At 61.3% G+C, this 55147-nt stretch carries 60 protein-coding genes (2 of these 60 only partly in view); 23 read left to right on the top strand and 37 right to left on the bottom strand.

The features are described from left to right. Positions 1–157, top strand: the 3' end of a protein-coding gene (gene idi / locus QF118_RS03475; RefSeq protein ID WP_282302394.1) for an isopentenyl-diphosphate Delta-isomerase. 365 nt of this gene lie to the left of the window's left edge; only the last 157 of its 522 coding nucleotides appear in the window; its start codon lies beyond the left edge, outside the window; it ends in the stop codon at positions 155–157. On the opposite strand, the gene QF118_RS03470 is transcribed toward idi, so the two are convergent. Genes QF118_RS03470 through QF118_RS03455 form a run of 4 tightly spaced genes read right to left on the bottom strand, consistent with a single transcriptional unit; the run spans position 154 to position 2439 of the window. Continuing rightward, positions 154–588: a MarR family winged helix-turn-helix transcriptional regulator gene (locus tag QF118_RS03470; protein ID WP_282301259.1), complete on the bottom strand. Its 435-nt coding sequence runs from the start codon at positions 586–588 to the stop codon at positions 154–156. The two genes, idi and QF118_RS03470, sit on opposite strands and share 4 nt — an antisense overlap. Next, positions 585–1418, bottom strand: a complete 834-nt coding sequence (locus tag QF118_RS03465) for a carbon-nitrogen hydrolase family protein (protein WP_282301258.1) — start codon at positions 1416–1418, stop codon at positions 585–587. The genes QF118_RS03470 and QF118_RS03465 overlap by 4 nt, the downstream gene beginning before the upstream one ends. Then, complete coding sequence (gene grxC / locus QF118_RS03460) at positions 1418–1675, bottom strand: glutaredoxin 3 (RefSeq protein ID WP_282301257.1); 258 nt, start codon at positions 1673–1675, stop codon at positions 1418–1420. Before grxC ends, QF118_RS03465 begins: the two co-directional genes overlap by 1 nt. A 32-nt stretch (positions 1676–1707) precedes the next feature. After that, entirely contained in the window at positions 1708–2439 is a 732-nt protein-coding gene (locus QF118_RS03455) for a ComF family protein (protein ID WP_282301256.1), read from the bottom strand. A 12-nt stretch (positions 2440–2451) separates the two neighbouring features. On the opposite strand from QF118_RS03455, the gene QF118_RS03450 reads away from it, so the two are divergent. Both QF118_RS03450 and hemH read left to right on the top strand, forming a co-directional pair. Further along, positions 2452–3273, top strand: coding sequence for a methyltransferase domain-containing protein (locus QF118_RS03450; RefSeq protein WP_282301255.1), 822 nt, complete (start codon positions 2452–2454; stop codon positions 3271–3273). 60 nt (positions 3274–3333) lie between these two features. Then, entirely contained in the window at positions 3334–4395 is a 1062-nt protein-coding gene (gene hemH, locus QF118_RS03445) for a ferrochelatase (RefSeq protein ID WP_282301254.1), read from the top strand. Positions 4396–4450: 55 nt separating this feature from the next. Here the strand turns inward: hemH and QF118_RS03440 are convergent, their stop codons facing one another. The 3 genes from QF118_RS03440 to QF118_RS03430 form a co-directional block, all read right to left on the bottom strand. After that, positions 4451–4885: a hypothetical protein gene (locus tag QF118_RS03440; RefSeq protein ID WP_282301253.1), complete on the bottom strand. Its 435-nt coding sequence runs from the start codon at positions 4883–4885 to the stop codon at positions 4451–4453. 137 nt (positions 4886–5022) lie between these two features. After that, a complete protein-coding gene (rlmN, locus tag QF118_RS03435) occupies positions 5023–6207 on the bottom strand; it encodes a dual-specificity RNA methyltransferase RlmN (RefSeq protein ID WP_282301252.1) in 1185 nt (394 codons plus the stop codon). Between the two features lie 138 nt (positions 6208–6345). Beyond that, positions 6346–6876 (bottom strand): invasion associated locus B family protein, encoded by a 531-nt coding sequence (locus QF118_RS03430; protein ID WP_282301251.1) that lies wholly within the window; start codon positions 6874–6876, stop codon positions 6346–6348. 170 nt (positions 6877–7046) lie between these two features. On the opposite strand from QF118_RS03430, the gene QF118_RS03425 reads away from it, so the two are divergent. Continuing rightward, a complete protein-coding gene (locus tag QF118_RS03425) occupies positions 7047–8042 on the top strand; it encodes an asparaginase (RefSeq protein ID WP_282301250.1) in 996 nt (331 codons plus the stop codon). A gap of 76 nt (positions 8043–8118) precedes the next feature. On the opposite strand, the gene QF118_RS03420 is transcribed toward QF118_RS03425, so the two are convergent. Both QF118_RS03420 and QF118_RS03415 read right to left on the bottom strand, forming a co-directional pair. Next, on the bottom strand, positions 8119–8310 hold the full coding sequence (locus tag QF118_RS03420) for a ferrochelatase (protein ID WP_282302393.1): 192 nt from the start codon (positions 8308–8310) through the stop codon (positions 8119–8121). Between the two features lie 147 nt (positions 8311–8457). Beyond that, positions 8458–9054, bottom strand: a complete 597-nt coding sequence (locus tag QF118_RS03415; protein WP_282301249.1) for a L,D-transpeptidase — start codon at positions 9052–9054, stop codon at positions 8458–8460. A 171-nt stretch (positions 9055–9225) separates the two neighbouring features. Between QF118_RS03415 and QF118_RS03410 the strand changes: the two genes are divergently transcribed. Further along, positions 9226–9777: a divisome-associated lipoprotein DalA gene (locus QF118_RS03410; RefSeq protein ID WP_282301248.1), complete on the top strand. Its 552-nt coding sequence runs from the start codon at positions 9226–9228 to the stop codon at positions 9775–9777. 6 nt (positions 9778–9783) lie between these two features. Here QF118_RS03410 and QF118_RS03405 read toward each other — a convergent pair whose 3' ends face one another. From QF118_RS03405 to hslO, 7 genes are all read right to left on the bottom strand, one after another. Beyond that, positions 9784–10278, bottom strand: a complete 495-nt coding sequence (locus tag QF118_RS03405) for a L,D-transpeptidase family protein (protein WP_282301247.1) — start codon at positions 10276–10278, stop codon at positions 9784–9786. Positions 10279–10348: 70 nt separating this feature from the next. Then, positions 10349–11575 (bottom strand): class I SAM-dependent RNA methyltransferase, encoded by a 1227-nt coding sequence (locus tag QF118_RS03400; protein WP_282301246.1) that lies wholly within the window; start codon positions 11573–11575, stop codon positions 10349–10351. Between the two features lie 45 nt (positions 11576–11620). Next, a complete protein-coding gene (locus QF118_RS03395; RefSeq protein ID WP_282301245.1) occupies positions 11621–13462 on the bottom strand; it encodes an ABC transporter ATP-binding protein in 1842 nt (613 codons plus the stop codon). Next, positions 13459–15321, bottom strand: coding sequence for an ABC transporter ATP-binding protein (locus QF118_RS03390; protein ID WP_282301244.1), 1863 nt, complete (start codon positions 15319–15321; stop codon positions 13459–13461). Before QF118_RS03390 ends, QF118_RS03395 begins: the two co-directional genes overlap by 4 nt. 161 nt (positions 15322–15482) lie before the next feature. Continuing rightward, on the bottom strand, positions 15483–16649 hold the full coding sequence (locus QF118_RS03385; RefSeq protein WP_282301243.1) for a CCA tRNA nucleotidyltransferase: 1167 nt from the start codon (positions 16647–16649) through the stop codon (positions 15483–15485). Then, a complete protein-coding gene (locus QF118_RS03380; protein ID WP_282301242.1) occupies positions 16646–17248 on the bottom strand; it encodes a CoA pyrophosphatase in 603 nt (200 codons plus the stop codon). The genes QF118_RS03385 and QF118_RS03380 overlap by 4 nt, the downstream gene beginning before the upstream one ends. After that, positions 17235–18221, bottom strand: coding sequence for an Hsp33 family molecular chaperone HslO (hslO, locus tag QF118_RS03375; RefSeq protein ID WP_282301241.1), 987 nt, complete (start codon positions 18219–18221; stop codon positions 17235–17237). The genes QF118_RS03380 and hslO overlap by 14 nt, the downstream gene beginning before the upstream one ends. A gap of 78 nt (positions 18222–18299) precedes the next feature. On the opposite strand from hslO, the gene QF118_RS03370 reads away from it, so the two are divergent. Next, positions 18300–18737: an NUDIX domain-containing protein gene (locus QF118_RS03370; protein WP_282301240.1), complete on the top strand. Its 438-nt coding sequence runs from the start codon at positions 18300–18302 to the stop codon at positions 18735–18737. Here QF118_RS03370 and QF118_RS03365 read toward each other — a convergent pair whose 3' ends face one another. After that, entirely contained in the window at positions 18738–20027 is a 1290-nt protein-coding gene (locus QF118_RS03365; protein WP_282301239.1) for a PP2C family protein-serine/threonine phosphatase, read from the bottom strand. It abuts the gene before it with no gap. Between the two features lie 160 nt (positions 20028–20187). Between QF118_RS03365 and QF118_RS03360 the strand changes: the two genes are divergently transcribed. Continuing rightward, positions 20188–20523, top strand: coding sequence for an Hpt domain-containing protein (locus QF118_RS03360; RefSeq protein ID WP_282301238.1), 336 nt, complete (start codon positions 20188–20190; stop codon positions 20521–20523). Between the two features lie 9 nt (positions 20524–20532). Here QF118_RS03360 and QF118_RS03355 read toward each other — a convergent pair whose 3' ends face one another. Genes QF118_RS03355 through QF118_RS03345 form a run of 3 tightly spaced genes read right to left on the bottom strand, consistent with a single transcriptional unit; the run spans position 20533 to position 23390 of the window. Beyond that, positions 20533–21351 carry an SDR family oxidoreductase gene (locus tag QF118_RS03355; RefSeq protein ID WP_282301237.1) on the bottom strand — a complete coding sequence of 273 codons (819 nt, stop codon included), beginning with the start codon at positions 21349–21351 and terminating at the stop codon, positions 20533–20535. Then, on the bottom strand, positions 21348–22574 hold the full coding sequence (gene ilvA / locus QF118_RS03350) for a threonine ammonia-lyase IlvA (RefSeq protein WP_282301236.1): 1227 nt from the start codon (positions 22572–22574) through the stop codon (positions 21348–21350). The genes QF118_RS03355 and ilvA overlap by 4 nt, the downstream gene beginning before the upstream one ends. Positions 22575–22610: 36 nt before the next feature. Next, positions 22611–23390: a hypothetical protein gene (locus tag QF118_RS03345; RefSeq protein ID WP_282301235.1), complete on the bottom strand. Its 780-nt coding sequence runs from the start codon at positions 23388–23390 to the stop codon at positions 22611–22613. Between the two features lie 97 nt (positions 23391–23487). Between QF118_RS03345 and QF118_RS03340 the strand changes: the two genes are divergently transcribed. Together QF118_RS03340 and QF118_RS03335 are read left to right on the top strand one after the other, a co-directional pair. Continuing rightward, on the top strand, positions 23488–24711 hold the full coding sequence (locus tag QF118_RS03340) for an argininosuccinate synthase (RefSeq protein ID WP_282301234.1): 1224 nt from the start codon (positions 23488–23490) through the stop codon (positions 24709–24711). Positions 24712–24851: 140 nt separating this feature from the next. Continuing rightward, on the top strand, positions 24852–25136 hold the full coding sequence (locus tag QF118_RS03335) for an SCP2 sterol-binding domain-containing protein (RefSeq protein ID WP_282301233.1): 285 nt from the start codon (positions 24852–24854) through the stop codon (positions 25134–25136). 63 nt (positions 25137–25199) lie between these two features. On the opposite strand, the gene QF118_RS03330 is transcribed toward QF118_RS03335, so the two are convergent. From QF118_RS03330 to QF118_RS03320, 3 genes are all read right to left on the bottom strand, one after another. After that, the gene (locus QF118_RS03330) at positions 25200–25613 is read right to left on the bottom strand and encodes a DUF7282 domain-containing protein (protein ID WP_282301232.1); all 414 of its coding nucleotides are present in this window, start codon (positions 25611–25613) and stop codon (positions 25200–25202) included. 85 nt (positions 25614–25698) lie between these two features. Continuing rightward, positions 25699–26418, bottom strand: coding sequence for a sulfotransferase-like domain-containing protein (locus QF118_RS03325; protein WP_282301231.1), 720 nt, complete (start codon positions 26416–26418; stop codon positions 25699–25701). After that, positions 26415–27314, bottom strand: coding sequence for a D-amino acid aminotransferase (locus QF118_RS03320; protein WP_282301230.1), 900 nt, complete (start codon positions 27312–27314; stop codon positions 26415–26417). The genes QF118_RS03325 and QF118_RS03320 overlap by 4 nt, the downstream gene beginning before the upstream one ends. Positions 27315–27431: 117 nt before the next feature. Here QF118_RS03320 and msrA point away from each other — a divergent pair, with 117 nt between their 5' ends. Continuing rightward, the gene (gene msrA / locus QF118_RS03315; RefSeq protein WP_282301229.1) at positions 27432–28076 is read left to right on the top strand and encodes a peptide-methionine (S)-S-oxide reductase MsrA; all 645 of its coding nucleotides are present in this window, start codon (positions 27432–27434) and stop codon (positions 28074–28076) included. On the opposite strand, the gene QF118_RS03310 is transcribed toward msrA, so the two are convergent. Continuing rightward, positions 28073–28945, bottom strand: coding sequence for a ribokinase (locus tag QF118_RS03310; RefSeq protein WP_282301228.1), 873 nt, complete (start codon positions 28943–28945; stop codon positions 28073–28075). The two genes, msrA and QF118_RS03310, sit on opposite strands and share 4 nt — an antisense overlap. Positions 28946–29014: 69 nt before the next feature. Continuing rightward, positions 29015–31270, bottom strand: coding sequence for an NADP-dependent malic enzyme (locus tag QF118_RS03305; RefSeq protein WP_282301227.1), 2256 nt, complete (start codon positions 31268–31270; stop codon positions 29015–29017). 116 nt (positions 31271–31386) lie between these two features. Here QF118_RS03305 and mutS point away from each other — a divergent pair, with 116 nt between their 5' ends. Then, on the top strand, positions 31387–34017 hold the full coding sequence (gene mutS / locus QF118_RS03300) for a DNA mismatch repair protein MutS (protein WP_282302392.1): 2631 nt from the start codon (positions 31387–31389) through the stop codon (positions 34015–34017). A 37-nt stretch (positions 34018–34054) separates the two neighbouring features. Here the strand turns inward: mutS and QF118_RS03295 are convergent, their stop codons facing one another. Then, a complete protein-coding gene (locus QF118_RS03295) occupies positions 34055–34612 on the bottom strand; it encodes a nucleotide exchange factor GrpE (RefSeq protein WP_282301226.1) in 558 nt (185 codons plus the stop codon). Positions 34613–34621: 9 nt separating this feature from the next. Beyond that, positions 34622–35686 (bottom strand): heat-inducible transcriptional repressor HrcA, encoded by a 1065-nt coding sequence (gene hrcA / locus QF118_RS03290; protein WP_282301225.1) that lies wholly within the window; start codon positions 35684–35686, stop codon positions 34622–34624. Between the two features lie 115 nt (positions 35687–35801). Here hrcA and rph point away from each other — a divergent pair, with 115 nt between their 5' ends. From rph to hemW, 3 genes are read left to right on the top strand one after another with little or no spacing between them, the layout of a single operon-like run. After that, complete coding sequence (gene rph, locus QF118_RS03285) at positions 35802–36515, top strand: ribonuclease PH (protein WP_282301224.1); 714 nt, start codon at positions 35802–35804, stop codon at positions 36513–36515. Beyond that, the gene (gene rdgB, locus QF118_RS03280; RefSeq protein WP_282301223.1) at positions 36512–37126 is read left to right on the top strand and encodes an RdgB/HAM1 family non-canonical purine NTP pyrophosphatase; all 615 of its coding nucleotides are present in this window, start codon (positions 36512–36514) and stop codon (positions 37124–37126) included. The genes rph and rdgB overlap by 4 nt, the downstream gene beginning before the upstream one ends. Beyond that, positions 37119–38276: a radical SAM family heme chaperone HemW gene (gene hemW, locus QF118_RS03275; protein ID WP_282302391.1), complete on the top strand. Its 1158-nt coding sequence runs from the start codon at positions 37119–37121 to the stop codon at positions 38274–38276. The genes rdgB and hemW overlap by 8 nt, the downstream gene beginning before the upstream one ends. 15 nt (positions 38277–38291) lie before the next feature. On the opposite strand, the gene QF118_RS03270 is transcribed toward hemW, so the two are convergent. Genes QF118_RS03270 through rho form a run of 6 tightly spaced genes read right to left on the bottom strand, consistent with a single transcriptional unit; the run spans position 38292 to position 45094 of the window. After that, positions 38292–39197 (bottom strand): ParB/RepB/Spo0J family partition protein, encoded by a 906-nt coding sequence (locus tag QF118_RS03270; protein WP_282301222.1) that lies wholly within the window; start codon positions 39195–39197, stop codon positions 38292–38294. A gap of 29 nt (positions 39198–39226) precedes the next feature. After that, positions 39227–40036, bottom strand: coding sequence for a ParA family protein (locus tag QF118_RS03265; protein WP_282301221.1), 810 nt, complete (start codon positions 40034–40036; stop codon positions 39227–39229). Beyond that, entirely contained in the window at positions 40029–40649 is a 621-nt protein-coding gene (gene rsmG, locus QF118_RS03260; protein WP_282301220.1) for a 16S rRNA (guanine(527)-N(7))-methyltransferase RsmG, read from the bottom strand. The genes QF118_RS03265 and rsmG overlap by 8 nt, the downstream gene beginning before the upstream one ends. Beyond that, positions 40646–42514: a tRNA uridine-5-carboxymethylaminomethyl(34) synthesis enzyme MnmG gene (gene mnmG, locus QF118_RS03255; protein WP_282301219.1), complete on the bottom strand. Its 1869-nt coding sequence runs from the start codon at positions 42512–42514 to the stop codon at positions 40646–40648. Before mnmG ends, rsmG begins: the two co-directional genes overlap by 4 nt. A gap of 11 nt (positions 42515–42525) precedes the next feature. Beyond that, positions 42526–43809, bottom strand: coding sequence for a tRNA uridine-5-carboxymethylaminomethyl(34) synthesis GTPase MnmE (mnmE, locus tag QF118_RS03250; RefSeq protein ID WP_282301218.1), 1284 nt, complete (start codon positions 43807–43809; stop codon positions 42526–42528). 13 nt (positions 43810–43822) lie between these two features. Next, on the bottom strand, positions 43823–45094 hold the full coding sequence (rho, locus tag QF118_RS03245) for a transcription termination factor Rho (RefSeq protein ID WP_282301217.1): 1272 nt from the start codon (positions 45092–45094) through the stop codon (positions 43823–43825). Positions 45095–45569: 475 nt separating this feature from the next. Here rho and QF118_RS03240 point away from each other — a divergent pair, with 475 nt between their 5' ends. From QF118_RS03240 to dnaQ, 4 genes are read left to right on the top strand one after another with little or no spacing between them, the layout of a single operon-like run. Then, positions 45570–46193: a Maf family protein gene (locus tag QF118_RS03240; protein WP_394357070.1), complete on the top strand. Its 624-nt coding sequence runs from the start codon at positions 45570–45572 to the stop codon at positions 46191–46193. After that, on the top strand, positions 46190–47023 hold the full coding sequence (locus QF118_RS03235) for a shikimate dehydrogenase (protein WP_282301216.1): 834 nt from the start codon (positions 46190–46192) through the stop codon (positions 47021–47023). The genes QF118_RS03240 and QF118_RS03235 overlap by 4 nt, the downstream gene beginning before the upstream one ends. Next, positions 47020–47613, top strand: coding sequence for a dephospho-CoA kinase (coaE, locus tag QF118_RS03230; protein ID WP_282301215.1), 594 nt, complete (start codon positions 47020–47022; stop codon positions 47611–47613). The genes QF118_RS03235 and coaE overlap by 4 nt, the downstream gene beginning before the upstream one ends. Then, a complete protein-coding gene (gene dnaQ / locus QF118_RS03225; protein ID WP_282301214.1) occupies positions 47606–48334 on the top strand; it encodes a DNA polymerase III subunit epsilon in 729 nt (242 codons plus the stop codon). Before coaE ends, dnaQ begins: the two co-directional genes overlap by 8 nt. Positions 48335–48347: 13 nt before the next feature. On the opposite strand, the gene secB is transcribed toward dnaQ, so the two are convergent. Next, entirely contained in the window at positions 48348–48845 is a 498-nt protein-coding gene (secB, locus tag QF118_RS03220; protein WP_282301213.1) for a protein-export chaperone SecB, read from the bottom strand. Positions 48846–48906: 61 nt separating this feature from the next. Beyond that, positions 48907–49413, bottom strand: a complete 507-nt coding sequence (locus tag QF118_RS03215; RefSeq protein ID WP_282301212.1) for an FxsA family protein — start codon at positions 49411–49413, stop codon at positions 48907–48909. A 105-nt stretch (positions 49414–49518) separates the two neighbouring features. Between QF118_RS03215 and QF118_RS03210 the strand changes: the two genes are divergently transcribed. From QF118_RS03210 to QF118_RS03200, 3 genes are read left to right on the top strand one after another with little or no spacing between them, the layout of a single operon-like run. After that, complete coding sequence (locus QF118_RS03210) at positions 49519–50178, top strand: Tim44/TimA family putative adaptor protein (RefSeq protein ID WP_282301211.1); 660 nt, start codon at positions 49519–49521, stop codon at positions 50176–50178. Between the two features lie 38 nt (positions 50179–50216). After that, positions 50217–51215, top strand: a complete 999-nt coding sequence (gene mltA, locus QF118_RS03205) for a murein transglycosylase A (RefSeq protein ID WP_282301210.1) — start codon at positions 50217–50219, stop codon at positions 51213–51215. Further along, complete coding sequence (locus tag QF118_RS03200) at positions 51212–51799, top strand: Smr/MutS family protein (protein ID WP_282301209.1); 588 nt, start codon at positions 51212–51214, stop codon at positions 51797–51799. The genes mltA and QF118_RS03200 overlap by 4 nt, the downstream gene beginning before the upstream one ends. On the opposite strand, the gene QF118_RS03195 is transcribed toward QF118_RS03200, so the two are convergent. Further along, complete coding sequence (locus QF118_RS03195; protein WP_282301208.1) at positions 51796–53007, bottom strand: MFS transporter; 1212 nt, start codon at positions 53005–53007, stop codon at positions 51796–51798. The two genes, QF118_RS03200 and QF118_RS03195, sit on opposite strands and share 4 nt — an antisense overlap. Positions 53008–53046: 39 nt before the next feature. Then, entirely contained in the window at positions 53047–53784 is a 738-nt protein-coding gene (ubiG, locus tag QF118_RS03190; RefSeq protein WP_282301207.1) for a bifunctional 2-polyprenyl-6-hydroxyphenol methylase/3-demethylubiquinol 3-O-methyltransferase UbiG, read from the bottom strand. Between the two features lie 47 nt (positions 53785–53831). Between ubiG and pip the strand changes: the two genes are divergently transcribed. After that, complete coding sequence (pip, locus tag QF118_RS03185; RefSeq protein ID WP_282301206.1) at positions 53832–54812, top strand: prolyl aminopeptidase; 981 nt, start codon at positions 53832–53834, stop codon at positions 54810–54812. A 111-nt stretch (positions 54813–54923) separates the two neighbouring features. Further along, a protein-coding gene (locus QF118_RS03180; protein WP_282301205.1) for an ABC transporter permease crosses the window boundary here: on the top strand, positions 54924–55147 show its beginning. It continues 766 nt past the right edge of the window; only the first 224 of its 990 coding nucleotides appear in the window; its start codon is at positions 54924–54926; the stop codon falls past the right edge of the window.

The raw sequence follows: 55147 nt of genomic DNA, 5'->3' as shown, positions 1-55147 counted from the left end.
CATGCCGCTTGCGCCCAACCCGGACGAGGTGATGCAGACCCGCTGGATCGACCTGGACGCCCTGCGCGCCGAGGTTGCCGCAGACCCGCAGGCCTTTACCCCCTGGCTGCGCATCTACCTTCAGGACCACGCAGCCAGCATCTTTGGCAGGGGCTAACCCTCTTCCAACCTGACGCGCAACTCGCGCAGGACCGGCAAGGCCGCGCGCACGCGATCATCGCCCAGCTCTCCGACCATTTCCGTGATCAGCGGCGTGATTGCCGCCAGCGCCGCATCCCGCGCCGCCTTGCCCGCAGGCGAGATCGACACCAGCTTGCGGCGGGCATCGTCCCAGTCAGGGCGGATGTGGACATGCCCCGCCATTTCCAGTTTCCCCAGCGTGTTTGTCATCGCCCCGCGCGTCAGGTGAAAGGCCCGGGCCAGTTGCGCCGGGGTCCGTTCGCCGCCCCGGGCCAGGTGATTGAGCACCGAAAAATGCGAAATCTCCATGCGGTTTGGCAAAATCTTGGACAACCGCGAACGCAGCAATTGATCGGCTGTCAAAAGCTCGCTTACCAGGGAAATCGCCAGGTTGCTTGCGTCGCTCATTCCGGACCCTCGAAAACGCGGTCATGAGTCAGCGAGGGCACCTTGCGCCGCGCCTCCTGCACCTGGTTCAGATCCAGGTCAGCGACGAAAACCCCCGGGCTTGTCCCGGCATCCAGCAGCACCTCGCCCCAGGGCGACACGATCATGCTGTGACCATGGGTCGATCGCGCGCGGCCGCTGCGCGCGGCATGGGTACCGGTCTGCGCGGGTGCAAGGACGAAACACCCGGTTTCGATCGCCCGAGCCTGCAACAAGGGCTGCCAATGGGCCGGGCCGGTACCGGGCGAAAAGGCGGCAGGCACCGTCAGGATGTCCGCACCGGCCTTCGCAAGGGCGCGATACAGATAGGCAAAGCGGATGTCATAACACACGCTCAGCCCCAGCATCGCCCAGGGGGTCTGCGCCAGCACAGCCCGCGCGCCGGGCGCATAACCGCTGGATTCGCGATAGGTCTCGGTTTCGGTGACCTGCACGTCGAACATGTGCATCTTGTCATAGCGCGCCGCGATATGCCCCTGATCGTCGATCACGAAAGACCGGTTCACGAACCGCGTTTCGGGCGGTTCGGCCCTTTGCGCCAGCGATCCGATCAGCACCCACAACCCCAGGGCGCGTGCCTCGGCCTGCACGCCGGCAAGGAAAGGATCTTCGCCCTCGGATCGCAGCACATCAGCCTGATGCGCGCGGTCCATTGACACGCAGTTGACCACCTCGGGCATCAGCGCCATCTGCGCCCCCTGCCCGGACGCGTCGCGCAGCATGCCCTGCACCATGGCAAGGTTGGCCGACGGATCGTCCGACGAACAGGTTTGCAGCAGCGCGACCCGCATCAGCTGGCCAGCAGCGCGTCCAGCTTGCCCGCCCGCTCCAAGTCGTAAAGATCGTCGCAGCCGCCCACATGGGTGTCACCGATGAAGATCTGCGGAACGGTGTGGCGACCATGCGCGCGGTCCATCATCTCGGACCGGCGGCCGGGTTCCTTCAGAACGTCGACTTCGGAAAAGGCGACGCCTTTCTGGGTCAGCAGCCGTTTGGCCGCATGGCAAAAACCGCAAAGCGGCGAGGTGTAGATTTCGACAGGTTTCATGGCGCGGTTCCGGATTGTTGTTTCCGAAATACTTAGGCGTCTTTGACAACGCGCGCCAGTACGCTGACGAAAACCTCGGTTGCGCCTGCCGCAAGGCTGGCCTCGGTGGCCGCCGCCAGAGTCGCCCCCGAGGTCATCACGTCATCGACGATCAGCACGCTGCGACCCCGGATCAACCCTTCGCGCAGGGGCGATACGGACAGCCGCCCGGCCAGCGTGGCAAAACGTTCATCCCGCGACTTGCCATCCAGCGAAGGCGTCTTTTGCGGCCGTTGCAACAGATCGGGGCACCAGTCCAGATCCAGTTCCGCCGCAAGGGCTTCGGCCAGCAGGGCAGACTGGTTGTAACGGCGCGCCAAATGTCGATGCAGGTGCAGGGGCACCGGAACGACCAGGGTATCCTCCCGCACGATAGACCGCGTCTGGCGCGCCATCCAGCGTGCGGCAGGGCGTGCAATGTCGTGCCTGTCGCCGTGTTTGAGCGCCAGAACCATGCGCCGTCCGCGATCCTTGTATTCCAGCGCGGCGCGACCCTTGCTCCAGGGGCGCGCGGTGGTCAGGCAGTCGTCGCAGTGTTCTTCGCGGTCGGAACTGCCCGGCAGGCGCGTGCCGCACAGATCGCAGGTCAGCCCCGCGATAAAGGGCGTGTCGCGCCAACATACGCCGCAAAGGCCGAAATCGCTTTCGACCATGCCGCCGCAGGACAGGCACCTTGGCGGATAGACAAGCTGCACTAGCGTTTGCATCCGCTGCGCCCAACTCATATCTGGTACTCCATGACACAAACGCCCCTTTTGACCGATCGCCAGACCCTGAACCGGCGGCGCACCCGTGCGGCCCGCGATCCCGCGCTGTTCCTGCATGAAACCGCCCGCGACGAGGTTCAGGATCGACTGGCGATGGTTAACAGATCGTTTACCGCACCCGCTGTGGTGACGCCTTTTCCGCAGGTCTGGGAAAGCCTGTTGCCGGATGTCCGCACCCTTTCGGACGACGACACGCTGGATCTGACCGAAGGTGCGCATGATCTGGTGGTGCATGCGCTGGCCTTGCATTGGGCCAACGATCCTGTCGGCCAGATCATCCAATGCCGCCGCGCACTGCGGCCCGACGGGTTGTTCCTGTGTCTGACCTTTGGTGGCGACACCCTGAAGGAACTGCGCGCCGCGCTGGGGCAGGCCGAAATCGAGATCACCGGTGGCCTGTCGCCGCGGATCCTGCCGATGGGCGAAATCCGCGACCTGGGCGGGCTTCTGCAACGGGCCGGTCTGGCACTGCCCGTGGCTGACGCCATACCGTTGACCGTCAGCTATCAAAGCGCCCTGCACCTGATGCGCGACCTGCGCGCCATGGGCGAAACCAATGCCCTGCACGCCCGCCTGCGCCAGCCGACAAGGCGCGCGATCCTGCTGCGCGCCAGCGAAATCTATGCGCAGACCTTCGCGCTGGAGGACGGCCGCGTTCCTGCCAGTTTCGAGATCGTCACCCTGACCGGGTGGGCCCCCGACGCCAGCCAGCAAAAACCGCTGCGCCCAGGATCGGCCGCCCATAGTCTTGCGCAGGCGCTAGGAACGCAGGAAAAGCCCCTGAAAGATTGACGTATCGTGATAAGGCGATACTTACCCCGAAACGCTTTCGACCACAGGAAACCACATCAGATGCTCGATGCTGCCAATACCGCTGTCAGACCGGAACACGCCCCCGCCGATCACCCCAGGATCAAACCGGCCAAGGTGGGCATCCTTCTGGCCAACCTCGGCACGCCGGACGATTACACCTATTGGCCGATGCGCCGCTATCTGAACGAATTCCTGTCGGACAAGCGGGTGATCGACATCGCGTCGTGGAAATGGCAACCGCTTCTGCAACTGATCATCCTGACGAAACGCCCCTTCACTTCGGGTGCGAACTACAAATCCATCTGGAACCACGACAAGGGCGAAAGCCCCCTGATGACCATCACCAAGGACCAGACCGCCAAGATGAAGGCTGCCATGGCAGAACGCTACGGCGATCAGGTCATGGTGGATTTCTGCATGCGCTATGGCAATCCGTCGACAAAATCAAAGGTCCGTGCCATGGTCGAAGCAGGCTGTCAAAAGATCCTGTTTGTGCCTTTGTATCCCCAGCAGGCCGGCGCCACCTCGGCCACCGCCAATGACGAGTTCTTTCGCGCGCTGATGGAGGAGAAATGGCAACCGGCAGTGCGCACCATCCCGCCCTATTTCGACCATCCGCTGTATATCGACGCCTTGGCCCAGTCTGTCGAAACCGCCTATGCCGCGCTGGAAAACAAGCCCGACATTCTGGTCTGCTCTTACCACGGCATGCCCAAACGCTACCTTCTGGAAGGCGATCCCTATCATTGCCAATGCCAGAAAAACACGCGCCTGCTGAAAGAACGGCTGGGCTGGGACAACACCCAGATCACGACAACCTTCCAGTCGGTGTTCGGGTCCGAAGAATGGCTGAAGCCCTATACGGTCGATCACGTGGCCGATCTGGCCAAGCAGGGAAAGAAAAAGATCGCCGTGATCGCCCCGGCCTTTTCGGCCGATTGCATCGAAACGCTGGAAGAGATCAACGAAGAGATCAAGGAAAGTTTTGAGCACGCCGGAGGCGAGGAATTTACCTATATCCCCTGCCTCAACGACGACGATGCCCACATCAAGGCACTGTCTGCGGTCGTCGAAAGCAATCTGAAAGGGTGGCTTGACTGACGCGGAAACTTTTGAAGTTTCCGCCCCGATTTCCTTTCAGGAAATCGCATGCACATCACTGCACGCTACCGCGCCCCATCACCCGGGCGCGGCAGTCCTCGCACAAAAGCGGCAAACCAGTTCGCGTCGCGGCAGTCATCAACGGCAACAGCGCTTGCGGAGAAACGAGAAAGCTTGCCTCGGCCATTGCCACTTCCCGGCGCTGTTCGGTTGCGGCCATGACAAAGCGGGCAATGGCCAGTTCATCCTCTGAATAGCCGGTTGCGGATATCGGCAGGATCATCGGCGCGTGCCAAGCATGACGACGCAGCAGGCCGAGCATATCTTCGAAACCCCGAAGGCACCCTTTGGCGCGCGGCGCGCCCAGGCTTTGGCAAAGTTCCCGCCAAATGCCTTCTTGCGCATCCGGGCCCGCGGCCCAGTGGCGCAGCATGTCGATCAACCGTCGCTCGGGTCCGCGCAGCCCGTCATCAGAAATGTCGAAGTCCATGTGCCGCATGACACGCCTCTTATTGCTCACACAAAATACCTGACTAAATTAATCGTATTTGTCAACGGGCCGCCGCGAACAAAAAAGCAGGGCCAAAGCCCTGCCTTTTCTTGCTTAGACAATCGACAGGACGCGCGTTACATCCCTGCTTCTGCCTCGATCTGCTTGCGTGACTTTCGGGCCCGTTCCGTCGCCGATTTCAACTGGCCGCAGGCGGCCATGATGTCTTCGCCGCGCGGGGTGCGGATCGGGCTGGCATAGCCGGCCTTATAGACGATATCCGCGAACTTCTCGATCCGCTCCCAGTCCGACCGCTCATATGGCGCGCCGGGCCATTCGTTGAAGGGGATCAGGTTGATCTTGGCCGGAATGCCCTGGATCAGTTTGACCAACCGCCGCGCATCGGCATCCGTGTCGTTCACATCCTTCAGCATGACATACTCAAAGGTGATGCGTTCGCTGTTCGAAAGGCGGGGATATTCGCGCAGCGTGTCCAGCAACTCCTTGATGTTCCAGCGCTTGTTGATCGGCACCAGCTTGTCGCGCACCTCGTCGGTGGTGGCGTGGAAGGACACCGCCAGCAAACAGCCGATTTCCTCGGCGCATTTCGCGATCTCGGGCACAACGCCCGAGGTGGACAGAGTGATCCGCCGACGCGACAAGGAAATTCCTTCGCCATCCATGGCGATCTTCATCGCGTCGCGCACGTTGTCAAAGTTGTACAGCGGCTCGCCCATGCCCATCAGAACGACGTTCGACAACAGACGCGGCCCGGCATCGCCCGTCCCGGTGCCCGGTTCCGGCCATTCGCCCAGATCGTCGCGGGCCATCATGATCTGGCCGACAATCTCTCCGGCGGTCAGGTTCCGCACCAGTTTCTGCGTGCCGGTATGACAGAACGAACAGGTCAGGGTGCAGCCCACCTGCGAGGAAATGCACAGCGTCCCGCGATCCGTCTCGGGGATATAGACCACCTCGACCTCGTGACCGCCGGCGATCTTGACCAGGTACTTGCGTGTGCCATCGGCGCTGACCTGCTTGGACACCACTTCGGGGATTTCGATCACGAAATGATCGTCCAGCTTGGCGCGATAGTCCTTGGCCAGGTTGGTCATCTGGGCAAAGTCGCGCACGCCCCAGTGATACACCCACTGCCAGATCTGGTTCACCCGCATCTTGGCCTGCTTTTCCGGCGTGCCCGCCTGCAACAAGGCATCGCGCATCCCGTCGCGGGTCAGCCCCACCAGGTTGACCTTGCCGCCCTCGGGCAGCTTGCGGGGGATGGTCAGAACATCCTGAGTGATCGGTGCATCCGCAGCCATTGCCAGCATCCTTCGAAAAACAAGCCTGTCCCATACAGGATTCGGCGAAAAACACAAAGGGCCGATCGAAAACCGGCCCTTGCTTTGACGTGTCATGTAAACCTCTGCCGCACCGTCACAAGGTTCGGGCCGTGGCCCTTACTTGGCGCAGCGCTTTTCAGCGTCTTCCACCGCGGCGGTAAAGCCCAGCAGGGAAAAGGTATCCTTGGTCGTGGTGCCGCGCGCAGACACCGCCGTCAGCACCGCATCGGCGCCGCGCTTCATCGCGGTGATAAGCTTGGCATCATCCTGCGGCGTCGCGGGCCAGGCCCATTCGCCTTCGGAATACAGCTCGAACTCGGTGCCGCTGACGTTCATGTTGACCGTCGATCCCGGAGCAAAGGGATAACCGCCGGTAAAGGCGACCTGCCCGTTCACGCCCGCCTCGGGGCGGAAAAACACCATCAGCAGGATATCGCCCCGCGTCACGGCGACAACGCGCCCGTCCTTGGTGTTCACGCTTTCCTTGTAGGTCGTCACGGCCCAGCATTCGCGCGGGGTTTGCCCTTCGAACACCGACCAATCGGTCATTGCGTCAACGCGGTTCGTGCTTTCCTGCTGCGCCATGGCGGCACCCGCCGTCAGAACCATCGCAGTCGTGGCAATCACGCGCACAAAGCTTGAAATCATCTGTGCAGCCTCCAGCTGTCCTTGCCTCAATCGTAGCCAGGTGCGCCTATGGGCCTGTAACCGCCCGCTGACAAGACACAACCTTTCCTCTCGACGGCGGGACAATAGCCTGAAATAGCTGAAAAACGAAAGCCCTCTTGGCAGATTATCGCTCAGACGTGAGGAGACCCATGACCAACGCTCAATTGCTTGCCGAAACCTTCCGTGGCCCGTTTCTGGAAAACACCCATCTGGGGCATGCCGTGATCAGTGACAGCAAGGGTATCGTCCAGGCCTGGGGCAATCCCCAAGCCGTTGTTTTGCCGCGCAGCTCGTCCAAGATGATCCAGGCCTTGCCGCTCGTCACCTCGGGGGCTGCCGACAAACATGGGCTGACCGAACGCCAGCTGGCGCTGGCCTGCGCCTCTCATCAGGGGGCGCCGCTGCATGTGTCTGCCGTGTCGGACTGGCTAAAGGATCTGGGCCTGGGCGAATCCGACCTGCAGTGCGGGCCCCAGCCTACGCGCGACAACGACCTGAAATTGCAGATGATTCGCGACGGCGAGCCGCCCTGCCAACTGCACAACAACTGTTCGGGCAAGCATGCCGGTTTCCTGACGCTGGGCCAGCATCTGGGCGCGGGCCCCGACTATGTCGACCCCGATCACCCGGTGCAAAAGGCCGCGCTGGACGCCTTTGAAACCGTCACCGACCTGAAAAGCCCCGGCTTTGGAATCGATGGGTGCTCTGCCCCGAACTACGCCACCACGGTCGAGGCGATGGCGCGCGCCATGGCCTGGTTCGCCACCGCCCAGACCCGCAACGATACGCTTAGCCAGGCTGGCGCACGCCTTGCCGCCGCGATGTATGCCTATCCCGAAATGGTCGCCGGTGAAGGCCGGGCCTGCACGCTGTTGATGCGCGCGGCGAACCAGCCTGTGGCGCTGAAAACCGGGGCCGATGGCTATTTCATCGCCATTCTGCCCCAACAGGGCCTGGGGGTTGCGCTGAAAATCGCCGATGGCACGACCCGCGCGGCCGAAAGCGCGCTGGCAGCGATCCTGGTCAGGCTGGGCGTCCTGTCGGAAGATCACCCCGACACACAGCGATTCCTGTCCCCCGAAATCCGCAACTGGCGCGGCATCCTGACGGGTCAGGTGCGTCCGGCCAGCGCGCTTCTGGCCTGATCAAAACTGTGACTGACAAAAGAAAAAGGCGCTGCCGTCGCAGCGCCTTTTCCTTTTCGGTCCGTGACTGACTGAATTAGTCAGCAGCGGCTGCCGCGATGATGGCGACCAGCAGCAGCGGGATCAGGATCGCTGCGGAGGACGACGAAGCTGCGGTTTCTTCCACAACAACGACGGGCTCCATAACGACGTCGTCCTTAGCATAGGAACCGGCCATTGCGGTCGAAGCGGCGCCAACAAATGCAGCGGCGAGTGCGATTTTTTTCATGTTCTTCTCCAGATATTCGCCTGCCGTATCCATAGCGGAACATACGACAGGCACCCAAGACTTACCTCGTATCTTTGTCTAACCAGCATTTCCGGGCGAATGCAATTGCATCTTGTGAAACCGGAAATCGAGCCCGACAAAGTGTCGTCAAATTAGCAACACTTGGGTGCCAACTTCTGCCATCCCGAAAAGTTCCGCGATGTGTTCGTTGTACAGGCCGATGCAGCCGTTCGACGACCGGCGACCGATCTTGCGCGTGTCATGCGTGCCGTGGATGCGGTAATACTGCCAGCTGAGGTAAAGCGCGTGGCTTCCCAGCGGGTTATCCGGACCGGGGCCGACGTATTCGGGCCACTCGGGGTTGCGGATGCGCATCGACGGGGTCGGTCGCCATTCGGGGCCTTCGACCTTGCGCACCACTTCGGTCCGACCGCGGCGTGTCAGGTCTTCGGTCAGCGGAACCGACGACGGGTACAGGTGGTAACGCCCGCCCTCTTCCCAGTAGTGCAGCGCGCGACTGCTGATATCGACCAGAATCGCCCCCTTGTTGAGGTTCGTGAAGTAAGGTTGCCAATCCAGCGTGCGAAAGCTGCTGATGTTGCGCCGCACCACCGAGGTGACGTCGCGCTCGATCTCGGTCGTGCCTTCGTTCACGTCCTGCGCCAATGCCGGAGTCCCGATGGCGGCCGCGCTGGCCACCAAAAAGCCGCGGCGGCTCAGGCCTTTGCCTTTTGAATTTACCATGTCCAAGCCTCCTCTTTCACGCGTGTAACTAAGCCGCCTATAATATGACCCGAAAGCCTCAGTCGCAATTCAAAGCCGCGTGTTTTGGCGGGCTCACGCCGATGTGGGTTTGATTGGCAACGCTGTGCAGGATAAGGCATGTATTAACAGAATGTTTTCAAGAGCTGCCTCATGAACCGTCGTACTTTTCTTTTGCTTTCGTCTGCCGCGGCCCTGGCTGCCTGCGCAGAGACCCCGACCCAGCCCACCCTGGCGCCGGACGGCAAGCCTTTGCCAAAGGTCTATCGAATCACCGCCGGGGATACGGCCCGCATTCAGTTCCGCATTCTGGATTCGGTCAACGCCCTGCGCGAAGCGGCCGGCGCCCCCGCGTTGCAGCTGGACTCCAAACTGAACGCCGCCGCCGCCACCCATGCGCGCGACATGTCTGTTCAGAACCGGCCCTGGCACTTTGGGTCGGACGGGTCGTCCCCGATCGACCGCGTGCAGCGCGTCGGCTACAGCGGCCGGGTTGTCGGCGAAAACATCTCGGAAACCTATGAAACCGAGCTTGAGACTCTGGCCGCCTGGATGGAAGAACCGTCGACCCGCAAGGTCATCCTGGACCCGACCGCGCGCGACCTGGGCTTTTCCTGGCACCAGGAAAGCAGCGGCAAGATCTGGTGGACGATGCTTTTGGGTGCACCCGGTCTGGCCTCCATCCCGGGTTTCACCGCCAGCTAAGCCCGATCAGGGATTGATGCGGATCGGGGTCCCGTCCTTTACCATGGCATAGATGTCCTGCATTTCACGGTTCGTCACGGCGATGCAGCCCGCCGTCCAGTCGCGCCCGCCCTTGCGGTACTTCCAGGGACGCCCGTGAATGAAGATATCTCCGCCGGCGTTCTTGCCCAGCGCCTTGGCTTCGGCCAGGTCGGCCTCGTTGGGGTAGGAGATCCCGATGCTCAGATGGAACTGGCTGTTCGGGTTGCGCCGGTCGATGGTGTAGTCGCCTTCGGGCGTGCGCCCGTCACCGCGGACCTTCTTGTCGCCACCCGGGGCGAATCCCAGGCCCACCTTGTACTGCTCCAACACCTCGCCGTGGTGCAGCAAGTACATCTTGCGTTCCCCCTTGTTCACCAGAACCTGGGTGACCTCCGGGCCATTGTACGTCTTGAACTTGCTGGAACAGGCGCTGACAGTCAGCGCCAAGCCCAGAACCAGAAAAACCTTCAGAAACTGCATCGATCCTGCCTTTTACAGACTTTTGGCGACCATACCAAAATCCTGTCCGCCCCGGAAGATCACCTTTGCGTCATTTGATCAGCGTCAGCCCGGCCACCACCTCGACATGGGTGGACCAGCGGAACTGGTCGACGACCTGCACGAAATCCAGACGATAGCCCGCGCGGGTCAGCACGGCGCAATCGCGCGCAAAGGTCACCGGGTTGCAGGACACATGCGCAACCTTCGGCACGCGGGCGCGGGCAATCTCGACCATCTGCGCCTCGGCCCCGGCGCGCGGCGGGTCGATGACAACGCCGTCAAGGCGGTCCAACTCGTCCAGCATCAAAGGATTGCGGAACAGGTCGCGCACCTGATGTGTCACCAGCTTCAGCCCTTCGGCATTGCGCCAACCGTGGTCCAGCGCCTGCATCATGGCCTGATCGCCTTCGACGGCATGCACGCGGGCATCCTGTGCCAAAGGCAGGGAAAAGGTGCCGCATCCGGCGAACAGATCGGCGATCTTGGCGTTTTTGCCCAAGGGGCCCAGCGCCTCGCGGACACCGGCCAGCAGGGCGGCCTCGCCATCCTCGGTCGCCTGCATGAAGGCGCCGGGCGGCGGCGTGACATCGGCCTTGCCAAAGCGCTGGATCGGCGCGCGGCGGGTCAGCACCTCGTCGTCCCAGGCGATGCGCGCCAGATCATGGTCCCGCGCCAGATCGGCCAGGTCGCGCCGGAAATCCGCGTCCATCTCCTTGCCGCCAGTCACGGACACATCCAGCCCCGTCCGGCTTTGCGTCACCAGCACGGAAATCTCGCCTTTGCGGCTGGCCCCCAGAACGGCCAGCGCCTCGACCATGGGCAAAGACGCCGCCAGCGCGGGCGTCACCAGCCGGCAATTCGGCACCGGCACGATCACGTCCGATCCCTTTTGGTGAAAACCAGCCAAGGCACCCTTTTTCGTGCGCCGCGCCGAAAAGGACGCGCGCCGCCGCGATTGCGCGGCCGAGGTGATGCAGGGTCTGATTTCCGTACTCAGATCATGCGCCTCAAGCGCCCGGGCCACGACCTGCGTTTTCCAATCCGCGACAAAACCGTCGCTGGCGTGCTGCAATTGGCAGCCGCCGCAACCCTTGGCATGGGCGCAGGGCGGTTTCACCCGATCCGGCACAGGCGTGACAATCTTGGGCGCGGCCATGACGCCACCTTTGACGTCACCCGTCACTTCTTCGCCCGGCAAGGCGCCGGGAACAAAGATCGGCCCAGCGGCGATCCCGTCACCCTTGTGGCCCAGTCGTTCAATCTTGATCGTGGTCATGCGCCCGCTCTTGCCCGGAAATCGCGCTTTCGTCCAGTGGCGCGATCACTCGGCCGCTTCCTGCCCTTCGTCCGACCCAAGGAAACCGCCCGACTGCCGCTCCCAATAGCGCGCGTACAGCCCGCCCTTTTCCAGCAGGGAGTCATGGGTGCCCTCTTCGGCGATGCGGCCCGCATCCAGCACGATGATCCGGTCCATGCTGGAAATCGTCGACAGCCGGTGCGCGATGGCCAGCACAGTCTTGCCCTGCATCACCCGCTCCAGCGCGGTCTGAATGCTGGCTTCAACTTCAGAATCCAGCGCGCTGGTGGCCTCGTCCAGCACAAGGATCGGGGCATCTTTCAGAATGGCGCGGGCCAGGGCGATGCGCTGACGTTGCCCGCCAGACAGCTTGACGCCCCGTTCGCCAAGATGCGCAGCATAGCCTTCGCGCCCCGCGTGATCGCGCAGCTTGAGGATAAAGTCATGCGCCTCGGCCTTGCGCGCGGCCTCGAACACCTCATCCTCGGTCGCGTCGGGGCGACCGTACAGGATGTTGTCCATGGCCGACCGGTTGAACATCGCGGTTTCCTGCGTGACCATCCCGATCTTGTGCCGCAGGCTGTCCTGCGTGACCTGCGCGATATCCTGCCCGTCGATCAGAACACGGCCCTTTTCGGTGTCATAGAGCCGCATCAGGATCGCCACCAGCGTCGATTTCCCCGCCCCCGAGGCCCCGACAACCCCCAGCTTTTCGCCGGGTTCGACATGCAGGCTGATGTGTTCGACCCCACCAGATTTGCGGCCATAGGCAAAGCCGACATCCTGGAATTCGATCCGCCCTTCCGGCACGCTCAGCGCGGCGGCGCCCGGCGCATCCACCAGATCATGCGGCGGGGTCAGGGTGCGCATCCCATCCTCGACCTCGCCGACATTGGCATAAAGCCCCATCAGGGTGAAGGACACCCAGCCCGTCATCTGCGCCAGCCGCAACGACACCGCGCCAGTCGCAGCGATGTCGCCCGCCGTCACCAGACCCAGGCTCCAATACCACAGCGCGCCACCCACCAGCAGCACCGGCAAAAGCCCCGCCAAGGCCATCAACCAGAACCGGAATGCCACCGACACGCGGCCAAATTCTATGAAACGGTTGCGATAGGTTTCCATCGCGTCCAGCGCGGCGCTGTCTTCGTAATCGGCATGGGCAAACAGCTTGACCGTCTTGATGTTGGTCACCGTATCCACCAGCTGCCCGGTCACCATGGCCCGCGCCGCTGCCCGCGCCTTGGACCGTTTGCGCACCTTGGGCATGTAATAGCGGATCAGGAAACCATAGCCGACCATCCAGATCACCAGCCCCAGCGCAATCCGCCAGTTCACCGTGCCCAGCATCAACACCGCCCCGATGACCGAAGCGATGGCAAACAGCACCGTATGCAGGATCTCTGTCACCACATCATTCAGCGCGCGGGCGGTCTGCATTTCCTTTTGCGAAATCCGCCCAGCAAAGTCGTTGTCGAAAAAGCTGACTGACTGCCCGATGGTATGACGGTGAATCCGGCTCAGGATCAGGCTGAGGATATTGGGCTGCGTGACTTGCGTTTGCAGATAGGCGTTCACCCCGAAAATCACCGGCCGCAGCACCAGAAAGAACACCAGGGAAAACAGCAAAAGCCCGAAACTGGCGTCGAAAACAGTCTCTGCTTCTGCCGAAAGCGCCGCATCGACCACCCAGCCAAGGATCACCGCCGCCGCGACCTCGACCACGCCGCCCAGCACCGAAAACACCCCCGCCAGGATCAGGGGCGGCCATGTTCCGCGCAGCGCCCACAGGCAAAACCGCCACAGGGTATGCGGCGGCGGGCCGTCAGCCTCGGCAAAGGGATTGATCCAGGTCATCGGTGTCATTGGCCCGCCTCGGTTTCACGGTCAGTGTCTGTATCAGGGTCCAGAAACCCGCCGCTTTGACGGGCCCAGAACTGGGCATATAGCCCGCCCCGCGCCAAAAGCGCGTCATGGCTGCCGTCTTCAACGATCCGCCCCTGATCCATGACCAGAATGCGGTCCATTTGCGCAATGGTCGAGAGGCGATGCGCAATCGCGATCACCGTCTTGCCCTGCATCATGCCATACAGCGTATCCTGAATCGCGGCTTCGACCTCGGAATCCAGCGCGCTGGTTGCTTCGTCCAGCAGCAAGATCGGCGCGTTCTTCAACATTGCCCGCGCCAGCGTGATCCTTTGCCGCTGCCCACCCGACAGCTTGACCCCGCGTTCGCCCACATGCGCGTCATAGCCGCGCCGCCCTTCGGGGTCCTCAAGCTCCATGATGAACTCATGCGCCTGCGCCTGCATCGCCGCCTGCATAAGGGCGTCGTCACTGGCGCCGGGCCGGCCCAGCAAAAGGTTGTCGCGTACCGACCGATGCAACAACGCGCTGTCCTGCTGCACCATGCCGATCTGGTGGCGCAGGCTGTCCTGGGTCACCTTTGCGATATCCTGTCCGTCGATCAGGATGCGCCCCTGTTCGGCGTCGTAGAACCGCAACAGCAGCTTGACCAGGGTCGATTTCCCGGCGCCCGACCGCCCGACAAGCCCGACCTTTTCGCCGGCGGCAATGTTCAGGGTGATCCCGTCCAACCCGCCACTGTCACGCCCATAATGGTGAGACAGAGACTGTATTTCGATCTTCCCCGCCTTCAGCGCCAGCGGCGCAGCCCCCGGCGCGTCGACCAGGGCAATCGGCTGGGCGATGGTCTCCATCCCCTCTTGAACGATCCCAAGTTCGCGGAACAGGCTGGTGGTCGCCCACATGATCCAGCCGGTCATGCCGTTTAGCCGCAGCACCAACGCCGCCGCCGCCGCAACCACTCCGGCCGAAGCACTGCCCTGCGCCCAAAGCGCAATGGCCCAGCCCACCACACCAACGATCAGCAGGCCGTTCAGCGTGACCAGACTGACATCCATGATGGTATAGAGCCGCATTTCGCGCTGAAATGTCTTACGGGCGTGTTCGATCGCCTCGCGGGCGTGGCTCATTTCCTGGTCGTGATGCGCGAACATCTTGATGGCGTGAATGTTGGTATAGGCATCCACCACGCGCCCCGTGATCTGCGAGCGCGCGTCGCTTGATGCCTTTGACGCCGGACTGACGCGCCGCACCGTCCAGCGGATCAACAGCCCGTAAAGCACGATCCAGATCCCCAGCGGAATGATCAGCTGCGGATCGGCATCGCCCAGCATGATCAGGGCGCCAAGCACATAAGCCAGCGAAAAGGTGATCGCGTCAAAGACCTGAAAGGTCACTTCGCCCACCGCGGGCGGAGTCTGCATGATCCGGTTGGCGATGCGTCCGGCAAAATCGTTCTCGAACCAGCCCACCGACTGCCGCAGCACATGGGCATGCGCGCGAAACCGGATCAGGGTTCCGATATTGGGCATCATCGTCTGGTTCATCAGCGCCACGTCCAAGGCCTGCAAGACAGGCCGCAGAAGCAGGATAAAGACCGCCAGTGCGATCAACGCCGTGCCGTGATCTTGCCAGACCTGACCGGGATCACCGGTCAGAATGTCGACGACCCAGCCCATTGCCCAGATCAACCCGATCTCGATCGCGGCGGACACGATGGAAAACACGGTCGCAAGAACAAAGACAGTCCGAAACCCCTGCGTATATTGCAGGATGAACGGCACGACGCGGCGCGGTGGCGTGTCCTCGTGCGCGTAATCGGCATAGGGATTCACGAGGTTTTCAAAGAAACGGAACATATCGGCGGCCTTGACGGACTAAAGAACGTGATGAAATGCGGGGCCATGCGTGGCCCGCGCGGGTGCAGGGCAACTCAGGCTAGGCTGGTTGGGCTCCTGTCACAAATCATCAAACGTCCTCCGATAGGGTCCACCCGCTTTAGCGCAAAACGGGTGTTGTGTCACCCCTCGTCAAGTGTAGCGAGCAAGGCCTGCTTGTCCATCTTGAAACCAGAGGCGATCCAAAGCGCCTGAAGCGCGCTCAACGACTCGCCCAGTTGTGCACCCTGATAGGTCGGCATCAGATCGCGCGCCGTCACCGGAAACACGGCACCCGCGCCCAGCGCGACCTGCTGCGCGATCCCCTCGGGCAAGGGCGCCTCAAGGCTGGCGGCGCGCAGGGCTGCCACGTCCCGGGCGATGTCCGCCCCCTCGCGCCAGGCAAGTTCGGCCAGGCCGGCATCAGGCGAAATCAGTCTCTGATACAGCGCAAGTTTGCGTTGATCGGGTTTGGACAGGCGCAGCGCCGCCCCGTCGAAAAACCCCATGACTGCCATCCGCCGCAGCGCTTCGGGCGCAAGACCCAGAACGGTTTCGTGGTGCAGCAGCGGCCCAAGCGGGCGGCACACCGCCCCCGGCATCACATGCGCCAGAACCCCAGTCCGTTCCATCACGGCGACTGCCATCAGGGGATCGGGCGCTGTCAGCAGCTTGCGCAACTCGGCCCCCAGACGTTCGCTGGAAATCCGGTCCAGACCATCGACATTCGCGGCAATCGCGGCCAGCGCCTCGGCGTCATAGCCTTGGTCCTTGTCGCCGTACCAGGCCGAAAACCGAAAGAACCGCAGGATTCGCAAGTAATCTTCGCGGATGCGGGTTTCGGCATCCTGGATAAAGCGCAACCGGCGCGCGCGCAGATCCGCCAGCCCCTGACCCAAGGGGTCCACGACATGCCCGCGCCTGTCGGCGTAAAGCGCGTTCATGGTGAAATCGCGGCGCAGCGCGTCTTCGTGGATGTCATCGGCAAACCGCACCACAGCCCGCCGCCCGTCGGTTTCGACATCGGCGCGATAGGTGGTGACCTCATAGCCTTCGCCATGGGCGACGACGGTCACGGTGCCGTGGTCGATACCGGTGGGGATGGCCTTCAGGCCCGCGTCTTGCGCCAACTGCATCACCGTTTCCGGGCGGGCCAAGGTCGAGATGTCCACATCCGACACCGGCACCTGCAAAAGCGCGTTTCGCACGCAGCCACCGACGGCAAAGGCTTCGAACCCGGCGTCCTCCAGCAGGGCCATGACCCGCTGGGTGCCGCGATCCTCCAACCATGCGCCGCGCAACTGAGTCATGACGAAACCCGATCCGCCAACACGCGCAACATCCGCGCCGTGGCGCCCCAGATGTAATAGGGCCCAAGCGGCACGGTGAAATAATGACGCCGCTGGCCGCGCCAGCGCCGCGACTGCACGAAAAAGCGGGCCGGGTCGGTGACATGGGCAAAGGGGGCGGTAAACACCTCGTCAACCTCACCGGGTTCGGGAATGGGGTCAAATCTGTCTCTGATCAGGCCCAAAACCGGTGTCACCAAGAAACCCGTGACGGTTTCATGGGTGGGCAAAGTACCCAGCACTTCGACCTGTTGCGGGTTCAATCCCACCTCTTCATGTGCCTCGCGCAGGGCGGCGGCGATCACATCCGCATCGCCTTCGTCCTGCTTGCCGCCCGGAAAGGCGATCTGGCCGGGGTGGTGCTTCAGCCGCGACGACCGCTTGGTCAGAACCAGTTCAAGCCCCGCATCCCCCTGCTGAAAGGCGCAAAGCACCCCGGCGGGCCGCAATTTGCGGCCCGGGGGCAATTGCACATCGGGGTTCAGATCGAAATCAGAGGTGCCCTGATCATCGCCGCCAAGGGCCGCGCGCAGGGCACGGATCTGATCATCCCTTGTCATTGTCCGCCTCAAACCCGACCGTGGCCGGATCCAGAACGTAGTGCGCCCCGCAGAATTGGCAGTCTGCCGTCACCGTGCCTTCGTCCGTGGTCATCTTTTCGATGTCCTTGGCCGAATAGATCGACAGGCTTTGGCGCACGCGGTCTTCGGAACAGGTACAGCCGAAACGGATCGGTTGCGCGTCATAGACCCGCGGCTGTTCTTCGTGGAACAGGCGGTACAGCAGGTCCGCCGGGGACACCTTCGGGCCGATCAGCTCCAATTCCTCGACCGTGCCGACGTGGCTGTTCACGCGGTTCCAGTTTTCCTGCGCGTCATCGCCGATCAGGTCTTGCGCTTCGAGCAAACCGGCATCACCCGAACCACCGCCCGTGGCAAATGGCGAAGCCTTGGGCATGTGCTGCAGCATGATGCCGCCCGCGCGCCAATGTTCCGGCACACCGGGTTCGGACGAACGGCCAAAGGACAGCGCAAAGGTGGTCGGCAGCTGTTCGGACTGCGCGAAATAGGACGACGCACAATCCGCAAGACTGCCGCCCGCAATCGGGGTGATCCCCTGATAGGGCTGCATGTCGGTGCCCTGGTCGATCATCACGGCAAAGTAGCCCGCGCCCAGTTGCTGGAACGGCGGAGCATCGGTGATGCGGTCGCGGTCAAAGCTGGCATAGGCCCGGATCCGGGCAGGATCGCCCTCTTTCTCGGGGCCGTAGTAATCCGTGGCGATCATCCGCACCGGGCCATTGGTCTGAACCTGCAACGACAGTTTCCAGCGCAGTTTGATCGTCTGGCCGATCAAGGCCGTCAAAAGCGCCATTTCGGCAACCAGGGCCTCGACCGGGGCGGGATAATCGTGCTGCGAAAGAACGCCGCTCAGCACGCCATCAAGGCGCGCGACGCGTCCACGCATGTCGGAACGATCAAGCTGAAAGGGCAGGACGGTGTCGTCCCAGGCGATTTTTGTGCCAAGTGTCATGGGGTTTCCTTATCTGCCAAGTGCTGGCATACCGCAGCCATATAGGGACGATCAAGGCACGCGCAAAGGGGCAAGGGCATGATCCGCAGATATGGGCAGTCTCCTGACCCGCAAAAGCGCTATCGTTTGCGCCCCGGAGTCTATGCGATCCTGCCATTGGGCGATGCGCTTTTGCTGACCCACCAGGCCTTTCCGGAACCCGAAGTGCAGCTGCCCGGCGGGGGTATCGACCCTGGCGAGCATCCGTTGACCGCGCTGCACCGCGAGGTGTTCGAGGAAACCGGCTGGCGCATGACCTCTCCGCGTCGGCTGGGGGCGTTTCGGCGTTTTACCTATATGCCGGAGTACGATCTTTGGGCCGAAAAGCTGTGCATCATCTACACGGCCCGTCCCGTGCGCCCGCATGGGCCGCCCAGCGAAGCCGGGCATATGGCAGTGCTGATGCAACCCGAACAGGCCGTGCGCAGCCTTGGCAATCCCGGTGACCGGGATTTCGTGGCCCGCTTTTGCCTGTGATCAGGGGTTGGCCGGCGCCTCGGGAACGGAGTCGAACTCCAGCAATGCGGCCGAGACGTCATCCCCAAGGGTTTCGGCATTTTCCATCTGGGTGGTCAGCCGCCAGTACATGTCTTCCAGCAGTTCAGGCCCTGTGCCGCCCATTTCGACGCTTTGGCGAAAAATGCGGGCAAGCCCCTCTTCCTCCAGCATCTGGCCGTCTTTCATCACCGCCTCGGTAAACCCATCCGAATACAAAAGCAGCCGGTCGCCGCGGGCCATGGTGAATTCGACCTGATCATATGACACCTCGTCGACCAGCCCGATCGGCAGGCCGCCATCGCCAAGAAATTCCACCGTGCCATCGGCGCGCAGCAACAGCGGCGGCGGATGCCCGGCCTGCACCAGCCGCATCGCCCCGGTTTTCATGTCGCCCGCGACATAGGCCATGGTCAGGTATTCCTCGACCCCCGGATCGGCAGCAAGCCGTTGGTTCAACATGCGCCCGGTCTCGGCCGGTTCGCGCATGGCGTAGTATTGGTCGAACCGCTTTTCCAGCGCGATATTCTGGTCCGGAAAGGTGCTGGACATATACCCGGCGACCCGCGCCGTCACCATGGCGGACGTGATACCGTGGCCGGAAACATCGATGCTGTACAGGCCCAGTCGATCGAAACCGGGGGTGAACATGCCCACAAGATCGCCGCCGACATGACCGCAGGGTTGCAGCAGCAGACTGACGCGCGACGTGCCGATTACCCGCATCCGGTCCGGCACCAGCGATTCCTGGATCTTGCGCGCCTGCTTGAGATCGTTGTCGATCGCCTCGTGAATGGTCTTGAGTTCGGCAAACGCCTCGGACACCAGGCGGTTCTTTTCCGAAAGCTGCCGCTCCATCGATACGACGCGCGCGCCGGCATTGATCCGGGCGCGTAGTTCATGGGCATTCACAGGCTTGGTCAGGAAATCGTCGGCCCCGGCATCCAGCCCCTGCGCCACATCCCCCTTTTCGCTTTTCGACGTCAGCAGGATGAAATAGCCATAGCTGTCCTTTTGCAGGTCACGAAAATGGCGGCAGAATTCCAGGCCGTCCATGCCGGGCATCATCCAGTCGGACAGGACCAGGTCAGGGGAATGGGTCGCGCAAAGTTCCAATGCCTCGGGCCCCGATTCTGCCTGAAGCACCTCGAATCCCCAACGCGACAGCATCGCGCTGACGATTTTCAGCTGCAGACGGCTGTCATCGACCAGCAGGACACGCCTGACGGCATCTGGTTCGATCCTTGTGAAATCTGCTTCTTTCGGCCTCACGTCGTCCCCCTGGCCCGGGATGGGCGGACTGGAATTTCGACCGGTTTAAGACAGGACTCTTAACAGCCTCTGAAATCTAAAATGAAAGCTATTCCGTATCGGCCAGAAACCCGCGATTTACCTTTGCCCCCTAGCGTCTCGGCATGAGCGGAGACATGACATGATTGATTGGGCACGCGTCGCCGAATTGCGCGACGAAATCGGACCAGAGGATTTCGACGAGGTGGTCGAGTTGTTCCTGACCGAGGTCGAAGGCGCCATCGACCTGTTGGAAAGCGCGGCGGGAAACCCGGTTGTGACGCACGACCAGATGCATTTTCTGAAAGGGGCGGCGCTGAACCTTGGGTTTGCGGCGGTATCAGACCTTTGCCAAAAGGGTGAAAAGGCGGCCGCCGGCGGCGACGCCGAGGCCATTCCCTTTGGCGCGGTGCGGACCACCTTTGAAGACAGCAAAAACCGGTTCCTGGCAGAGCTTCCGTTGAAATTCGCAGCGTGACGCTGCGGTTCAGATCTTGCGATGCAGGTCGGACAGCGTGTCCGGCACCCCGTCGGCAAAGGCGCTGCGGCGCAAACGGCGCATCCCGTCGATCCAGCGGTCCATGTCCTCGGCCCGGCGGCGGAAATACATGGCGGCCTCTTGATGCGGCAGGATCAGGAACCTGTCCTCCTCCAACCCTTGAACCAGCGCCTGCGCCACATCCTCGGCGGTCAGGACACGGTCGTGCGGGCGATCAATGGGGCTGTCCGCGTCATAGCCCAGCAGCTGCGTCGCAACATAAAGCGGGCAGACAACGCTGGACCGAATGCCTTGATCGCCATGTTCGATCGCCAGCGACTGGGCAAGGCTGACCGCCGCATGTTTGGATGCCGAATAGGGGGCATCGCCGATCTGACTAAGCAGCCCCGCGGCTGAGGCAACATTGACCAGCCAACCCTCGTTTCGGGCGATCATACCGGGCAGCAACAAACGCGACGCGCGCAGATGCGCCATCACATGCACATCCCAACTGTCCTGCCATTGCGCATCGGAAACCGAGGTCGGTCCCAGCGCGGCCCCCCGCGCAAAGCCGGCGTTCGAACACAACAGGTCGATATCGCCCAGCGCAGATTGCGCGCTAGCGACCAGATCCGCGATTTGATCAGGGTCCCGAACATCACAAGGCAGGGCGACGCCGCCGATCTCATCGGCGACAGATTGCGCCGCAACAGGGTCTATATCGCTGACGCAAATCGCCATGCCCCGTGCCGCCAGCGCGCGGGAAATGGCGCGGCCGATGCCTTGGCCGGCGCCCGTGACAATGGCGGTGCGGCCCGTGAACCTCATATCACGAAATTCGCCAGGACTTCGTCGTCGGTGATATCGGTATAGGTGTAGCCTTCGGCGTCCAGCCGCTGGAACAGCTTGCCAAAGTTCGCAGGATCACGGGTTTCGATACCGATCAAGACAGAGCCGAAGTTGCGCGCCGATTTCTTGAGGTATTCAAACCGGGCGATGTCATCGTCGGGCCCAAGCATATCAAGGAAACCGCGCAGGGCGCCGGGGCGCTGGGGCAAGCGCAGGATAAAGTACTTCTTGACCCCCGAGTAGGTCTGCGCGCGCTCTTTCACCTCGGGCAGGCGTTCGAAATCGAAATTGCCGCCCGAGGTCACGCACACCACCTGTCGGCCGCGGATCGCCTGCCCCATGTCCTTGAGCGCATCAACAGACAGCGCCCCGGCGGGTTCCAGCACGATGCCTTCGACGTTCAGCATTTCCAGCATCGTGGTGCACAGGCGGTCTTCGTTGATTTGCAGGGTGCTGGCCAGACCGACCTCTTTCAGGATGTCAAAGGTCAGATCGCCGATCCGCGCCACCGCTGCGCCATCGGCAAAGGTGTTCACCTTGGGCAGCGCCACGGGATGCCCCGCCTCAAGCGCGGCGCGCAGGCAGGCGCCGCCCATGGGTTCGACAAAGGTATACTGCGGCTGCGTTCCAAAATAACTGAGCAACCCCGAGCCAAGCCCGCCACCCCCGACCGGAATCACCAGCGTATCGGGTACCGCGCCCAGTTGCTGTTCAATCTCGACCCCGACGCTGGCCTGGCCTTCGATCACGTCCTGATCGTCAAAGGGCGACAGGAAATAGCCACCCTCGGTTTCGCAGAACTCTTTCGCGGCCTGCAGGCAGTCGTCGAAATAGTCACCGATCAGGCGAATTTCGATACTGTCCCCGCCGAACATCGAGGTTTTCTGGATCTTCTGCTGCGGTGTCGTCACCGGCATGAAGATCACGCCGCGCTTGCCGAAATGCTTGCACATAAAGGCAACGCCCTGCGCGTGGTTGCCCGCGCTGGCGCAAACCACAAGATCCAGATCGGGCCGTTTGCGCATGGCGTTGAAGGCGCCGCGCAGTTTGTAACTGCGCACCGGGCTCAGGTCTTCGCGTTTGAGCCAGATGTCGGCGCCATAGCGCTCCGACAGATGGGCATTGCGTTGCAGGGGCGTTTCGGGAAACACCTCTCGCATGGCTGCGGCGGCCTCGCGGGCCTTATCCTGAAAATTGCTCATGCCGAAGGATTGGCAAAGCGCGCGCGGCTTAGCAAGTCAGTCAATCTCGCGGCCTTCGACATAATGGCCGTAAAGCGTGGTCAGGATGGACACACCGACCAACCCCATGACCAGAGAAAACGCAATCGACACCAACCCGCCCAGAAGCACGGAAACCGCCATGATCGCGGCGACCCCCAGCTGCAGCACGAAGTTCGCCGCAAACAGGATCAGCGCAAAGGTAAGGATGACGCCGCTGGCGCCCTGCGTCGCGGTCCAGGCCTGACCCAGTGTCATCGGCTTGCCCACGGCACCGGCGGGCAGAATGACCGAGACCCGGTAAAACCCGACCATGATGATCACCCAAAAGATCGGCAGCAGGATCATGGCCGCCTGCCCCATCGCGGCGACAAGAATGCCAAGCGGGATCGACAGCACCACGGCGATCACCACCAGCATCAAAATCCGCCCGAAATAACCAAGGATCAAGGACACCGGAAAGGGTGGCAGCCAACCGCGCGGATATTCCTCGAGCAGGACAAAGCGGTGCCAGTTCACGACGATCCAGATCATCGCCACCATGATCACGATCCAGGCGGGCAGAAAGGCCATGGTGAACCCGGCGCCGTCTTCGGGCATCGGCATCCCGCCGCCCGGCGTGTTCATCATCTCCCAACCGGTGCCGCCGACCAGCAACGACAGGGCCGCCGTGGCAATGATCACCGGCAAAAGCCCGATCCGCAAAGCCTGCATCCAGTTGCGCAACACCATGCGCAGCGAATGCACAAAAATCGTCCAGCCTTTCATGTCCTGCCCTTTCAGCCAAGTTTTCCGCATGGGACCCTTGATCCCAAGCCGCGTCAATCCCGCATCCTTGCCGATCCTTGCAAAACCCGTTAAGCCGCGCGCCAGCATCTGACAGAGGAATCCCAGCATGTCCGCGCCCAAGAAAGTCGTCCTGGCCTATTCCGGTGGCCTTGATACCTCGATCATCCTGAAATGGCTGCAAACCGAATACGGTTGCGAAGTGGTCACCTTTACCGCTGACCTTGGTCAGGGCGAGGAACTGGAGCCCGCCCGCGCCAAGGCCGAAATGCTGGGGATCAAACCCGAGAACATCTATATCGAGGACATCCGCGAAGAATTCGTTTCGGATTTCGTGTTCCCCATGTTCCGCGCCAACGCGGTCTACGAGGGGCTGTACCTGCTGGGCACCTCGATCGCGCGCCCGCTGATCTCCAAACGTCTGGTCGAGATCGCCGAGGAAACCGGCGCCGACGCCGTGGCCCATGGCGCCACCGGCAAGGGCAACGACCAGGTGCGGTTCGAACTGTCCTGCGCCGCGCTGAACCCGGATATCAAGTGCATCGCCCCGTGGCGGGAATGGACCCTGACGTCGCGCACCTCGCTGTTGGAATTCGCCGAGCAGAACCAGATTCCGATCGCCAAGGACAAGCGCGGCGAAGCGCCCTTCTCGGTCGATGCGAACCTGTTGCACACCTCGTCCGAGGGTAAGGTCCTGGAAGACCCGGCCGAGGACGCGCCCGACTACGTCTATCAGCGCACCGTCCACCCCGAGGACGCGCCCGATACGCCCGAAGTCATCGAAGTGACCTTTGAAAAGGGCGACGCGGTTGCGATCAACGGCGTGGCGATGAGCGCGGCCACCATCCTGACCGAGCTGAACGAATATGGCCGCAAGCACGGCATCGGGCGTCTCGATTTCGTCGAAAACCGTTTTGTCGGGATGAAATCGCGCGGCATCTATGAAACGCCCGGCGGCACCATCCTGCTGGAAGCGCACCGCGGGATCGAACAGATCACCCTGGATTCGGGTGCCGGCCACCTGAAGGATTCGATCATGCCGCGCTACGCCGAGCTGATCTATAACGGTTTCTGGTTCTCGCCCGAACGCGAAATGCTGCAGGCCCTGATCGACAAGTCGCAGGAACACGTCACCGGCACCGTGCGGCTCAAGCTGTACAAGGGCTCGGTACGCACAATCGCCCGCTGGTCTGATCATTCGTTGTATTCCGAGGCGCACGTGACGTTCGAGGACGACGCCGGTGCCTATGACCAAAAGGACGCGGCGGGCTTTATCACCCTGAACGCGCTGCGCCTGCGGTTGCTGGCCGCTCGGAACCGGCGGTTGAAGTAATCCGCCATTCGGCGAAATTCAAAGGCCCGTCTGGAAACAGGCGGGCCTTTCTTGTTGCGGGGCGCGATCCGCCGTCACGTCACGGTTGCCCGGCTTGCGCGCTGTGTCCTAGCTGGGACAACAGACGAAAAGGACACCTGATGCCGCTGACCGATATCGCCGCCAAGATGCAGCGCGGCCTGGACAAACATCCCCTGGAACGTTCGATCAAGTTCGATTGCAGCGAGGACGGCGCGATCACGCTGCAGGGCGGTACAGCGCATCTGGCCGACCTGCCCGCCGATTGCACGATCAGGATTTCGCAGGCCAACCTGGAAAAACTGATTGCCGGGGACCTGAACCCGATGACCGCATTCGCCATGGGCAAGATCAAGGTTTCGGGCGACATGAGCCTTGCTCTGAAGCTGAGCCAACTGCTGGGCTAGGCATCCAGTTTTAGACCCTGTTGCATCTGAAAAGGGCGGGATGATCCCGCCCTTTCCGGTTGGTTACTTGGCGGTCACGACCGTCATCACAAGGTTGCCGTCAGGCTTGATCGGGCCATCCTCTTTGGCGCCAAGGGTGTATTCGAACACGCCCGTCGACATGCCGCCGTCTTCGCCATGCACCATGAGCATCAGCATGTCACCGGCTGCGACTTCTTCTTGCAGGATGGCCGAGACGTCCATGTTCTCACCCTCCTTCAAGGAAGCATAGCCAACGACGGGGCCGGGCTTCATTTCGCCGTCAGTGCGGTGAACGACCAGCCAGCCGTTGGCGGGTGCGATCACCTTGTCGGCCGTCACGGTTCCGCCCGAAACGTCCTGATCCATCGCTTCGACGCCGGGGGCCATGGCGTGGCCTGCGGCCATGGCGATGCTGGCGGTCAGGGTGAAAATGCTGCTGGTCACAAGGGTTTTCATTGGGACTCTCCATCTGTTTTCTGCGCACGGATTGTCCGTGCTTGCCAACAGTCACGTCAGCCCGGCAGACAAAGTTTCACGAAAGTCAGATTTTTAATGCGTTGCGCGCCATCGCATCGAAATAGGGCATCGCCGTTTCGGTAAGCGCCTGCCCGCGCGCATCCAACGACGGCAGCGCGCCCTCTGGTCCGGCAAAACCGCTGCTGTCGTGAACCGAGGCGTACCAGTGCGGCGCCCAGGCCCCGTCAAATGGCTTGGGCCCCTTGGGCCAGCTCAGCATGGCAGGATCCCAATCAAGCCCGATGGCCTGACACATGGCGCGTAACATCCCCTGCGGATCGGCGCGAATGTCGGCGCTGTCGACCACAACGGGGTTCTGCCCCAGATCACGGCAGTGCTGGAACAGCGCGGCCTGACGGGCAAAGCCGATGTCATCCTCTGTCGCCTGCGGATATCCATTGAGGAAACTGGCGACCACGCGCGCCGGGTGGCGCAACAAAAAGACGTTCACGCAACCCGCCATGAAGCCACGCGGAATGCCGTCAACCATGTGTTGGCACATATGCTTGTGATAGGCGTTGGGTTTCCCATTCGGGATTGGACCCAAGAGGCTCTGTTCCACCTCAACTGCGCTTTCCAGCCGGCTGGTCAGAACGGCGTCGCGCATCGGGTGGTCAAGGCCAGTGATCCGCAGGTAAGGGCCGTAAAACGGCTCGTCCACCGCATGGAAATCAGCGCGATTGCCAAAGCTGTACATCAACGCCGTCGACAGGTTGCGCGGCCCGGACCACATGGCAATCTTCACGATGTCACCAGATCTTTGTACAGCGCGCGCAGCCGTTTGGTGATCGGCCCCATCTGGCCGTCACCAATCGCGCGTCCATCAATCGACCCTACCGGCGTTTGCGCACCAAAGGTGCCGGTCAGGAACGCCTCGTCGGCACCATAGGTGTCGACCAGGCTGAAATTCCTCTCGAACACGGGAATGGCGTTGGCGCGGCACAGGTCGATCACCTTTTGCCGGGTGATCCCGTTCATGCAGTAGTCCCCGGTGCTGGTCCAAACCGCACCTTTGCGCACGATAAAGAAATTGCAGGCGTTGGTGGTGTTCACAAAGCCATGGACATCCAGCATCAGCGCTTCATCCGCGCCGGCCTTTTCGGCGGCGATGCAGGCCAGAATGCAGTTCAGCTTGGAATGCGAATTCAGCTTGGGGTCTTGCGTCATCGGCAGCCCGCGCAAATGCGGCACCGTGGCAAGCCGGATGGGGCGCGGAATTTTCGGCTGGGAATGCTCCATGATGATCACCACGGTCGGCCCCTGCCGCGAAAGCGAAGGATGCTGGAACGGGCGCGATTTCACCCCGCGCGTCACCATCAGCCGGGCATGGGCATCGGTGACCATGCCGTTGGCTTCTTGCGTCTCTAACAAGGCTGAAATCACACCATGACGGTCCATCCCGATGTCCAGATCAATCGCCTTGGCCGCCTCGAACAGGCGGTCCATATGTTCGTCAAGAAAACTCCAGCGCCCGTCGTACAGCCGCAGCCCTTCCCAGACACCATCCCCCAGCATGAAGCCGGAATCGAAAACGCTGACCATGGCCTGCGCCCTTGGTTTCAGCTGGCCATTTACCCAGATCAGCACGCTTTCGTTGCGCGCGTCTTCTTCGGCCTGATGGGTTGTCACATGATCTGTCATGGCGTCACGCTAGGGCGCGGGAAACGTTCACGCAAGCTCACCTTGTGGTGAGAAGACGTTGCGACGATTGCCAGGGCGCGCGCGGGCTGGCAGCCTTGGGTCAAAAGGAGACTTGCCATGCGCCTTCCGTTCTGTACCCGCCCTCTGGTCCTTGGACTGTTCATCCTGGTCGGCCTTGCCGCCGAACGCGCCCACGCGGATGAAATCATCGTTGCCGGAGGCTGTTTCTGGTGCGTCGAAGCCGATTTCGAAAAGTTGCGCGGTGTGACCGAGGCGGTTTCCGGCTATACCGGCGGCGCCGTCGCAAATCCGACCTACAAACAGGTCACGCGCGGCGGCACCGGCCATTACGAGGCGGTGATGATCCGGTTCAACGGCAACCAGACCAACCCGCGCGCGCTCTATGATCTGTTCTTCCGCTCGGTCGATCCCACCGATGCCGGCGGTCAGTTCTGTGATCGCGGGGAAAGCTATCGCACCGCGATTTTCGTCACGAACTCTGCGCAAAAGCAGGCCGCCACCGAAGCAAAAGCCGCCGCCGAGGCGCAGTTGGGCCGCAAGATCGTGACCCCCATTCTGGACGCCCGACCGTTTTACCAGGCCGAGGGCTATCATCAGGATTACTACAAGGGCACCAAGCGCGTGCTGACCCGCTTTGGTCCGATCCCGCAAAAGGACGCTTACAAAAAATACCGCGATGCTTGCGGTCGTGATCAGCGGGTAAAGCAGCTTTGGGGCAATGCGGCGGCCTTCGTGAACTAACTGCGCATGTCCTGCACGTCTTTCAGGTCAGGGATCACATCGGCGGTGCCCATGCGCGTCACCATCAGCGCCGCCGCCTTTGTCGCCAGCCCGATGGCCTGCGCCATCGGCATGCCGCGATCAAGTCCCGCAATCAGGTAACCGGTAAAGGTGTCCCCCGCCCCGGTCGTGTCCACAGGCGCGACCTTGATCGCGGGGAATGCCTGCGTGTCACCGCTGTCGGTGTTATGCCAACGACATCCCTTTGATCCCAGGGTGACCACCGCATCGCGCACCGGCAAATGCTCGGGAGAATGTCCGGTCGCCTCGGCCAGCTGGGCGGCCTCGACCTCGTTCAGGACCAGAAGGTCGAGCAGGGGCAAAACCGCCATGACCGCCGCGGCCGAAAACGGTGCGGCGGCATAGGCGACACGCATTCCGCGCCCGCTGGCCATTCTGGCCGCCTCGGCCTGCAGGTTGGTTTCATTCTGACAGATGAAAAGATCCTCGGCCGTGGCCTCCGACAGCGCCTTGGAGATATCAGGCTCTGACAAGGCGCAATTCGCACCGGGATACAACAGGATCGAGTTTTCACCGGCGTCATCAACCGCAATGACCGCATGGCCTGTCGGCTCGCTCCCGACGCGGATATGCCGGGTATCGACGCCATATTCCGTCAGTCGTTCAATCGCCCAGCGCCCGTCTTCGCCGACCGCCCCGATATGCACACAGCGCGCCCCGGCCCGGGCGGCAGCGACCGACATGTTTGCGCCTTTACCGCCCAGCCCGCGCGAGAGCGAAGTCGAAGCCAGGGTTTCCCCCGGCCCCGGCAGATGCGGCACGCGATAGACAAGATCGGCGTTGATGGACCCAAGATTGAATATCGTCACGCCCCTGGCCCTTCCTCTTGCCCAAAATATCCCCGCCGGAGGCTCCTGCCCCTGCGGCGGGCGCTGTCCTCAGCCGACTTTGCACGCGGCCAGAACCGCCATGTTCAGGATATCATTCGCAGTCGAGTTCGACGAACAGATCTGGATCGACTTGTCGATGCCGGCCAGGATCGGGCCGATCACCGTCGCCCCGGCCATTTCCTGCATCAGCTTGACCGAGATCGAGGCCGAATGCCGCGCCGGAACAACCAGAATATTGGCCGGGCCGGTCAGCCGCTGGAACGGATAGGCCTCTTGCGCCTTGAGGTTCAGGGCCACATCCACGGTCATTTCGCCCTCATACTCAAAGGTCACGCCGCGGCGGTCCAGCACCTTTGGCGCAAGGTGCATCTTGGCCGCACGTTCAGACACCGGATAGCCAAAGGTCGAAAACGACACAAAGGCAACGCGCGGCTCAAGCCCAAGATGCCGGGCCACACCTGCGGCGCGTTCGGCGATATCGGCCAGGTCCTCTTCGTTCGGCCATTCATGCACTAGCGTATCGGCAATCAAGACGATCCGCCCCTTGTGCAGCAAAGCCGTCACGCCCGCCGCACCGTCGCCGGCATCAGCATCAAAGACGTGGTTGATCAGCTCCATCACATGCGCCGATTTACGCGTGGCGCCCGTGATCAACCCGTCGCCATGGCCATGCGCCAGCATCAGCGCGCCAAAGACATGACGATCACGCGCGGCAAGGCGGTGGATGTCCTGCCGGTCATGCCCCTTGCGCTGCAATCTGTCGTACAGGAAATCCTTGTAGACCGGGAAATGCCGGCTGTTGGCGGCATTGACCACCTCCAGTTCGCGCACCGCATCCTCAAGACCGGCGGCCTCCAGCTTTTCCTTGACGTCGCTTTCGCGGCCGACAACCAACGCTTTGCCCAGACCCGAACGCTGGTACATCACGGCGGCGCGCAGCACGCGCGGATCGTCGCCTTCGGCAAAGATCATCCGGGCCTGTGCAGCCCGGGCGCGGGCGTTGATGCCGCGCAGGATGCTTGCAGTCGGATCCATCCGGCCCTTGAGGCTTTCTTCGTAGGCTTCCATGTCGATGATCGGACGGCGCGCGGCGCCGGTGTCCATCCCTGCCCGTGCCACGGCGGGCGGAATGCGGTGGATCAGACGCGGATCGAAGGGCGTCGGGATGATGTAATCACGGCCAAAGGTCAGCGTCTTGCCATAGGCCAGCGCAACCTCGTCCGGCACGTCCTCGCGCGCCAGCGCGGCCAACGCCTCGGCGCAGGCGATCTTCATCTCATCGTTGATGGCGCGGGCATGCACATCCAGCGCGCCGCGGAACAGGTAGGGAAAGCCAAGGACGTTGTTCACCTGGTTGGGATAATCCGACCGCCCGGTGGCAACGATGGCATCGGGGCGAACCGCGTGTGCCTCTTCGGGGGTGATCTCGGGATCGGGGTTCGCCATGGCGAAGATCACCGGGTTATCGGCCATTGACATGACCATGTCCTGCGTCACCGCACCCTTGGCCGACACGCCAAGGAAAACATCGGCGCCTTTCATGGCCTCTTCGAGCGTGCGCGCATCGGTTTGCGCCGCATGGGCCGATTTCCACTGGTTCATGCCCTCGGTACGGCCCTGATAGATCACACCCTTGGTGTCGCACATGATGCAATTGTCATGCCGCGCGCCCATGGATTTGACCAGCTCAAGACAGGCGATCCCCGCCGCACCCGCACCGTTGAGGACAATCTTGCAGTCCTCGATCTTTTTCCCCGAAATATGCAGCGCGTTGATCAGGCCCGCCGCGCAGATCACCGCCGTGCCGTGCTGGTCGTCGTGAAAGACGGGAATGTCCATTTCCTCTTTCAGACGCTGTTCGATGATAAAGCATTCGGGTGCCTTGATGTCTTCGAGGTTGATCCCGCCAAAGGTGGGCCCCATCAGGCGCACGGCCTTGCAGAATTCGTCCGGGTCCTCGGTATCCAGTTCGATATCGATGCTGTTGACGTCGGCAAAGCGCTTGAACAACACCGCCTTCCCCTCCATCACCGGCTTGGAGCCGAGCGCGCCAAGGTTGCCAAGGCCCAGAACCGCCGTGCCGTTGGAAATGACCGCAACAAGGTTGCCCTTGTTGGTGTAGTCGTAGGCCAGTTCGGGATTGGCGGCGATGTCTTCGCAAGGAACGGCGACGCCGGGGGAATAGGCCAGCGACAGGTCGCGCTGGGTGGTCATGGGAACGGTGGCCTGCACCTCCCATTTGCCGGGGGTCGGTTCAAGGTGGAAGGCAAGCGCCTCTTCGCGGGTAAACTTGGGTTTGGACATGCTTCCTCCCTTGGCGTCATCAATATCGGGTTTTCCCCGATGGTTGGCCGCCTTAATGTCACGCCAAACCCGTGGGGGGAAGATACGTGAGCGCTAACAAAACAACTGTGACGCCGATGATGGCGCAATATCTGGAAATCAAGGCGCAGTATCCCGACGCCTTGCTGTTCTACCGGATGGGCGATTTCTACGAGATGTTCTTTGACGACGCAGTGGCGGCGTCCGAAGCGCTGGACATCGCCCTGACGAAACGCGGCAAACACGACGGCGACGATATCCCGATGTGCGGGGTTCCGGTGCATGCCGCCGAGAACTATTTGCTGACGCTGATCCGCAAGGGTTTTCGCGTTGCCGTGGGCGAACAGCTGGAAAGCCCGGAAGAGGCGAAAAAGCGCGGCTCCAAATCCGTGGTCAAGCGCGACGTGGTGCGGCTGGTCACGCCCGGCACCCTGACCGAGGAATCCCTGCTGGAGGCGCGGCGCCACAACTATCTGGCCGCCTTGGGCCGTGTCAGAGACGAATTTGCCCTGTCCTGGGCGGACATTTCTACGGGTGCGTTTCACGTGATGCCCTTGTCGCGGGCGCGGATCGGGGCCGAACTGGCGCGGCTTGCGCCGTCCGAACTGCTGGTCGCCGACAAGACCGAAGAAGAGCTGCGCGAGGTGCTGGGCGATCTGGGGATCGAGGCAACGGTTCTGGGCGCTGCCTCCTTTGATTCCACGGCGGGCGAAGGGCGGCTTTGCGCTGTTTTCGGGGTGCAGACGCTGGCCGGTTTCGGCACCTTTGCGCGGGCCGAACTGTCCGCGATGGGCGCCCTGGTCGATTACCTGGAAATCACGCAAAAGGGCCGCCTGCCCCTGCTGCGCCCACCGCGGCAAGAGGCGGTTTCGCGCCTGATGCAGATCGACACCGCGACGCGGCGCAATCTGGAACTGACGCACGGCATGAACGGCGGGCGCGCCGGGTCTTTGCTGGCCGCGATTGACCGCACCGTTACTTCGGGCGGTGCGCGGTTGCTGGAACGGCGGGTTTCGTCGCCATCGCGCGAATTGGCGGTGATCCGCGAACGTCTTGAGGCGGTGACCTGGGCGGTGGACTCGCCCCTGGCCGAACCGCTGCGCGAAAGTTTGCGCGGTGTGCCCGATCTGGATCGCGCATTGTCGCGGCTGGGGCTGGATCGCGGTGGGCCGCGTGATCTGGCTGCCGTGCGCAATGCCTTGCAGCAGGCAGAAACCATTTCGGCGCAGTTGGCAGGCCAGGATCTGCCAGACCTGCTGAGCCGCACCGTTCAATCCCTGACCGGTCACGAAAGCCTTTTGGAATTGCTCGACGCTGCGCTGGTGGCCGAACCGCCGCTATTGGCGCGCGACGGCGGGTTCATCGCGGCGGGGTATGACGCCGCCTTGGACGAGGCGCGCAGGCTGCGGGACAAGGGGCGCGGCGTGATTGCCGGAATGCAGGCCGATTATGCGGAACGCGCCGGGGTCAACGCCCTGAAGATCAAGCACAACAACGTGCTGGGCTATTTCATCGAAACCACCGCGACCCACGCCGAAAAGATGATGTCGCCGCCCCTGTCGGAAACCTTCATTCACCGGCAGACAACGGCCAACCAGGTACGCTTTACCACTGTTGAGCTGTCCGAGCTGGAGACCCGCATCCTGAACGCCGGGAACGAAGCGCTTGAGATTGAAAAGCGGCTCTATTCCACGCTGAGACAGGCCATTCTGGATCTTGCCCCTGCCCTGTCGGACCTTGCGCTGGGGCTGGCCGAATTCGATCTGTCCATTGGTTTGGCCAAGCTGGCGCGCAGTCGGGACTGGTGCAAACCCACGGTCGATGACAGCCGCGCCTTTGACATTCAGGCCGGGCGGCATCCGGTTGTCGAAGCGGCGCTGACCAAGGCCGGAGAGCCGTTCATCGCCAACGACTGCACTCTGAACGCCGAGGGCGAGGCCGCGTCGGTCACATTGCTGACCGGGCCCAACATGGCCGGTAAATCGACCTATCTTCGGCAGAACGCGCTGATCGCGCTTTTGGCGCAAATGGGGTCTTATGTGCCAGCTTCTGCCGCGCATATCGGATTGGTCAGCCAGATTTTCAGCCGTGTCGGGGCCAGTGACGATCTGGCGCGCGGGCGCTCGACCTTCATGGTCGAGATGGTGGAAACCGCCGCAATCCTGAACCAGGCGGACGAAAGCGCGCTGGTGATCCTGGACGAGATTGGGCGCGGCACGGCGACCTATGACGGGTTGTCGATTGCCTGGGCGACGCTGGAACATCTGCACGAGGTGAACCGCGTGCGCGGTCTGTTCGCCACCCATTACCACGAAATGACGGTTCTGGCCGGGAAGCTGCCCGGGGTCAGGAATGCCACGGTCGCGGTCAAAGAATGGGAAGGCGAAGTGATCTTTCTGCATGAAGTGCGCGAAGGTGCGGCGGACCGGTCCTATGGTGTGCAGGTGGCACAGCTGGCGGGCCTGCCCAAACCGGTGATCACCCGCGCGCGCGCGGTGCTGGAAGCGCTTGAAAAAGGGGAACGGGACAAAGCGTCGCCCAAGGCGCTGATCGACGATCTGCCGCTGTTCTCGGTCGCGGCGCATGCGGCACCCCAACCGGCGGCCAATTCAGGCCCGTCCGAGATTGAAACGCAGCTGGATGCGCTTTTGCCTGATGAAATGACCCCGCGCGAGGCGCTTCAGGCCCTGTATGAGCTCAAGGCGCTGCGCAAGAAAAAGGCGGGGTAAAACCCCGCCCTACCTTGTGTTTCACGTGTGACAGGTGTCAGCCCGGCATCGAGCTGACACCAACCTGCGCGGGGCGCAGCAAACGGTCGTGCAGCATGAACCCTTCGGCCGACACCTGGATGATGTCGCCCGCCTTGGTGCCCGGCAGGGGCGCTTCGAACATGGCTTCGTGCAGCTTGGGATCGAAACGATCGCCGACCTGGGGCGTGACCCGGGTTACCCCGTGACGGTCAAAGACGGTCATAAGTTCCTTGAGGGTCAGTTCAACCCCTTCGGTCAGTGCAACGGACGCCTGGTCCGTCGCCTCTTTTGCCGCGTTCAGGGCGCGGTTCAGGTTGTCGTAAACCGGGATCAGGTCGCGTGCGATGCGGGTGCCGCCATAGGCCTGCGCTTCGCGGCGATCTTTGTCGGCGCGCTTGCGGCTGTTTTCGGCATCGGCCAGCGCCCGCATGAAGCGATCCTTGAATTCATCCCGCTCGGCTTCGAGCGATGCGATGATCTGTTCCGGCGTCGGGTCAGCCTCGGCGGCTTCTGCCTCGGCCTGCTCCATCGCTTCGATATCGTCGAGAAAATCTTCGTCTCTCGGGTCTGCCATTCTTCACCTCTAACTGCGGTCGGAAATCAGCTTTCCGACCAGCTGGGCCGTATAGTCCACGATGGGAACGATCCGGCCATAGTTGAGGCGCGTGGGTCCGATGACCCCCACCGCGCCAATGATCTTACGGTCAGCGTTCATATATGGAGAGACCACCAAAGAGGAACCCGAAAGTGAGAAAAGTTTGTTCTCTGAACCGATGAAAATGCGCACCCCGTCGCCCTGATCGGTCAATTCAAGGAATTCTGCGATATCACGCTTGCGTTCAAGGTCGTCAAACAACTGGCGAATGCGCTCGAGCTCTTCTTCGGCGGCGTCATCGCCCAAAAGATTCGCCCGCCCGCGCACGATCAACCGGGCCGAACTGTCGGATTCGCCATCCCAGACGGCAACGCCGGCTTCGATCAGTTGCGCGGCCAGCACGTCCAGCTCCTGTCGGCGGCGCTTGACCTCGTCCAGCATGACCCGGCGCAATTGGTCCAAGGTGCGGCCCTCGGCCAGGGCGTTCACGAAATTCGCCGCTTCGCGCATCGAGCTGGGGGTCTGGCCCGGCGGCGGCGTGAACAGGCGGTTTTCGACATGGCCATCGGCAAAGACGATCACCACAAGCGCGCGATCATGGCCAAGACTGACGAATTCGATATGTTTCAGCGGCGCTTCGTGTTTCGGCGTCAGCACAAGGGACGCCCCATGCGTGACCCCGGACAGCGCCGATCCGATCTGATCCAGAAGGCCACCGACGTCCTTGGCATTGGCACCCATGGTCGCGTCGATCTTTTGACGGTCGTCGCGGTCCAGGTCGCGCACTTCCAGCAACCCATCGACAAACATGCGCAGGCCCAGCTGCGTCGGAATGCGCCCGGCGCTGATGTGCGGGCTGTCCAGCAGGCCAAGGAATTCGAGATCCTGCATGACGTTGCGGATTGTTGCCGCCGACACCTTTTCCGACAAGGTGCGGGTCAAGGTGCGCGATCCAACCGGTTCTCCGGATTCCAGATAGCCTTCGACCACGCGGCGGAAAACCTCGCGCGAGCGTTGGTTCATCTGGGACAGCAGTTCGTTCGCCTTGTTCATCCTTGGCCTCTTGAGAGCCTGACCATTAAAGACGCCTGAGCCTTGGCGTCAATCGGACTTGCGCCGAGGGGGGTGGCCCGTCTATCCGTGGCGCAACATACCAGAGAGGAAGACCATGAGACCTTCGGGACGGAATTTAAGCGAAATGCGCGCTGTTTCAATCGAAACAGGGGTAACGAAACACGCCGAAGGGTCATGCCTGATCAAAATGGGCGACACGCACGTGTTGTGCACGGCCTCGGTCGAGGAACGTGTGCCGCCGTTCATCAAGGGTTCGGGCCTGGGCTGGGTCACCGCCGAATACGGGATGCTGCCGCGGTCGACCTCGTCGCGGATGCGGCGCGAAGCCACCAGCGGCAAGCAAGGCGGACGCACCGTGGAAATCCAGCGCCTGATCGGCCGGTCCCTGCGCGCCGGGGTTGACCGCGTCGCCATGGGCGAACGTCAGATCACCGTCGATTGCGATGTGATCCAGGCCGATGGCGGCACGCGCTGCGCATCGATCACCGGCGGATGGGTGGCCCTGCGGATGGCCGTCAACAAGCTGATGAAGGTCGGCGATATCAAGACCGACCCGCTGATTTCGCCGGTCGCGGCGATCAGCTGCGGGATGTATGCCGGTCAGGCGGTTCTGGATCTGGATTACCCCGAAGACAGCGAAGCCGGCGTTGATGGCAACTTTATCCTGCGCGGCGATGGCCAGTTGATCGAAGTGCAGATGTCCGCCGAGGGCGCCACCTTTTCCCGCGATCAGATGGCCCAGTTGATGGACCTGGCGGAAAAAGGCGTGAACGAGCTGGTGGCCGCGCAGCTGGCGGCCTTTGCATGACGCGCCCGTTTACAGGCGATCGCCTTTTGGTCGCGACCCACAACCAGGGCAAGCTGGAAGAGATCGCCGATCTGTTGAAACCCTTTGGCGTCGCGGTTGTCGGCGCCAAAGAAGTGGGCCTGCCCGAACCGGTCGAGGACGGCACCAGTTTTGTGGAAAACGCCCGGATCAAGGCCCACGCCGCCGCCAAGGCAACTGGCCTGCCCGCCCTGTCCGATGACAGCGGGATCGAGATCGACGGACTGGACAAGGCGCCGGGTGTTTATACGGCCGATTGGGCCGAAACAGAGACTGGTCGTGACTTTGTCATGGCGATGGAGAAAAGCTATCGTCTGCTTGTCGAGCGGAACGCGCCGCAACCCTGGACGGCTCGGTTTTGCTGCACGCTGGTGCTGGCCTGGCCAGATGGCCACGACGAAGTTTTCCCGGGCGTGATGGAAGGTCAGGTTGTCTGGCCGATGCGCGGGGATCAGGGACACGGCTATGATCCGATCTTTCAGCCCGAAGGCTATGATGTGACCTTTGGCGAAATGGACCGCTGGGAAAAGAACAAGATCAGCCATCGTGCGGATGCGTTCCGCAAGTTGGTGAAGGGCTGCTTTGATCGCTGAGGATTCGAAAAACGGGGGCTTTGGCCTGTATGTGCATTGGCCCTTTTGCGAGGCCAAATGCCCCTATTGCGACTTCAACAGCCATGTGACCCGGTCGATTGACCAGACCGTCTGGGCCAATGCCTTGGCGCAAGAGGTCCGGCGGGTGTCCGAGCTGGTGCCCGGCCGTGTGCTCAATTCGATCTTTTTCGGAGGCGGCACACCGTCCCTGATGGCCCCCGAAACCGTGCGTACGGTTCTGGAGGCGGCCAGAGAGAACTGGCTATGGGCCAACGATATTGAAATCACCCTGGAGGCCAATCCGCGGTCGGTCGAAATGGCACGCTTTGGTGGCTATGCCGACGCGGGAGTGAACAGGGTTTCCCTGGGCGTTCAAGCGTTGCGCGCCGATGATCTGCGGCGTCTTGGCAGACTGCATGACGTGGACGAGGCGCGCAAAGCCTTTGAAATCGCGCGCTCGGTCTTTGGGCGGGTCAGTTTCGACCTGATCTATGCGCGCCAAGGACAAAGCCTGGCCGATTGGGAAGCCGAGTTGACCGAGGCGCTTTCCCTGTCGGTCGACCACCTGTCGCTGTACCAGTTGACCATCGAAAAGGGCACCGCATTTTGGGATCGGGCCAAGGCGGGGAAGCTGCGGGATTTGCCTTCGGATGATCTGGCGGCGGATATGTATGATGTGACGCAAGAGCTTTGCGCAAAGGCCGGGCTGCCAGCCTATGAGGTTTCCAATCACGCCCGTCCGGGCGCGGAATCCCGGCACAATCTGATCTATTGGCGCTATGGGGATTATGCTGGCGTCGGGCCTGGTGCCCATGGTCGCCTGACCGTGTCTGGACAGAAATACGCGACAGTTGCGGCCTCGGCTCCAGGGGACTGGTTGGCGCGGGTCAAGGCCGGGTCCGGAGATACGGTGTTTGATGCTGTTTCTGGTGGCGATCAGGGTGGTGAATACCTGATGATGGGGCTGCGTATAAATGAAGGCGTCAACCGCGACCGGCTATACCAAATGATGGGTCAGCATCTTGACCCAGATACAATCAAGGGCCTGATGGACCTGGGTCTGATCTGGCAAACGGAAACGGCCCTTGGCGTCACACCAAAGGGCCGTCTTGTTCTTAACTCGGTCATTGCCGAGTTGATGCCGGAATAGATCCGGCGGCATTAGTCAACCGACGCTGAGCATCGCGCATAGCGCATCAAGCTGTTCGAGCGATTCGTAGGAAATGGTGATTTTGCCCGCCTCTTGCCCCGGCTTGTGGTCGATGGTGACTTTCATGCTGAGGGCGGCGGAAAGATCGCCTTCGAGCGCGCGGGTATCGGCGTCTTTTTCTACCTTGAAACTGCCTTCGGGTTTGCGCTTGGGTGCGGCCGGTGTTGTGGCGGCCTTGGCCAACTGCTCGGCGGCGCGGACGGACAACCCTTTGGCGACGATGGTCTTGGCCAGGTCCTCGGGGTTGGTTGCAGTGACCAACGTGCGGGCGTGGCCTGCACTAAGATCGCCTTTGACCACCATGTCCTGGACCGAATCCGGGAGGTTGAGCAGACGCATGAGATTGGCAATGTGGCTGCGGCTTTTGCCCAGGGCTTCGGCCAGTTTTTCCTGGGTATGGCCGAACTTGAACATCAACTGACGATAGCCGGCTGCCTCTTCGATGGCGTTCAGATCGGCGCGTTGAATGTTTTCGATGATTGCGACTTCGAGAACCTCGGTATCATCGAATTCGCGGATCAAAACGGGTAGTTCATGCAGTTGCGCGATCTGGGCGGCCCGCCAACGGCGTTCCCCTGCGACGATTTCAAACTGGTTGGCGTCCTTGGGATTGACGCGCACGATCAAGGGCTGAATGACGCCCTTTGCCCTGATCGACTCGGCCAGTTCCTGCAACTGCGGTTCCGTAAAGGTGCGGCGAGGCTGATCGGGATTGGGAACGATGCGTTCAATCGGAATCAGGCGATCGGGCCGAACGGCCTGCGTATCCCCGGCCGGCTGTTGACCACGCGGTTCAACATCCGCCATGAGCGCCGACAACCCCCGGCCCAATCCTCTGCGCTGCTCTTTCTTGTCTGCCATCCTGGCCCCCTATCGTGTCTGTTCCGGCCTTAGGCGGCCAGTTTTGCGTTTCTTTTCACCAGCTCTTCGGCAAGCATCCGGTACGCGACTGCGCCCTTGGATTGGCTGTCATAGCTGAGGACTGGCAAGGCATAGGACGGTGCTTCGCTGACCCGGACGTTGCGCGGTATGACCGTGTTGAAAACAAGGTCGGCCAGGTTGGCGCGGGCGTCTGCCTCCACCTGTTGCGAAAGGTTGTTCCTGGCGTCGTACATGGTGAGCACGACGCCCTCGATCCGCAAATTCGGGTTTGCGTTCTGGCGCACGTCGCGGATTGTCAGCATCAATTGCGACAGACCTTCCAGCGCGAAGAATTCGCTTTGCAGCGGGACCAGAACGGAATGCGCGGCCACCATGGCGTTGACGGTGAGAAGGTTCAGCGACGGCGGGCAGTCAATCAGGATGTAGTCAAAGCCGAAAGCGTCCATCGCGGGCTGACGCAACACATCATGCAACAGAAAGCTGCGCTTTTCGTTCGAGATCAGCTCCATATCGGCCGAACTGAGATCTACTGTGGCTGGAACCAGCATCAAGTTCGGCGTCGTGGTTTCAAGGATGACTTGATCCAGTTCGATATCTTCCAGGAGCAATTCGTAGGTTGTGAATTCCCGGTCTTCGGGTTCGATGCCAAGGCCAGTCGACGCGTTGCCCTGCGGATCGAGGTCAATGACAAGAACGCGCAGGCCCAATTCCGCCATGGCGGCGCCCAGGTTGATGGTGGTTGTTGTCTTTCCGACTCCGCCTTTTTGGTTGGCGACAGCGATGATTTTCGGGCTGGTCGCATGTGCCAGATCAGACATGGGCGATCTCTCCAATTTCGAGGATGACGGAATTCGGGTCAGTGATACTTTTATGTGGCGTAGCGCGGAATTTCCACGATTCTTGCGCTCTGCTCATCTCGTTTTTCCAACTTGCGCCCTTTTGCAGCAAAGCCGTGCCGTCCGGGGCGATGTGGCGCCGAACGTAGTCAAGCAGCAAGGGCAAGGGGGCAAGCGCACGGGCAGAAACGACTTGGGCATTTTGGGGCGGAGCCACCTCAATCCTTTGCGTCAGGACCTTGGCTGCCGTCCCAGTTTCGCGGATCACCGTTCGCAGGAATGTCGATTTTCGGGCATCGCTTTCGATCAAGGTTATCGCCATATCAGGCGCCTTTTCAGCGGCCAGAATGGCGATGACGAGGCCAGGAAATCCGCCCCCACTGCCCAGATCAACCCATGTTTCAACGGACTTAGGGGCGTGACCGAAAATCTGAGCGGAATCCAGGATATGACGTTCCCACGCAGCGTCCAGTGTGCTTGGCGACACCAGGTTGATCTTGGGATTCCATGTACGAAGAAGCTCCAGATAGGTGTTCAGCCTATCTTTTGTTTCACGTGAAACATCGGCGCCAATCGCTTTCGACAGGTCACTCACGCCAGATTTCGCTTTGCCGGTTGCCGCAGCTTGGACAGAATCAAGGTCAAAGCTGCAGGTGTCATACCATCAATCCGCGACGCCTGAGACAGATCTTCGGGCCTTGCCTGTTTCAGCTTGGCCTTCAATTCATTGGAAAGACTCGACATGTCGTCATAGTTGAAGTCCTGTGGAATCTGCATGGATTCATCCCGTTGCAAGATTTCCACATCATGGCGTTGCCGTTCGATGTAGTTCGCGTAAAGCGCCTCGCATTTCAGCTGCCTGCCCACCGCGGCATCAATGGACGCCAATTCGTCTGAACACTTGGCGACATCCTGAAACTCGACGTCCTTGAACGACAGCGCCTGATAGGCCGAACGCTTTGCGCCATCGACTTTGACATCAACGCCAAGATCCAGGATCTCTTGAGGTGACAGCATGACCGACTGCGCAACATCGCGCGCAGCCGACAGTTTGTCGACCTTCTCCAGGAAAGCCACTCGGCGCCGCTCCGAGACACAAGCCAAGTCAATCGCCTTTGGTGTAAGCCGTTGATCGGCATTGTCGGCACGCAAAGAAAGGCGGAACTCGGCTCGCGATGTGAACATCCTGTAAGGCTCGGACACGCCACGAGTCGTCAAATCATCAATCATCACGCCGATATAGCTTTCGCTGCGGACGAACCGGATCGGGTCCCTGCCCTGCGCAGCCGCGGCCGCGTTCAGCCCGGCAACCAGTCCCTGGGCAGCCGCTTCTTCGTACCCCGTCGTGCCATTGATCTGACCGGCAAGGAACAATCCGTCGACTTGGCGCAAGGCCAAACGCGAGTCCAGTTCACGAGGATCGACGTAATCGTATTCAATCGCATAGCCCGGTTGGGTAATCACTGCCCGCTCAAGCCCAACAATGCTGTGAACATAGTCCTCTTGGACCGACGCAGGCAGCGAGGTGGAGATCCCGTTTGGATAGACCGTGTGGTCATCCAGCCCCTCGGGCTCCAAAAAAATCTGATGGCTTTCTTTGTCAGAAAACCGAACGACCTTGTCCTCGATCGAGGGGCAGTAGCGCGGGCCCACACCGCTGATATGACCCCCGTACATCGCGGATCGGTCCAAGTTTTGGCGAATGATATCATGCGTCCTGGCGTTTGTATGCGTGATGCCGCAGGATATCTGGCGCGCCTGCACGCCGGAGGACAGAAAGGAAAACAGCACGGGGTCATCGTCGCCCGGCTGCATTTCCAAAATATCCCAATTGATTGTGCGTCCATCCAATCGCGGCGGCGTTCCTGTCTTTAGTCGACCCAGAGACAACCCAAATCCGTCAATGCGTTCGGCAAGTCGCACAGATGGGCGTGCGCCCATTCGACCACCCGAAGACCGTTGATCGCCAATATGAATGACGCCCCGCAAGAATGTTCCGCTGGTCAAGACAACAGAGCGCGCAGCCAACTGTGTGCCGTCCGCCAGGTCAACACCGGCAACGGACCCGCCCTGCATCAGAAAATCAACGGCCTCGCCCTCGACCACCGTGATATTCGAAATTGCAGCGATCACCGCTTGCATGGTTTCGCGATAAATCTTTCGATCCGCTTGCGTGCGCGGGCCCTGTACGGCGGGTCCTTTGCGCCGGTTCAGCAAACGGAATTGAATGCCGGCAGCGTCCGCCACCAGACCCATCACACCGTCCATCGCATCAATTTCGCGAACCAGGTGGCCTTTTCCCAATCCACCGATGGCCGGGTTGCAGGACATCACACCAAGATCGGACTTGTTCAATGTGATCAAAGCGACCAGCGCACCCATTCGTGCAGCCGCGGCCGCGGCTTCGGTACCGGCATGGCCACCACCAACAACAATGACGTCAAATTGGTTTTGTTTCACGTGAAACACTCCTACTTCCCAACACAAAAGCTGGAAAAGATCTCGTCCAGCAGATGCTCGACATCGACATATCCCAAAAGCGAGCTCATCCCACGGACAGCGACGCGAATTTCCTCGCTCACAATATCATAAACATCCGGACCTTGATCCAAAAGCTCCAACGCCCGATCAATCTGAACCAGGCCACTTTCAAGAACCAACCGATGCCGCAGACGGCTTGCAACCCCTGCTCCGGCGGTCATGTCCTGCAACGTAGCCTTCAGTTTTTCCAAAAGCTGCGGCACGCCTTCGCCAGTCAATCCGGACACACCGTTTTCGACCACCATCTGATCCGCCTTCGCTGCAACCACGATATCCTGCGGCTGAACTTCAATCGACGGAGCATCTCCCGCAGCGATCAAGTGAAGGCGGATATCTGCCGTGGCGGCGCGCGCCTTTGCCCGATCGACACCAATCGATTCGACCAGATCTTCGGTTTCGCGCAAACCCGCCGTGTCGATCAATGTCACCGCCAGCCCACCGATGTCCATTCGAACCTCGATGACATCACGCGTAGTCCCCGCCACTTCCGAGGTGATCGCCGCCTCGCGCCCCGCAAGATAATTCAAAAGCGTCGATTTCCCGACATTCGTCGCGCCAACGATGGCAACTTCAAACCCGTGGCGCACACGTTCCGCAGCCTCCAGCCCGGACAGTTGCCGCACCACATCCTTGCGAACACCCGACAACAACTCCCGAACTTCATCCGAAACGTCGACCGGCACTTCCTCGTCAGCGAAATCAATGGTCGCTTCGATCAACGATGCCGCCCGAATGATATCGGTCCGCCAACGTTCCACCAGCGTGCCAAGCGCCCCCGACAAAACCTCGGCCGCCTGCTTTCTCTGCGCCTCGGTCTCTGCCTCGATCAAATCGGACAAGGCTTCGACCTGGGTCAGATCCAGAACGCCGTTTTCCATGGCTCGGCGCGTGAACTCTCCCGCTTCCGCATGACGCAGCCCGTCAATCTGCGACAGCCGTTTCAAAACCGCCGCGATGACGGCAAGACTGCCATGAACCTGAAACTCGACAACCGCTTCACCGGTAAAGCTTTTCCCGGCTTCAAAGACCAGAACAAGGGCCTCGTCCAGCACCTCGCCCGTCGCGCTTCGCAGTTTTCTAAGGCTGGCCTGCCGCGCAACCGGCAAGCTTCCACATATCTCTACACCAGCCGTCAGCGCATGCGGGCCAGAAACCCGAATGACCGAAACGCCCGCTTTCCCCGGCGCGCTTGCCAAGGCAAAGATCGTGTCCATGGCAAACCTGGGATCAGGTGTTCATCGAGTCGAAGAACTCGGAGTTGGTTTTCGTCTGTTTCAGCTTCGACAACAGGAATTCGATGCCATCCGTCGTCCCCATCGGGTTCAGAATTCGCCGCAGGACAAAGGTCTTTTGCAGGTCGATCTTGTCCACCAACAGCTCTTCTTTCCGCGTTCCGGACTTGAGGATATCGATGGCCGGGAACACGCGCTTGTCCGCAATCTTGCGATCCAGAACGATTTCCGAGTTGCCGGTACCCTTGAATTCTTCAAAGATCACTTCGTCCATCCGCGAACCGGTATCAATCAGTGCTGTCGCGATGATGGTCAGCGATCCACCTTCTTCAATATTCCGCGCCGCACCAAAGAACCGCTTGGGCCGCTGCAGTGCATTCGCATCCACACCACCGGTCAAAACCTTACCAGAGGACGGAACAACCGTGTTGAACGCTCTACCAAGTCTTGTGATCGAATCAAGAAGAATAACAACATCTCGCTTATGCTCGACCAGGCGTTTGGCCTTTTCGATCACCATTTCGGACACGGCCACGTGGCGCTGCGCCGGTTCGTCAAAGGTGGACGACACGACCTCGCCTTTGACCGAACGCTGCATGTCCGTCACTTCTTCGGGGCGTTCGTCGATCAAAAGAACAATCAGATAGCATTCCGGATGGTTCTTTTCGATCGAGTTCGCGATGTTCTGCAGGATCACCGTCTTACCGGTCCGCGGCGGGGCCACGATCAGGCTACGCTGGCCTTTGCCGATCGGCGCCACCAGGTCGATCACCCGGGCCGAACGGTCCTTGATCGTCGGATCTTCGATTTCCATCTTCAGTCGCTCATCGGGGTACAGCGGCGTCAGGTTGTCAAAGGCGATCTTGTGGCGCGCCTTTTCGGGATCTTCAAAGTTGATCAACCGAACAGACACCAGCGCGAAATACCGCTCTTCGCCATCCGGCGCCTTGATTTCACCGTCAATCGTATCTCCGGTGCGCAGCGAATATTTGCGGATCATCTCGGGCGACACGTAGATGTCATCCGGACCCGGCAGATAGTTCGCCTCGGGCGACCGCAGAAAACCGAAACCGTCCTGAAGCACTTCCAGAACGCCGTCTCCGAAGATTTCCCAACCATCATCGGCCCGCTCGCGCAGGATCTGGAACATCATCTCGCCTTTGCGCATGGTCGAGGCGTTCTCGATCTCCAGATCTTCCGCCATCGCCAGCAGGTCTTTCGGGCTTTGCGCCTTCAGCTCAGCAAGGTTCAATCTTTCCTGGGTCATACAACGCCCTTCGGGCATTTCTGCCCGCCTCATGTCGCTCAATGGGAAACTGCTCCAGAACAGGAACATCAGCCTCCTACCCCGAGAACGCCTCAAAGGTCAATGACCCGCTCTTCCGGCCTGCCTTTCTAAAGAAATAAAGAAAATAGAAAGGATTTTGATTTATTTAGAGGGGCATCTTAACTGTGGATTAATGGTTCTTACCAAACCTTACCCACACCCCACCTCGCTTGGGGGCTTTCTGTGGATGGTTTGCCGGAACCTGTCCATGTCCCTGCTGTGTAATGGCTTTCCAGCCGTTGACCACGGGGAAATCACGGGTGGATAACGACGGAGTGGTACAGTTCCTCCCGTCTGCAAAGTTTTCCTTCCCACAGGCAGGACTAACTCTCTGACCTTTCCTGAAAGGGCCGAGTCATCCCAAGGCTTGCATGCTCGTGGCTTTTTCCCCAGAAACGTAACCACGTCTGGCCACATGGTTTTCCGCGATTTTATCCACATGATTCTTGACCTGATCCTTGCCTCCGGCTCTGAAATCCGCGCCGATCTTCTGCGTGCGGCGGGTTTGGTGATCCAGATCGAATCGCCAAAAGTCGACGAAATCGCAATCCGTCAGGCGTTGGAACTTGATCAAGCCAGTCCGCGCGACATTGCCGATACACTGGCCGAGTCGAAGGCCCAGAAAATCGCCCGCAAGTTTCCGCAGGCGCTGGTTCTTGGTTGCGACCAGGTTCTTGATCTGGATGGCGCGCTTTTGTCCAAACCCGCAACGGCCGATCAGGCCCGGGAACAGCTGACCCAACTGCGCGGCAAGACCCATCGCCTGTTGTCGGCCGCCGTGCTTTACCAGAACGCCGAACCGATCTGGCGGCACGTTTCCACCGCCCGCCTGACCATGCGCGATTTCTCGGACGATTATCTTGACCAGTATGTCGCCCGCAACTGGCCCGACATCGGTTCCTCGGTGGGGTCCTACAAGCTTGAAAAAGAAGGCGTTCGCCTGTTTTCGCAGATTCAGGGCGATCATTTCACGATCCTCGGTCTGCCTCTGCTCGAACTGTTGAATTATCTGACTCTTCGCGGGGTCATTGCGGGATGACCGCGCCGCGCATTCCCCTTGCCGGCGTCATCGGATACCCCGTTGCGCACTCCAGATCCCCTCGGCTTTTTGCGCATTGGCTCAAGGCTCATGATCTGCCTGGCCACTACATCCCGCTCGAGATTGCTTCGGACAAGTTGGAAAGCAGCCTGCGGTGCCTGCCCGATCTGGGCTTTGTCGGCGTCAACGTCACCCTTCCTTACAAGGAAAAGGTGATGGATCTGGCGGATCTGATTTCAGACCGGGCCACGTTGATCGGTGCGGCCAATACCCTGATCTTCCGGCAGGACGGCAAGATTCACGCCGACAACACCGATGGCTACGGGTTCGTTGAAAACTTGCGCCAGGGCGCGCCGGGCTGGAATCCGCGTTTGGGGGCGGCCACGGTCTTTGGTGCGGGCGGCGCGGCGCGGGCTGTCATTGCTTCGCTTCTGGATGTGGGCGTGCCGGAAATCCGGCTGACCAACCGCACCCGCATCCGCGCCGAAAAACTGCGTGATGATTTTGGCAACCGGGTGCAGGTGCACGACTGGGTCAAGGCCGGCAACATCATCGAAGGCAGCCAGGTCATCATCAATACCACCTCGCTTGGAATGGTTGGAAAACCACCTTTTCGCGTGCCGCTGGATGCGTTGAAACCCGGCATGATCGTCACCGACATCGTGTATACTCCGTTGAAAACCCACCTGCTCGAGGTGGCCGAAGCGCGCGGATGCATCGCGGTCGACGGGCTTGGCATGTTGCTGCACCAGGCGGTGCCAGGGTTCGAACGCTGGTTCGGCCAACGCCCGGAAATCACCCAGTCCACCAGATCGGCGGTTTTATCATGAAATTCCGGCTGGGATTGACAGGATCAATCGGGATGGGCAAATCCACGACAGCGGCCATGTTCGCTGACGAAGGATGCGCCGTCTGGGATGCGGATGCCGCGGTGCACAGGCTCTATTCCGCCTCCGGGGCGGCCGTAGCGCCGATGCAGGCGGCTTTTCCCGAGGCAATAGAAAATCTGGCCGTGTCGCGTGATCGCCTGCGCGCCATTATTGCACAGGATAAAACCGCGCTTGCCCGGATCGAAGCCATCGTTCACCCCCTTGTCGCACAGGACCGCGCCGATTTTGCGCGCTTGAACGCGGACAAGATCGGCGTTTTCGACATTCCCCTGCTGTTCGAAACCGGCGGAGACCGCGAGATGGACGCCACCGCATGTGTCTCTGTTCCGCCTGAAATCCAGAAAAGCCGGGTTCTGGAACGTGGCACAATGACGGCCGAGGATCTGGACCGCATTCTGTCGCGCCAGATGCCCAACGATGAAAAATGCGCCCGCGCGACCTATGTCATCGAAACTGATACGCTTGAGCATGCCCGCGCACAGGTGCAGGCTGTGATGCAGGACATAAGGAACAGGCTGAACCATGCGTGAGATCGTTCTTGATACCGAAACCACAGGTTTCGAGCCCGAGTCCGGCGACCGGATCGTCGAAATCGGTGCGCTTGAGCTTTATAACCACATGCCCACGGGCAAGACCTATCACCAATATATCAACCCTGAACGCGGCATGCCGGATGATGCCTTTGGTGTTCATGGTATCGGCCCTGACCTGTTGGATGTCCCGCGCCCGCCGAACCCGGGCGAAGTCACCCTGCGTGACAAGCCGGTGTTCAAGGCTGTCGGTCAGGCCTTTCTGGATTTCATCGGCGATGCCAACCTGGTGATCCACAACGCCAGTTTCGACATGAAATTCCTGAATGCCGAGCTCAAGTGGATCGGCCTGCCGCAGATCCCCTTTTCGCGTGCCACAGACACCTTGGCCATTGCGCGGAAAAAATTCCCGGGCTCTCCTGCCTCGCTTGATGCGTTGTGTCGCCGGTTCGGCATCGACAACTCGTCCCGGACGCTGCACGGCGCGCTTTTGGACAGTGAAATCCTGGCCGAAGTCTATCTGGAGCTGATCGGCGGCAAGCAGCCCGATTTTGCCCTGGCCACTCCAACCCAGCGCCAGGCGACGGGCGAACCCGAGGAAGACTGGCGCCCGAAACCCCGCCCTGCGCCCCTGGCGTCGCGGATTTCGGACAAGGAAAAGGCGGCTCACGCCGCCTTTGTCGAGAAACTTGGGGAAAACGCGCTTTGGTCACGGACCTGAAGCGCGCTTTGCCTTAGTTCGCGGGCGCTGCCGCGGCCTGCTGCTGGGCACGCTTGGCGATTTCGGCACGGTAAAGCGCCAGGAAATCGATGGTGTCCAGGTTCAGCGGCATGAAGCCACCATCACGGGTCACGTCCGATACGATGCGGCGCACGAACGGGAAAATCATCCGCGGGCATTCGATCAGCAAGAAGGGGTGCATCTGGTCTTCGGGCACGTTCTCGATCTGGAAGACACCGGCGTAATCCAGTTCCAGCAGGAACAGATGATCGCCCGTCCCCTTGGACTTGGCATCAACCTTCAGCTTCAGGACGACCTCGTACTGATGTTCGACCGAACGCTTTTTCGCATCCAGGTTCACCTGAACCTGCACGTCGGGCTGCACTTCGCCCGTCACGCCCTTTTGGGCCAGGATGTTTTCAAAGGACATGTCCCGCACAAATTGTGCCAAAACATTCATCTTGGGGGGCTGGGGGGCCTGAGCCGCCGCGCCGTTGTCATTTTCCGCCATAAGCCGAACTCCGCTGGATCAAAAATATTGCATCATGACTTAGCAGGCCGGTTTTGCATGCTCAATGCCTCGTCCAGCCCGAGCCGGGGTGATTGGGGTTTTTCCCGTCGGGAAGCTCGGTGAATTCGCCTTCGATCACGTCCGACGGACCGCGCGGCGCATGCGGATCGCGCCCGGGCCCTGCCGGGTGGCGCGGATCGGGGCCCATTTCAAAGCGGGCCACGGTGACACGCTTGCGCGCCCAGGCAAAGACCGCCATGCGCACCGGCGGCGCCAGCAGGGCAAAGCCCACCGCGTCGGTGAAAAATCCCGGCGTCAGCAACAAGGCCCCCGCGATCAGGATCATCGCGCCATGCGCCAAGGGCTCGCTTGGGTCCTGAAGGTCGGAAAAGGACGATTGCAGTTGGCCAATCGCCATCCGCCCCTGTTGTTTGACCAGCCAGGTGCCCAAAATCGCGGTCAGGATGACGACGACAAGGGTTGGCCACAGCCCGATCAGACCGCCGACCTGGATGAAAAGGGCGATCTCGATCAAGGGGACAGCCAGAAATGCGATAAACAACCACATGGGTGGGGCTCCTTCGTGTACCGGTGCAGGTGGACTTGCCCGCACACAGCACCTACATAGGAACGCAACAGCAAAATTGCCATCCACCCCCAGCACGAGGTGCAGATGAACTCGCCCATCCTTCAGCTTCTGGTTCTTGCCGGAATTGCCATTTTTCTCGTTTTGCGCCTGCGCAGTGTTCTTGGAACGCGTGACGGGTTCGAGCAGCCAAAGGGCCAGCCTGCCCCGACATCGCGCCGTGACAAGCGTGATTTCGAGGTGATCGAAGGCGGTCCCGATCTCGACATCACGGATCACGCGCCCGAAGGCTCGGACATGGCCAAGGCCCTGGCCGCCATGAAACGCGCCGAGCCCAGCTTTGGCGTATCCGATTTCCTGTCTGGTGCGCGCGGCGCCTATGAAATGATCCTGATGGGGTTCGAGCGCGGCGAGATCGAGCCGCTGGTGCCGTTCCTTGACCCCGACGTTTACGAGACCTTCCAGCAGGTGGTCGATCAGCGCACCGAACAGGGCCTGACCGTCGAGGCCGAATTCATCGGCGTGCGCGAACTGTCCCTGTCCGACGCCACCTTTGACGAAACAACCCGCCGCGCCGAGATCACGGTGAAATACGTGGGCGAGCTGACCTCGGTGGTCAAGGATGCCAACGGCCAGGTGATCGAAGGATCGCCCACCGCCGTCAAGCGCCAGAAAGACATCTGGACCTATGCGCGCGTCATGGGCAGCAATGACCCCAACTGGCAGCTTGTCGCAACGGACGAATGATACGAACGGTACTTGCAGCGCTTTTCGCTTTATCCACCATGACCGAACCATCCTCTGCCCAAACCGAGGTGACTTATCAGATCCTCGATTTCGGGGATCTGGACGGTTGGGCCGAGGACAAGCATGACGAAGCGCTGCAAACCTTTCTGAACACCTGCAACGATCTGGACGACCCCGATTGGCGCGCGCTGTGCGGGGTTGCCGCCGATGCCGGCAATGCGCGCCAGTTCTTTGAACTGTTCTTCCGGCCGGTGCTGATCAGCGACGGCAAGGACCCCTTGTTCACCGGCTATTTCGAACCCGAGCTTGACGGCTCGCCCGTGCCGACGCCGCGCTATCGTCACCCGATTTACAAAATGCCCCCCGAGGCACGCGACATCCGGCCCTGGCTGACCCGCCGCGAGATTTTGACATCGGGCGCGATGGATGGCCGGGGGTTGGAAATCGCCTGGGTCGATGATCCGGTCGAACTGTTCTTTCTTCAGGTGCAGGGTTCGGGCCGCGTGCGGTTTCCGGACGGACGCCACATCCGCGTCGGCTATGGCGGGTTCAACGGCCACAGCTATCGCTCGATCGGGCAGGAACTGGTCCGCCGTGGCACCTATCAGCCGCATCAGGTGTCCGCGCAGGTGATCAAGAACTGGGTGCGGCGCAACCCGGTCGATGGTCAGGAACTGCTGTTTCACAACAACAGCTATGTGTTTTTCCGCGAAGTCAGCGAAGTGCCCGCCGACAAGGGCCCGCTTGGCGCCATGAACCGGTCGATCACCACCATGCGGTCGATCGCGGTTGACCCCGCGTTTACCCCGCTGGGCGCACCGGTCTGGGTTGAAAAGGATGGCAAGAAACCGATGCGGCGGCTGATGATCGCGCAGGATACCGGTTCAGCCATCAAGGGCGCCCAGCGCGCCGACATCTTCATCGGCACGGGCGACAAGGCCGGGCGCATCGCGGGAACGCTCAAGGATCCGGGGCGGATGATCGTCTTTATGCCGATCCAGCGCGCCTATGCCTTGCTGCCGGAATCGGTGCAATGACCCGGCGGCGTGTCCGCCCCGAGGAACTGGAGCTTTGGCAGCAGATCGCGAAAAGCGCGGACCCGCTGCACAAACGTCCCAAACCGGTGGTGCGCGCCAAGCCCAAGAAACCGGGCAAGATCACCCCGCCACCCGCGCCGTCGATCCCCAGTTTCAATCTTGGTGACATGGCGCAGCCGCATACAGAAACGCATGTTTTCCCCAAGACCACCAGCCAGCGGCTGAAATCCGAACCGGTGCAGATGGACAACAAGTCCTTTACCCGGCTCAAACGCGGCAAACTGGCCCCCGAGGCCCGGATCGACCTGCATGGCATGACCCTGGACCAGGCGCATCCTGCCTTGTCGCGGTTCATCATGACATCCCATGCCCGCGGCATGCGGCTGGTCCTGGTGATCACCGGCAAAGGATCGCGCGAAGATCCCTATGACCCGATGCCCCACCGGCGCGGCGTGTTGAAACGGCAGGTGCCCATGTGGTTGCGGCAGCCGCCGATTTCTCAGGCCGTGTTGCAGGTGGCCGAGGCGCATATCAAGCACGGCGGTTCTGGCGCGTATTACGTCTATCTGCGGCGCAGCCGCTAAAGCGTTCTGGAATAGCGCCCGACCCCCACCGCCATCAACGCCGTCGTGGTCAGGAAGAACAGCCCGACGCCCAGGTATTGCGTTTCGATCCCGATCCCAAGGTCGATAAAGGCCCCCGTGATGCCCGGCCCGATGGCTGATCCCAGCACCATGACCGAGGCAGCGGTCGCCTTGACCGCCCCCAGGTGCCGGGTTCCGTAGAATTCCGCCCAAAACGCATTGGGCAGCGTTGCATTCGCCCCGGTTGTCATGGCCATGAACATCAGGCCGACAAAGGCATGTGCCGGCGTCTGAGCCAGCGCCAGAATGATGAACCCCGCCACCATGGGCAGTTGGTACCAGGGGATCAGGCGCGGCGTGCCGAACCGGTCCAGCAGGCCACCCGACAGCAGCATCACCGCAAACCCAGCCACCGTATACAGCGGAAACAGCGCGACCAGATCCAGATGCGCCCAGCCTTTGACCTCGGCGAAATGGACCTGCTGGAAAAAGAAGGCAGTGTTGAAGGCGGCCGGGCCTAGGATCGCCGGGACCATGAACCAGAACAGCGGATGGCGCAGGGCGTCCAACCGGGTCCAGTGGCGTTTGTCCATGCCAAAGGACACGTCGCTTTCGGCGTGCGATTGCGGCGTGCGTTCCTGCCGCAGCAGTGCGTACAGCAGCGGAATGGCCGCGACGCTGACCGCCGCCGCGCCGACCCACAGCCAGCGCCAGTCGATCAGCAGCATCAGCGACACGAAACTGACCGGCAGGATCGCCTCTCCCATGGCAAAGCCCAGCCCCGCGATCGACAGCGCCCGCCCGCGCGAGGCGATGAACCAACGCGACATGGACACCACGGCAAGGTGGCTCATCATCCCCTGCCCGGTCAGGCGCAACGCAAAGATCACCAGCGGCAACAGTGCGGCCCAGGTGTTCAGCGCCATGAACAGGCAGGCCGCAGCCAGCAGCACAAGCACGCCGGCACCCAGCACCCGCGTGCGATACCGGTCAGTCAGCCCGCCCGACCACAGCATGACCACGGCCGAAGCGCCGGTTCCCAAGGTATAGATGCCGCCCCATTCACCATGGCTCAGGTCAAAGCCCGCGCGGATTTCCCCCGAAAAGATCGAGATGAAATAGGTCTGCCCAAAGCCCGACAGAAAGGTCAGCAAGATGCCGACCGACAGCCAGCGAAAGTTCCCGGTCAGAAAACGAAGAAAGCCCATGCGCAAGCTATGTCGCGCAATTGGCCCCCCGGCAATGGTTTACCGGGGCTTTAGCGCGGCGGTGACATAGTTCACCGACAGGTCCTTGTCCGACAGGCTCCATTTCCAGGTGATCGGGTTAAAGACAAAGCCCTTGCGATCCACCGGGTCCAGCCCCGCCTTGCGGATCAGGTCGTACAGTTCATCGGGGGTGATGAACTTGTTCCATTCATGGGTGCCCTTGGGCAGCCAGCGCATGACATATTCGGCGCCGACAATCGCCATGGCAAAGCTTTTGGGATTGCGGTTGATGGTGGAACAGATGTGCAGCCCGCCGGGTTTCAGCAGCTCTTGGCAGGCGGTCAGATAGGCCAGCGGGTCGGCCACGTGTTCGACCACCTCCATGTTCAGCACCACGTCAAAGCGTTCGCCGCCCGCGGCGACCGCTTCGGCGGTGGTGTGGCGGTAATCGATGTCCAGCCCGGATTGCAGCGCATGGGTCTGCGCCACGGGGATGTTGCGTTCGGCGGCATCGACGCCGACGATGGTCGCGCCAAGCCGTGCCATGGGTTCACAAAGCAGCCCGCCGCCACAGCCAATATCGACGATGCGCAGCCCCTTGAACGGCAATTCGCCAGACAGGTCGCGGTCGAATTCACCCGCGATTTGCGTCGTGATATAGTCCAGCCGGCAGGGGTTCAGCATATGCAATGGCTTGAACTTGCCGTTCGGGTCCCACCATTCGGCGGCCATTGCCTCGAACTTTGCCACTTCTGCTGGATCGACGGTGACTGTCATGACTTTCCCCATGGTCTTTTGCCCTTCAGACTTAATATAGATGGATCATGGACAAATTCCCGAGCCAAATGCGCGCAGTTCAGTACCTCTATCCGCCGGTTGATCCCTATGATCAACGCACCATGCCTGTTGGCGATGGCCACACGATCTATGTCGAACAATGCGGCAACCCCGAAGGCATTCCCGTCATCGTTCTGCACGGCGGTCCGGGCGGTGGATGCAGCCCCGCCATGCGCCGGTATTTCGATCCCCGGGTGTTTCGTGTCGTGCTGTTCGATCAGCGCGGCTGTGGGCGGTCGCGCCCCCATGCCAGCGTGCAGGCCAACACGACATGGGATCTGGTTGCCGATATCGAACGCATCCGCACGGTTCTGGACATTGACCGCTTTGTCGTCTTTGGCGGCAGCTGGGGCGCGACCCTTGCGCTGATCTACGCGATTTCGCACCCCGATCACGTCCGTCACCTGGTTCTGCGCGGCGTCTTCATGATGACCCAGGTCGAGCTGGACTGGTTCTATGGCGGCGGCGCCGGGCAGTTCTGGCCCGAAACCTGGGCGCGGTTCTGCAACCTGATCCCCGAAGAGGAACGCGATGACCTGATCGCCGCCTACCACAAGCGGCTGTTCAGCGGCGATCTGCGGGTCGAAACAAAGCACGCGCAGGCCTGGTCGGCATGGGAGAACGCGCTGGCGTCGGTTTATTCGTCGGGGCATGGGGGCGAAACGCCCGGGGAATATGCCCGTGCCTTTGCCCGGCTTGAAAACCATTATTTCGTCAACAAGGGCTTTCTGGATCACGACGGCTGGATCCTGGCCAATGTCAGCAAGATCCAGCACATCCCCGGGGACATCATCCAGGGCCGCTATGACATGATCTGCCCGCCCCAACGCGCCTGGGAACTGGCAAAGGCCTGGCCGAATGCCGACCTGAGGATGATCCGCAACGCCGGGCACGCCCTGTCGGAACCGGGCATCAGTTCGGAACTGGTGCGGGCAATGGACCAGATCGCCGAAGCCCTGGCGAAATGATCCGCACCGTCCGGCATGGGTGGCTTTGGACCGGTTTTCAATTCAAGCCTTTACACACGACAGGCAAACGTTAACCTGCCCCCCAATCAGAACAATAGACCGACAGGGATCTTGAACGCAGTTCTCAAAATCATCTTGCAGCGTCTGGCGCTTGGATTGCTCACGCTTTTCATCGTTTCGATTGTCATTTTCACAGCAGTGAACATGCTTCCGGGGGATTTCGCCCAGGCGATCCTTGGACAGGGGGCCACCCCCGAGGCGATTGCCTCGATCCGGCGGGATTTGGGGTTGGACCAAAATCCTGTCACCCGATACCTGATCTGGCTGGGCGACAT

The organism is Tropicibacter oceani, assembly GCF_029958925.1.
Classification (GTDB): domain Bacteria; phylum Pseudomonadota; class Alphaproteobacteria; order Rhodobacterales; family Rhodobacteraceae; genus Pacificoceanicola; species Pacificoceanicola oceani.
The sequence above is the reverse complement of the archived record's forward strand: the minus strand, read 5'-3'. Positions and strand labels throughout refer to the sequence as shown.

Excerpts from the sequence above, each read along its gene's own strand:
- QF118_RS03470 (WP_282301259.1), bottom strand. The coding sequence starts at position 588 with ATGAGCGACGCAAGCAACCTGGCGATTTCCCTGGTAAGCGAGCTTTTG.
- QF118_RS03465 (WP_282301258.1), bottom strand. The coding sequence starts at position 1,418 with ATGCGGGTCGCGCTGCTGCAAACCTGTTCGTCGGACGATCCGTCGGCC.
- grxC (WP_282301257.1), bottom strand. The coding sequence starts at position 1,675 with ATGAAACCTGTCGAAATCTACACCTCGCCGCTTTGCGGTTTTTGCCAT.
- QF118_RS03455 (WP_282301256.1), bottom strand. The coding sequence starts at position 2,439 with ATGAGTTGGGCGCAGCGGATGCAAACGCTAGTGCAGCTTGTCTATCCG.
- QF118_RS03450 (WP_282301255.1), top strand. The coding sequence starts at position 2,452 with ATGACACAAACGCCCCTTTTGACCGATCGCCAGACCCTGAACCGGCGG.
- hemH (WP_282301254.1), top strand. The coding sequence starts at position 3,334 with ATGCTCGATGCTGCCAATACCGCTGTCAGACCGGAACACGCCCCCGCC.
- QF118_RS03440 (WP_282301253.1), bottom strand. The coding sequence starts at position 4,885 with ATGGACTTCGACATTTCTGATGACGGGCTGCGCGGACCCGAGCGACGG.
- rlmN (WP_282301252.1), bottom strand. The coding sequence starts at position 6,207 with ATGGCTGCGGATGCACCGATCACTCAGGATGTTCTGACCATCCCCCGC.
- QF118_RS03430 (WP_282301251.1), bottom strand. The coding sequence starts at position 6,876 with ATGATTTCAAGCTTTGTGCGCGTGATTGCCACGACTGCGATGGTTCTG.
- QF118_RS03425 (WP_282301250.1), top strand. The coding sequence starts at position 7,047 with ATGACCAACGCTCAATTGCTTGCCGAAACCTTCCGTGGCCCGTTTCTG.
- QF118_RS03420 (WP_282302393.1), bottom strand. The coding sequence starts at position 8,310 with ATGAAAAAAATCGCACTCGCCGCTGCATTTGTTGGCGCCGCTTCGACC.
- QF118_RS03415 (WP_282301249.1), bottom strand. The coding sequence starts at position 9,054 with ATGGTAAATTCAAAAGGCAAAGGCCTGAGCCGCCGCGGCTTTTTGGTG.
- QF118_RS03410 (WP_282301248.1), top strand. The coding sequence starts at position 9,226 with ATGAACCGTCGTACTTTTCTTTTGCTTTCGTCTGCCGCGGCCCTGGCT.
- QF118_RS03405 (WP_282301247.1), bottom strand. The coding sequence starts at position 10,278 with ATGCAGTTTCTGAAGGTTTTTCTGGTTCTGGGCTTGGCGCTGACTGTC.
- QF118_RS03400 (WP_282301246.1), bottom strand. The coding sequence starts at position 11,575 with ATGACCACGATCAAGATTGAACGACTGGGCCACAAGGGTGACGGGATC.
- QF118_RS03395 (WP_282301245.1), bottom strand. The coding sequence starts at position 13,462 with ATGACACCGATGACCTGGATCAATCCCTTTGCCGAGGCTGACGGCCCG.
- QF118_RS03390 (WP_282301244.1), bottom strand. The coding sequence starts at position 15,321 with ATGTTCCGTTTCTTTGAAAACCTCGTGAATCCCTATGCCGATTACGCG.
- QF118_RS03385 (WP_282301243.1), bottom strand. The coding sequence starts at position 16,649 with ATGACTCAGTTGCGCGGCGCATGGTTGGAGGATCGCGGCACCCAGCGG.
- QF118_RS03380 (WP_282301242.1), bottom strand. The coding sequence starts at position 17,248 with ATGACAAGGGATGATCAGATCCGTGCCCTGCGCGCGGCCCTTGGCGGC.
- hslO (WP_282301241.1), bottom strand. The coding sequence starts at position 18,221 with ATGACACTTGGCACAAAAATCGCCTGGGACGACACCGTCCTGCCCTTT.
- QF118_RS03370 (WP_282301240.1), top strand. The coding sequence starts at position 18,300 with ATGATCCGCAGATATGGGCAGTCTCCTGACCCGCAAAAGCGCTATCGT.
- QF118_RS03360 (WP_282301238.1), top strand. The coding sequence starts at position 20,188 with ATGATTGATTGGGCACGCGTCGCCGAATTGCGCGACGAAATCGGACCA.
- QF118_RS03355 (WP_282301237.1), bottom strand. The coding sequence starts at position 21,351 with ATGAGGTTCACGGGCCGCACCGCCATTGTCACGGGCGCCGGCCAAGGC.
- ilvA (WP_282301236.1), bottom strand. The coding sequence starts at position 22,574 with ATGAGCAATTTTCAGGATAAGGCCCGCGAGGCCGCCGCAGCCATGCGA.
- QF118_RS03345 (WP_282301235.1), bottom strand. The coding sequence starts at position 23,390 with ATGCGGAAAACTTGGCTGAAAGGGCAGGACATGAAAGGCTGGACGATT.
- QF118_RS03340 (WP_282301234.1), top strand. The coding sequence starts at position 23,488 with ATGTCCGCGCCCAAGAAAGTCGTCCTGGCCTATTCCGGTGGCCTTGAT.
- QF118_RS03335 (WP_282301233.1), top strand. The coding sequence starts at position 24,852 with ATGCCGCTGACCGATATCGCCGCCAAGATGCAGCGCGGCCTGGACAAA.
- QF118_RS03330 (WP_282301232.1), bottom strand. The coding sequence starts at position 25,613 with ATGAAAACCCTTGTGACCAGCAGCATTTTCACCCTGACCGCCAGCATC.
- QF118_RS03320 (WP_282301230.1), bottom strand. The coding sequence starts at position 27,314 with ATGACAGATCATGTGACAACCCATCAGGCCGAAGAAGACGCGCGCAAC.
- msrA (WP_282301229.1), top strand. The coding sequence starts at position 27,432 with ATGCGCCTTCCGTTCTGTACCCGCCCTCTGGTCCTTGGACTGTTCATC.
- QF118_RS03305 (WP_282301227.1), bottom strand. The coding sequence starts at position 31,270 with ATGTCCAAACCCAAGTTTACCCGCGAAGAGGCGCTTGCCTTCCACCTT.
- mutS (WP_282302392.1), top strand. The coding sequence starts at position 31,387 with ATGATGGCGCAATATCTGGAAATCAAGGCGCAGTATCCCGACGCCTTG.
- QF118_RS03295 (WP_282301226.1), bottom strand. The coding sequence starts at position 34,612 with ATGGCAGACCCGAGAGACGAAGATTTTCTCGACGATATCGAAGCGATG.
- hrcA (WP_282301225.1), bottom strand. The coding sequence starts at position 35,686 with ATGAACAAGGCGAACGAACTGCTGTCCCAGATGAACCAACGCTCGCGC.
- rph (WP_282301224.1), top strand. The coding sequence starts at position 35,802 with ATGAGACCTTCGGGACGGAATTTAAGCGAAATGCGCGCTGTTTCAATC.
- rdgB (WP_282301223.1), top strand. The coding sequence starts at position 36,512 with ATGACGCGCCCGTTTACAGGCGATCGCCTTTTGGTCGCGACCCACAAC.
- QF118_RS03270 (WP_282301222.1), bottom strand. The coding sequence starts at position 39,197 with ATGGCAGACAAGAAAGAGCAGCGCAGAGGATTGGGCCGGGGGTTGTCG.
- QF118_RS03265 (WP_282301221.1), bottom strand. The coding sequence starts at position 40,036 with ATGTCTGATCTGGCACATGCGACCAGCCCGAAAATCATCGCTGTCGCC.
- mnmE (WP_282301218.1), bottom strand. The coding sequence starts at position 43,809 with ATGGACACGATCTTTGCCTTGGCAAGCGCGCCGGGGAAAGCGGGCGTT.
- rho (WP_282301217.1), bottom strand. The coding sequence starts at position 45,094 with ATGACCCAGGAAAGATTGAACCTTGCTGAGCTGAAGGCGCAAAGCCCG.
- QF118_RS03240 (WP_394357070.1), top strand. The coding sequence starts at position 45,570 with ATGGTTTTCCGCGATTTTATCCACATGATTCTTGACCTGATCCTTGCC.
- QF118_RS03235 (WP_282301216.1), top strand. The coding sequence starts at position 46,190 with ATGACCGCGCCGCGCATTCCCCTTGCCGGCGTCATCGGATACCCCGTT.
- coaE (WP_282301215.1), top strand. The coding sequence starts at position 47,020 with ATGAAATTCCGGCTGGGATTGACAGGATCAATCGGGATGGGCAAATCC.
- dnaQ (WP_282301214.1), top strand. The coding sequence starts at position 47,606 with ATGCGTGAGATCGTTCTTGATACCGAAACCACAGGTTTCGAGCCCGAG.
- secB (WP_282301213.1), bottom strand. The coding sequence starts at position 48,845 with ATGGCGGAAAATGACAACGGCGCGGCGGCTCAGGCCCCCCAGCCCCCC.
- QF118_RS03215 (WP_282301212.1), bottom strand. The coding sequence starts at position 49,413 with ATGTGGTTGTTTATCGCATTTCTGGCTGTCCCCTTGATCGAGATCGCC.
- QF118_RS03210 (WP_282301211.1), top strand. The coding sequence starts at position 49,519 with ATGAACTCGCCCATCCTTCAGCTTCTGGTTCTTGCCGGAATTGCCATT.
- mltA (WP_282301210.1), top strand. The coding sequence starts at position 50,217 with ATGACCGAACCATCCTCTGCCCAAACCGAGGTGACTTATCAGATCCTC.
- QF118_RS03200 (WP_282301209.1), top strand. The coding sequence starts at position 51,212 with ATGACCCGGCGGCGTGTCCGCCCCGAGGAACTGGAGCTTTGGCAGCAG.
- QF118_RS03195 (WP_282301208.1), bottom strand. The coding sequence starts at position 53,007 with ATGGGCTTTCTTCGTTTTCTGACCGGGAACTTTCGCTGGCTGTCGGTC.
- ubiG (WP_282301207.1), bottom strand. The coding sequence starts at position 53,784 with ATGACAGTCACCGTCGATCCAGCAGAAGTGGCAAAGTTCGAGGCAATG.
- pip (WP_282301206.1), top strand. The coding sequence starts at position 53,832 with ATGGACAAATTCCCGAGCCAAATGCGCGCAGTTCAGTACCTCTATCCG.